The sequence below is a fragment of the Vibrio sp. IB15 genome (assembly GCF_016406055.1).
Classification (GTDB): Bacteria; Pseudomonadota; Gammaproteobacteria; order Enterobacterales; family Vibrionaceae; genus Vibrio; species Vibrio chagasii.
Window position 1 is genome coordinate 57,672 of record NZ_JAEFCE010000008.1, and the last position, 54,174, is coordinate 111,845.

At 44.4% G+C, this 54,174-nt stretch carries 32 protein-coding genes and 2 pseudogenes (1 of these 34 cut by a window edge); 21 read left to right on the plus strand and 13 right to left on the minus strand.

The genetic code is table 11. The features are described 5' to 3' along the window. A protein-coding gene (yqfB, locus tag JC606_RS04675) for a N(4)-acetylcytidine aminohydrolase (RefSeq protein ID WP_198778111.1) crosses the window boundary here: on the plus strand, window positions 1-145 show its 3' portion. It extends 170 nt beyond the left edge of the window; only the last 145 of its 315 coding nucleotides appear in the window; its start codon lies beyond the left edge, outside the window; its stop codon occupies window positions 143-145. A 108-nt stretch (window positions 146-253) separates the two neighbouring features. Here the strand turns inward: yqfB and JC606_RS04680 are convergent, their stop codons facing one another. From JC606_RS04680 to JC606_RS04700, 5 genes are all read right to left on the minus strand, one after another. Further along, the gene (locus JC606_RS04680) at window positions 254-1,492 is read right to left on the minus strand and encodes a leucine-rich repeat-containing protein kinase family protein (RefSeq protein WP_198778112.1); all 1,239 of its coding nucleotides are present in this window, start codon (window positions 1,490-1,492) and stop codon (window positions 254-256) included. A gap of 115 nt (window positions 1,493-1,607) precedes the next feature. Next, window positions 1,608-3,182: an ATP-binding cassette domain-containing protein gene (locus JC606_RS04685; RefSeq protein WP_198778113.1), complete on the minus strand. Its 1,575-nt coding sequence runs from the start codon at window positions 3,180-3,182 to the stop codon at window positions 1,608-1,610. A 492-nt stretch (window positions 3,183-3,674) separates the two neighbouring features. Beyond that, the gene (locus JC606_RS04690) at window positions 3,675-4,262 is read right to left on the minus strand and encodes a TetR/AcrR family transcriptional regulator (protein ID WP_198778114.1); all 588 of its coding nucleotides are present in this window, start codon (window positions 4,260-4,262) and stop codon (window positions 3,675-3,677) included. After that, entirely contained in the window at window positions 4,259-5,695 is a 1,437-nt protein-coding gene (locus JC606_RS04695; protein WP_198778115.1) for a coniferyl aldehyde dehydrogenase, read from the minus strand. Before JC606_RS04695 ends, JC606_RS04690 begins: the two co-directional genes overlap by 4 nt. Window positions 5,696-5,884: 189 nt before the next feature. Then, on the minus strand, window positions 5,885-6,589 hold the full coding sequence (locus JC606_RS04700; protein ID WP_198778116.1) for a class I SAM-dependent methyltransferase: 705 nt from the start codon (window positions 6,587-6,589) through the stop codon (window positions 5,885-5,887). Between the two features lie 423 nt (window positions 6,590-7,012). Here JC606_RS04700 and speA point away from each other — a divergent pair, with 423 nt between their 5' ends. The 3 genes from speA to JC606_RS04715 all read left to right on the plus strand — a co-directional run bounded on the left by speA (window position 7,013) and on the right by JC606_RS04715 (window position 28,059). Continuing rightward, complete coding sequence (speA, locus tag JC606_RS04705) at window positions 7,013-8,920, plus strand: arginine decarboxylase (RefSeq protein ID WP_105057850.1); 1,908 nt, start codon at window positions 7,013-7,015, stop codon at window positions 8,918-8,920. Continuing rightward, window positions 8,920-9,849, plus strand: coding sequence for an agmatinase (gene speB / locus JC606_RS04710; RefSeq protein ID WP_198778117.1), 930 nt, complete (start codon window positions 8,920-8,922; stop codon window positions 9,847-9,849). Before speA ends, speB begins: the two co-directional genes overlap by 1 nt. Window positions 9,850-10,506: 657 nt before the next feature. Continuing rightward, on the plus strand, window positions 10,507-28,059 hold the full coding sequence (locus tag JC606_RS04715; RefSeq protein WP_198778118.1) for a retention module-containing protein: 17,553 nt from the start codon (window positions 10,507-10,509) through the stop codon (window positions 28,057-28,059). A 111-nt stretch (window positions 28,060-28,170) separates the two neighbouring features. Here the strand turns inward: JC606_RS04715 and JC606_RS04720 are convergent, their stop codons facing one another. The 4 genes from JC606_RS04720 to JC606_RS04735 all read right to left on the minus strand — a co-directional run bounded on the left by JC606_RS04720 (window position 28,171) and on the right by JC606_RS04735 (window position 31,329). Further along, a complete protein-coding gene (locus JC606_RS04720) occupies window positions 28,171-28,935 on the minus strand; it encodes a transporter substrate-binding domain-containing protein (RefSeq protein WP_198778130.1) in 765 nt (254 codons plus the stop codon). A 101-nt stretch (window positions 28,936-29,036) separates the two neighbouring features. Further along, window positions 29,037-29,663 carry a bifunctional 4-hydroxy-2-oxoglutarate aldolase/2-dehydro-3-deoxy-phosphogluconate aldolase gene (locus tag JC606_RS04725; protein ID WP_102425167.1) on the minus strand — a complete coding sequence of 209 codons (627 nt, stop codon included), beginning with the start codon at window positions 29,661-29,663 and terminating at the stop codon, window positions 29,037-29,039. Between the two features lie 310 nt (window positions 29,664-29,973). Beyond that, window positions 29,974-30,585, minus strand: a complete 612-nt coding sequence (locus tag JC606_RS04730) for a toxin-antitoxin system YwqK family antitoxin (protein ID WP_063522221.1) — start codon at window positions 30,583-30,585, stop codon at window positions 29,974-29,976. 249 nt (window positions 30,586-30,834) lie between these two features. Then, on the minus strand, window positions 30,835-31,329 hold the full coding sequence (locus tag JC606_RS04735; RefSeq protein WP_137408026.1) for a peptide-methionine (S)-S-oxide reductase: 495 nt from the start codon (window positions 31,327-31,329) through the stop codon (window positions 30,835-30,837). Between the two features lie 253 nt (window positions 31,330-31,582). On the opposite strand from JC606_RS04735, the gene JC606_RS04740 reads away from it, so the two are divergent. The 3 genes from JC606_RS04740 to tnaA all read left to right on the plus strand — a co-directional run bounded on the left by JC606_RS04740 (window position 31,583) and on the right by tnaA (window position 36,501). Next, window positions 31,583-32,680, plus strand: a complete 1,098-nt coding sequence (locus JC606_RS04740; protein ID WP_137408025.1) for a YcjF family protein — start codon at window positions 31,583-31,585, stop codon at window positions 32,678-32,680. Further along, entirely contained in the window at window positions 32,667-34,319 is a 1,653-nt protein-coding gene (locus JC606_RS04745; protein ID WP_198778119.1) for a GTPase family protein, read from the plus strand. The genes JC606_RS04740 and JC606_RS04745 overlap by 14 nt, the downstream gene beginning before the upstream one ends. 709 nt (window positions 34,320-35,028) lie before the next feature. Then, window positions 35,029-36,501, plus strand: a complete 1,473-nt coding sequence (gene tnaA / locus JC606_RS04750; protein ID WP_137408023.1) for a tryptophanase — start codon at window positions 35,029-35,031, stop codon at window positions 36,499-36,501. Between the two features lie 150 nt (window positions 36,502-36,651). Here tnaA and JC606_RS04755 read toward each other — a convergent pair. After that, window positions 36,652-37,508 (minus strand): annotated as a pseudogene (locus tag JC606_RS04755) (LysR family transcriptional regulator). A gap of 256 nt (window positions 37,509-37,764) precedes the next feature. Between JC606_RS04755 and JC606_RS04760 the strand changes: the two are divergent. Together JC606_RS04760 and JC606_RS04765 are read left to right on the plus strand one after the other, a co-directional pair. Then, window positions 37,765-37,990 (plus strand): annotated as a pseudogene (locus JC606_RS04760) (hypothetical protein). A 200-nt stretch (window positions 37,991-38,190) separates the two neighbouring features. Further along, window positions 38,191-38,487, plus strand: coding sequence for a Dabb family protein (locus tag JC606_RS04765; RefSeq protein WP_198778120.1), 297 nt, complete (start codon window positions 38,191-38,193; stop codon window positions 38,485-38,487). An 80-nt stretch (window positions 38,488-38,567) separates the two neighbouring features. On the opposite strand, the gene JC606_RS04770 is transcribed toward JC606_RS04765, so the two are convergent. Beyond that, a complete protein-coding gene (locus JC606_RS04770) occupies window positions 38,568-39,794 on the minus strand; it encodes a DUF3103 domain-containing protein (protein ID WP_198778121.1) in 1,227 nt (408 codons plus the stop codon). Between the two features lie 616 nt (window positions 39,795-40,410). Here JC606_RS04770 and JC606_RS04775 point away from each other — a divergent pair. After that, window positions 40,411-41,880, plus strand: coding sequence for a transglycosylase SLT domain-containing protein (locus tag JC606_RS04775; RefSeq protein ID WP_198778122.1), 1,470 nt, complete (start codon window positions 40,411-40,413; stop codon window positions 41,878-41,880). A gap of 110 nt (window positions 41,881-41,990) precedes the next feature. On the opposite strand, the gene JC606_RS04780 is transcribed toward JC606_RS04775, so the two are convergent. Further along, entirely contained in the window at window positions 41,991-42,533 is a 543-nt protein-coding gene (locus JC606_RS04780) for a DUF3332 family protein (protein WP_198778123.1), read from the minus strand. Between the two features lie 311 nt (window positions 42,534-42,844). Here JC606_RS04780 and JC606_RS04785 point away from each other — a divergent pair, with 311 nt between their 5' ends. The 9 genes from JC606_RS04785 (at window position 42,845) to JC606_RS04825 (ending at window position 49,705) form a co-directional block, all read left to right on the plus strand. Then, the gene (locus tag JC606_RS04785) at window positions 42,845-43,750 is read left to right on the plus strand and encodes a LysR family transcriptional regulator (protein WP_198778124.1); all 906 of its coding nucleotides are present in this window, start codon (window positions 42,845-42,847) and stop codon (window positions 43,748-43,750) included. 144 nt (window positions 43,751-43,894) lie between these two features. Further along, window positions 43,895-44,140: a hypothetical protein gene (locus JC606_RS04790; RefSeq protein WP_137408019.1), complete on the plus strand. Its 246-nt coding sequence runs from the start codon at window positions 43,895-43,897 to the stop codon at window positions 44,138-44,140. Between the two features lie 168 nt (window positions 44,141-44,308). Further along, window positions 44,309-44,806 (plus strand): 2-amino-4-hydroxy-6-hydroxymethyldihydropteridine diphosphokinase, encoded by a 498-nt coding sequence (gene folK / locus JC606_RS04795; protein WP_137408018.1) that lies wholly within the window; start codon window positions 44,309-44,311, stop codon window positions 44,804-44,806. Window positions 44,807-44,915: 109 nt separating this feature from the next. Continuing rightward, entirely contained in the window at window positions 44,916-45,293 is a 378-nt protein-coding gene (gene folX, locus JC606_RS04800; RefSeq protein ID WP_063522227.1) for a dihydroneopterin triphosphate 2'-epimerase, read from the plus strand. A gap of 11 nt (window positions 45,294-45,304) precedes the next feature. Further along, on the plus strand, window positions 45,305-45,943 hold the full coding sequence (folE, locus tag JC606_RS04805; protein WP_105024793.1) for a GTP cyclohydrolase I FolE: 639 nt from the start codon (window positions 45,305-45,307) through the stop codon (window positions 45,941-45,943). Continuing rightward, window positions 45,940-46,656, plus strand: a complete 717-nt coding sequence (folM, locus tag JC606_RS04810; protein ID WP_105024794.1) for a dihydromonapterin reductase — start codon at window positions 45,940-45,942, stop codon at window positions 46,654-46,656. Before folE ends, folM begins: the two co-directional genes overlap by 4 nt. A 464-nt stretch (window positions 46,657-47,120) precedes the next feature. Continuing rightward, window positions 47,121-47,471, plus strand: a complete 351-nt coding sequence (locus JC606_RS04815) for a phasin family protein (RefSeq protein ID WP_004738385.1) — start codon at window positions 47,121-47,123, stop codon at window positions 47,469-47,471. Between the two features lie 78 nt (window positions 47,472-47,549). Continuing rightward, complete coding sequence (gene phaC, locus JC606_RS04820) at window positions 47,550-49,307, plus strand: class I poly(R)-hydroxyalkanoic acid synthase (RefSeq protein ID WP_198778125.1); 1,758 nt, start codon at window positions 47,550-47,552, stop codon at window positions 49,305-49,307. Continuing rightward, window positions 49,307-49,705, plus strand: coding sequence for a MaoC family dehydratase (locus tag JC606_RS04825; protein WP_137408016.1), 399 nt, complete (start codon window positions 49,307-49,309; stop codon window positions 49,703-49,705). Before phaC ends, JC606_RS04825 begins: the two co-directional genes overlap by 1 nt. A gap of 536 nt (window positions 49,706-50,241) precedes the next feature. Here the strand turns inward: JC606_RS04825 and JC606_RS04830 are convergent. After that, window positions 50,242-52,065, minus strand: a complete 1,824-nt coding sequence (locus tag JC606_RS04830) for a M4 family metallopeptidase (RefSeq protein WP_198778126.1) — start codon at window positions 52,063-52,065, stop codon at window positions 50,242-50,244. Window positions 52,066-52,684: 619 nt separating this feature from the next. On the opposite strand from JC606_RS04830, the gene JC606_RS04835 reads away from it, so the two are divergent. Continuing rightward, complete coding sequence (locus JC606_RS04835; protein ID WP_332873232.1) at window positions 52,685-53,578, plus strand: hypothetical protein; 894 nt, start codon at window positions 52,685-52,687, stop codon at window positions 53,576-53,578. Then, entirely contained in the window at window positions 53,578-54,048 is a 471-nt protein-coding gene (locus JC606_RS04840; RefSeq protein WP_198778127.1) for a hypothetical protein, read from the plus strand. The genes JC606_RS04835 and JC606_RS04840 overlap by 1 nt, the downstream gene beginning before the upstream one ends. Window positions 54,049-54,174: the final 126 nt, after the last annotated feature.

A 54,174-nucleotide genomic window follows, 5' to 3' on the forward strand; every position in this document is an offset into this window, starting at 1 on the left:
TAGCGTAGAACCGATTCTGTTTGATGAGCTGGGTGAGTTCCATGCACAACAAGAGAACATGACACTGCAAGTGTTGAAAGATGTGATTCAAGATATCTACCCAGGTATTTCTCAGCTTTACGTTGTTTCTTACGAGCTTGATTAAGTGAGCGAGCCTCTAAAAAAACAAAAAGCCAACATCATTGTTGGCTTTGTTGTTTGTGCGAAGCTAACCGAGCGTTAGCATTCTATCAACTCGGTTTATCTGCTGCGTTTATGCTTCAAAGTTTGTTAGACGTGAGTAAAGTTCACTTCCAACATCTTGCTTGGCACAAACCGTTAGTAGGTCATCAATAAAGTACTTGAGAGCTCGAGCTTCGATGCGTCGAATGCGTTGTTGCTGCTCTTCAGTTAGGTAACCGTAGATGGTCGCTGCTCCAAAATCACCAAAGATCATTTGGCCTTGTTCATTGACTAGGGTGTTATGCGCGTACAAATCACCGTGACAAACCTTGTTGTCATGCAGGTGATTAAATACATCGATCATCTGAGTAACGATGTTGTCGATTTGCGAGATAGGAAGTTTGAAACCTTCAGGGAAAGTATCGCGCGTGCAAGTCTCTAGTGTCGGTGGTAGCCCTAGGTTGTAGAAGCTGCTTGGAATGAGTTCCATCACCAATGCTAGGTAATCTTGTTCCTCTACTTGGGCGATAGACTTTACCAAGTTGTTATGGTGACCAGCTTGCAGGCACGCTTCCAGTTCATCATGTGGGTAGCCGTCACTGGTGACTTCGCCTTTAAACACTTTAACCGCCACTTCCTGTGGGAAATCGAAGTCGCTGTTTAGCCAGCTTGCATGAGAGATCACGCCAGATGCGCCTTGACCAAGTACTTGATTCAGCGAGTAGCTTTGAGAGCTAACCGCAGGCACGCTATCTAAGCTGCTAGGGTGTTTGCAAAACGGGTTACCTGCAAACGCTAGCCAAGCCAGTTTTGGTAGCTTGATAAGGAACTCTGGGAATTCCGTTAGTTGGTTTGCAGACAAGCGGACCAGTTCGAGGTTGGCTAACTTTTTCATACTCTCAGGTAAAGCGCGAATTTGGTTGCCTGCGAGTGCCAGCTTTTGCAGTCGTGGTCTTTCACCTAGTGAGTTCGGTAGAACTTCGATGTCGTTGTCGGTCAGGATCAACCAGCGCAATTGAGGTGGCAGAGACGCTTCGCTTACGGTTTTGATTTGGTTGGTCTTGAAACCGATCATTTCAAGCTTAGGAAGTGACCCAAGAACATCAGGAAGGTGCATGAACAGGTTATTCGATGCAAAGATAATACGCAGGTGAGTAAGCTGTGATAACTCTTCAGGTAAGTCTGATAGCTGATTCCCGGAAAGATCCAGAATCTCTAGTGAATCGGCGAGATCCAAGATTTCTAATGGAAACTCAGTGAGACCTTCTGATAGTTTTAAGCGCTTAATACCTTTAAGTTGCCCTGATTTTAATTGTTCTAGAGTATGCAAACCTTAGCCTTATGATTAGATGTTCGAGGCGCGTAGTGTACTTGTCTCAATCGAGAAAGGCGAGTATCCGCAACAATACTCGCCTATCTAAGCTCTGTGGTCGTTGGTATCAAGGTTAAAGCTGAATACGATTTTGGCTAACGTTGACCTCCTCAACAAAATCCAAGTCATGACTAACTAAGATAAAAGCGCCTCGGTATTCACGCAAAGCTGACGCTAGTATCTGCTTTGAGTCGATATCTAAATGATTATCTGGCTCATCAAGTAGCAGTAATGGGGAGTCTTGCTTATGGCTGACAATCAACATCGCCAGTTTCATTTTCTCTCCGCCACTTAGGTGAGCGATTTTGCGGTACACAGAATCACGCCTAAAGCCGATGCCTGCCAACAATATGCGAGCATCACTCTCTGTGAGCCCGTCACTATGTGTCATGAGGCTATCGAACATGGTGTTATGGGTATCTAATAAACCAAAGTGTTGATCAAGGTATACCGTAGATCCTAAGCGTTTTATGGTACCGGTGTGGTGCGAGTGCTCGCTGTGAATCGCTTTCAACAGTGTCGATTTACCACAGCCGTTTGCGCCGCTTAGATAACAGCGTTCACCTTGTGATAGAGAAAAATTGATAGCAGTACCAGACCCATATTCAAGTCGGCAATCTTCAACCGTTAACAGCGCGTTCTTTTTCTTGCTATTACTCTGTTGTAGATACAAGGCCTGCGGTTTCAGTTGCTCTTTTTGTTCTTTAAGAGATTGAAGCTTATCTTGATTTTGCTCCTTTAAGTTATTTTGGCTAGTAGCTGATGCTGCTTGTGTTCGTCCGGCTTTGTCTTTCATCGCATCCATTAAGATCTTGGGCTGGCTGCCTGATTTTCGCAGTCGGTTTCCTTGCGCCTCTCGCTGTTGCGCTTTTTCTCTATTGGCTTGAGCTTGGCGTTCAAGTCGTCTCTTTTCTGATTGATGATGAGCGATCTGTTTATCTAGTGCATCGGACTGATTCGACATTTGTTTGAAGTAGTCATCGTAGTTTCCTTTATAGAAACGTAACCCCAAACTGTTGAGATTGTAGATACCTTCCATGTGTCTCAACAGGCTTCGGTCATGGCTAACCATCAGTATTTTGCCTTCAAATTGTTGGCACTGTTCTATCAACCAGCTGCGCCCATCACTGTCTAAATGATTCGACGGCTCATCGAGAATCAGTATGTTGTGGTCTGAAGTAAACAGTTGATGAAGCTGTAAAAGGGCAAGCTGCCCACCGCTTAATGTATGGCATGGCGTGGCCAACTCGCTGATGATTTTTAGATTGGCCAACAGCCTCTGAGTGTTTTCTTGCAAATCCCAATCGTCACCAACGGTGTCAAAATGTTGAAGATCGCAGCTGCCTTTTTCGATAGCTCGCAAGGCATTGAGTTTATTTGTGATACCTAAGAAATCAGCAATGCTGATCGTGCTATCCAAAAGTTCTGAAGGCAACTGTGAGTAGAAACCAATCGAGCCTTGTCTAGACACACTCCCAGATGTCGGCTGCGCTTGCCCAGTGAGCAATGAAAGTAACAACGATTTTCCGACTCCGTTTCTTCCAACTAAGCCAGTCAGTCGCGAGTTCAAATTGAAGGTGATGTCTTTAAATAGCCACTCACCAGTATCGAGCTGGAATGAGAGATTATTGGCTAAAATAGTAGGCATAAAAATACCTCCCTTTACGTATAAACGAGTAAAAGGGGCGAGGCGTTTTTCTGTACAAGATCCTGCTGGATGCTAACGACAGATCGCCATAGGCGTTACTGAGATAGATGACCAATGAAAGAGAGAAAGCGGTATTGAGATGGTTTCTATCTTTTAGGTGCGCTCTGGAAGATACAGGCCGTTAATCGGCGGATCTTTTAGAGCTTAATTTATCGCGAAAATAGATGACGAAGTAACGCCCACTAACCCCGAGTGTCCAAATGATTTTAAAAAATAAATCGGATGTCAGGATGTTAGTACTTCATTATGGCGTTATTCTCTTTTGAAATGATGGTGCAATGGTACTGAATATGGGCTTAAAAAGTCAACAGGGTGAAGTGATTGAAACGTACCCAAATAATAAAAGCGCCGATGAGACGCTTTTATTGATTCGATGAAACCTGGCGTTACTTAATGGCAGGGTATGTAGCTTATAGCTTACTGGTAATCTAGCTAACAGGACGACTGAGCTTGACCACCAATGGCACGCCAGCACATATCAAAACTGTCGTTGATGTACTTTTCCGATTGTTCTTGCTGCGGCTCTTGTTGGTCAACAAGCCAGTTCGCACAGATCAAAAAGTGGCTATGGATGAAGTGTCTAACGAGATTAATGTCTAACACCATCAATTCTTCGGCTTGCTGTCCTTTCAAAATGATGTCATCGAGTGACGCAAACATCTGCGAGACAATGACTTCGCGAGTTTGGGTCGTTGGGTCAAAATGCACATTGGTGAAGAACTTCATGGCGATTGGGTTTTCCAATGCCCACTCAATTCCGGTCATCCACATGAATTTAAAGGCTTGATAGCGATTTTGTTCAGCGATTTCTGTATGTTGAGTCAGAGTATAAAATAGCTCTACTTTCAATTCACGAAACAGCTCATCAATCAGTAGAGATTTGTTCTCAAAGTGATGAAACAGTGTCGCTTTTGCTACACCAGCGGTCTTCGCTATTTGCCCTGTAGATGTGCCCTCTAACCCTTGTTGGGAGAAGAGTAGGAGCGCAGCATCTAGGATTTTTTGCCTTTTTGTAATCATCGATTCAGTACTTTGAACATCATTTTCTTGATTGGGTTGTTGTATGGAGGGTGCATCAACTTAGTGAAGTTGATTTTGCCTCGAGTCAACACGGTTTTTGCATGGCTAAAGGTCTTGAAGCCTTCAATGCCGTGGTAGTGTCCCATGCCTGAAGGGCCAATACCACCAAACGGTGCGTCTTCCACTGCCACATGCACCAAAGAGTCATTGATACAAACACCGCCTGAGTGTGTATCCGATAGGAATCTGTTTTGGGTTCTCTTATCGTGACTCATTAGGTACAGGGCAAGTGGACGTTCTCTGGTGGTGATGTAGCTTATCGCTTCTTCAATTGAATCATAAGACACGATAGGTAGAACAGGGCCAAACAACTCTTCTTGCATTGCCACCATGTCATCATTCACTTCGGTGAGAAGGTGCGGTGTCATTCTGTGGTTCACGTCGTCTTGTGCCTGCTCGGTAACGGTATGTATCACAGCACCTTTTGACTTCGCATCTTCAACTACACCTTTTAATCGGTTGTACTGGCGCATGTTAACCACTGAGGTTAAGTCTTTACTCTCAATTCCCGCTTTATAGAGCTTCTTGAAGTAGCGCTTGTAAGCGGTGATAAATACATCGACCTTGTTTCGTGGCAGCAAGATGTAATCGGGTGCTACACAGATTTGTCCCGCGTTTAAGCTCTTGGCAAACAGGATACGTTCAACCGCGTCTGTGACATCGAAATCTGGTGCGATGATGGTTGGAGACTTACCGCCAAGTTCAAGTGTCACTGGCGTTAGGTTAGCGGCCGCGGCTTTCATTACGTGTTTACCAACAGAGGTTGAGCCTGTGAATAGGATATGGTCAAACGGCAGCTGGCTAAACTTAGCAGACACGTCGGCTTCACCTTCGATGACTGCGACTTGCTCTTCACTGAAACCTTCGGCCAACATTGCTTTCAAAACACGGTTTGTTGCAGGGGTAAACTCAGACATCTTGAGCATCGCAGTGTTACCTGCAGCCAATGCTGTGATGAGAGGGCCCAAAGAGAGCATTACTGGGAAGTTCCAAGGCACGATGATGCCAACCACACCTACTGGCTGATAATGCACAGTAATTTTGGCTGGTGTTAGCATCAAGCCGGCTTTACGACGTGAAGGCTTCAACCACTTCTTAAGATTTTTATCACTGTAATTGATCTGGTGTAGGGAGGGGGTGATGTCAGCAATTAAGCTGTCGTGCTTTGCTCGATGGCCATAATCTTCTGATACCGCTTCAATTAACTGCTCTTGGTAGCGCATTAATAGTTTTTTCAAGACTGAGAGATCATTTCGTCTCTGTTCAAGTGTTGGATTAACGTTGTTCCGGTAGTGATCTTGTTGTCGATTGAATATTTGATCCATGACGTTGGTGCTCGACGTGTTTGGTTCAAGGTCTAGATTATGGCTCATAGTATCCCCTACATTAGAAGGCTGACCGATTGGTTGGTCAGTTAAAATTACAAGAAGTTAAGATCGAATACAAGATATGGACAAGAAAAGTTTATTTTTTGTTCAGTTGAGCGGGTGCTGAGTTGAGATGGTTAGGGAGATAAAAGGTGCCTTTGGGGCAATCAAAGGCACTCGCGATTTAATTGCGGGTTAGGCTGAGACTTTCTCGCAACGCATAAAGATGAAGTTAACGTTTTTCGATAAGCGCTCGTACGTTTCTTCAGAGATGGCTTTGGCCTTCTCGTCGATTGTGCCTTCGGTGATTTGTGAAATCAGCAAGCCAGATTGACTGACAGCTTGGCAAAGCTCGGTTAATGAACGGCGGTAGAAGCTTACCTGAACGGGGGTTCCAACCGTGTTCCACTCTTCTCGAATGAATTCGCGCTCAAAGTAGTTACCTGAAAGGGTGCACTCAAAATCCGCAAAAGGGTGGTGAGTGGAAAACACGATGTAGCCGCCCGGTTTCAAAACGCGATACACGTCATCAAAGACAGGCTTTAGATCTTCAATGTAATGCAGTACCAATGGGCACACGATGACATCAGCGCTGTTATCAGCTTCCTTAGGTAAACCAAGAGCAGCATCTTGCGCGTATGCGGTCACATTGGGGATTTGTTCTCCGTTCACTAGGTCAACCATATCTTGAGACAGGTCGGTACACGTGACTTTGTTGGCACCTTGGTCGATAAACCACTGTGCGTATATACCTGAGCCGCAGCCAAGGTCGACAATATCGAGCCCTTTAACATCGTCTAGTAAGGCTATGGTTGATGGGCGTTCTAATAGGGCATTATAAATATTATCGCGAGCAGCAGAGTCGTATTGCTTTGCGTAGGTAGTGTACATTTCGGACATGATTTAACACTCATCAATAAGTATGGAAGAACAGGATACTGACTATCTTGGTGATAGCGAGAGTTGTGATAGTGAAGTGCCGATATTTGTCACAACCCTGACTTAATATCACCAAATTAGCTAAGAATTTTAGGCGTCATTGCTATTTTATTCACCTAAATTTTTGTTAGAAAGTGCTTTATTTTTAATGCACTTCAGTCTGTTTTTCGCCCTAAAACCTTGTAATTCCTTAGTTGTCACTTTAAGTCGATCTGTCGATAAAAAAACGTAATCGTAACCACAAATATCAATGGTTGGACTCGCTCTTAATAATATCGGTTAATGCAGCCAACAAATCGTATTCGAACGTTTTTGTTGGGTTATACCTCGCTATTCCAAAGAGGTATCTTCTGTCGATGGCCCTATAGTGTGAGGTCTCTAGAATTGGAAAATTCGGTTAATTTGGAACGCATCCGTGCTGAGTATAACGTAAAGCACTGGAGCCAAGGTTTTTATGGCATTGATGACAACGGTGAAGTGTATGTATCACCGAGCGAAACGGATCATCAAGTCCCACTAAGTAAGATCGTAAAACAGTTAGAGCAAAGAAATATTGGTTTACCTGCTCTTGTGCGTTTTCCTCAAATCGTGCATCAGCGTGTGCACAATATCTGTAACGCATTTAACCAAGCGATCGAAGAATATCAGTACGACAACCGTTACCTACTTGTTTATCCGATTAAAGTTAACCAGCAAAAAGAAGTGGTTGATGAGATCTTAGCGAGCCAAGCTCAATTAGAGCAAAAGCAGCTAGGCCTAGAGGCGGGCAGCAAGCCTGAGCTATTAGCGGTATTGGCGCTGGCTCAAAAAGCGAGCTCTGTGATCGTGTGCAACGGTTACAAAGACAGAGAATACATCCGCCTTGCACTGATTGGCGAGAAACTAGGGCACAAGGTTTTTATCGTTCTAGAGAAACTGTCTGAGCTTGATCTTGTTCTTTCTGAAGCGAAAGCTCTGGGTGTGAAACCTCGTTTGGGTTTACGTATCCGTCTTGCTTCTCAAGGGGCAGGTAAATGGCAAGCAAGTGGTGGTGAGAAGTCGAAGTTTGGCTTGTCTGCATCACAAGTGCTTACCGTTATCGAGCGCTTGAAAGCAGAAGACCAGCTGGATGTTCTAGAGCTCGTGCACTTCCACCTTGGTTCGCAAATGGCGAACATTCGTGATGTGCGCAATGGTGTGAGTGAAGCTGCTAGATTCTACTGTGAACTGCGTGATATTGGTGCTCAACTGAAGTTCTTAGATGTTGGTGGTGGTTTAGCTGTCGATTACGACGGCACACGTAGCCAATCTTCAAACTCAATGAACTATGGCCTGCTTGAGTACGCTCGTAACATCGTGATGACAGTAGGGGACATTTGTAAGCTCTACAATCAGCCACAACCTGTGATCATTTCGGAGTCTGGTCGCTCACTGACAGCGCACCATGCTGTGTTGATCACCAACGTGATTGGTACTGAAAGCTACTCGCCGGAAGACATGGCAGCGCCAGAGGCAGACGCACCACTGTTGCTTAACAACATGTGGAAGAACTTCTTAGAGCTCGATGCTGGTAACGATGACCGTGCGTTGATTGAGATCTACAACGACACGCAGAGTGATATTGCAGAAGCGCACAACCAATTTGCGACCGGTATGCTGAACCTTCAGCACCGTGCTTGGGCTGAGCAGATGTCTTTGCGCATCAACTACGAGCTAAGCACTCGTATGAGCACTAAGAACCGTTACCACCGTCCAATTTTGGATGAGTTGAGCGAGCGTTTAGCGGACAAGTTCTTCGTGAACTTCTCACTATTCCAGTCATTGCCAGACGCTTGGGGTATTGATCAGGTGTTCCCTGTATTGCCATTGAGCGGTTTAGATAATGCGGATGAGCGTCGTGCTGTGGTGCTGGACATCACTTGTGACTCTGACGGTACGATTGACCAGTATGTTGATGGTCAAGGCATTGAAACAACATTGCCAGTGCCAGCGTGGAACCCAGATGAACCATACCTGATGGGCTTCTTCCTAGTAGGGGCGTACCAAGAGATCTTGGGCGATATGCATAACCTATTTGGTGATACGCACAGTGTTGTGGTGAATGTTGATGAGAGCGGAGAAGCGAACATTGACTACATCAACGAAGGCGACACAGTAGAAGACATGATGCGTTATGTTCACATTGATATGGACCTAATTCGTCAGAACTACAAAGAATTGGTAACGGCGAAAGTACCAGCGCAAGAGCAGCAAAGCGTACTTGAAGAGCTAGAGCAAGGCTTGATGGGTTACACCTATCTTGAGGATTTTTAATGAACGATCTATTTACGAAACCAGATTATTCACTGTACTCCAATGCGATGACGTTTATGCGTCGCCCATTGGTGCAAAACCCAATCGACAATGATGCTGATGTGGTTGTGTTAGGTGCGCCGCTAGACATGGCGACATCTGGTCGCCCGGGTGCTCGCATGGGCCCTGATGCGATTCGTCGTGCATCGGTAAACTTGGCGTGGGAAGGTAAAAAATTTCCGTGGGACTTCAATGTATTTGAACATATCTCGGTGATTGATGCTGGCGACCTTGTGTTTGATTGCGGTGATGCAGAAGACCTAACTCAACGTTTAGAAGCGGCGGCTGATGCGATTTTAAGCAGTGGAAAAACATTGCTTGGTTTAGGTGGTGATCACTTCATTACATTGCCCTTGCTAAGAGCATACGGCAAGAAGTACGGTGAGATGGCGTTGATCCACTTCGATGCACATACAGACACCTACAATCAAGGCAGCCGTTACGACCATGGCACCATGTTTTACCATGCCCCAAACGAAGGTCTTATCTCGCCAGAACATTCGGTGCAGATCGGCATTCGTACCGAGTATAAACAAGAAGGTCATGGCTTCAACGTAATTAACGCGATGCAAGCTAACGACATGAGCGTGGACGAGATCATTGCTCAAGTGAAAGGTATTGTTGGTGACAAGCCAGTGTATCTGACGTTTGATATCGACTGTCTGGATCCTGCATTTGCGCCGGGTACGGGCACGCCAGTGTGTGGTGGTTTGAACTCAGATAAAGTTCTGAAAATCATCCGCGGTTTGCAGGGCATCAACATGGTTGGTATGGACGTTGTAGAGGTTTCTCCAGCGTATGACCAAAGCGAAATTACAGCGTTAGCTGGTGCGACGATTGCGCTTGAGCTGCTTTATGTTTGGACGGCGAATCGTCTAGCTAGATCATAAAATGTCGTTGTTATAAACATAGCGTTGCTATCTGATTTAAAAGCCTACCAGGTTTTACTTGGTGGGCTTTTTTGTTTTTACAGCAGCTTGATTGACTAAGCTATCGCAAAGGTGACAACGCTTGCGGTATAGGTTGGGTAATCTTCTGCTAAATATCTATTATGCAACTTATTTTATTGTGTTTTTGTGGTTTCCTAGAGGCGATAGCCTGCGTGTTGTCTCAAAGATGGGAATAGTTGCAGTTTAGTTGTTGATACATAGCTCACTTCAATTAATGCCTTATTTTCGCTAATGATTTGTTAACTTTATTGCGGTATAAATTTATGAAATTGAGAGGTGTGTATATCTGTGAGTTTATTTACATATAAATCAGCACCCTACTAACTTTTAACTCATGTTCTGGAAACTCTTGGAAAATAGACAAATTTGCATGAAGAGGTCTACTCACGCAGATATGGCATTTTTTATGCGGAAGACTAGGCTTAAAGGTAAGTAAATTATAAAAAAACAGGTGAATTTTATTCTCTTTTTGTACCTCTTCGATGAACCGTTTGAATGTGTTCCGAAGAGTGAGATATAAGTTAATGAAAATCTGAGATTGCTTTTACAAACAATGTTCACCGCTCTTAAGCAGCGACTTGTGACATCGGGGGATATATGGATATCGAAGTTTCGCGTCAGACTGTGGTAGTTGAAGCTACCAGTGGAGATGTGGTTGTAGTTAAGCCTGAAGGCAGTGCCAGAAAAGTTTCGGTTGGCGATATCATCCGTGAAAATGAGATTGTTATTACCGCGCATGATGCTGAACTCCTAATAGGTTTGCCTAGCGGCCCTGTTGAGGTTGAGGGCAATTGTGTTGGGTGTGTCGATCAAGATTTGGCTTGGGCAGATGCACCGATCGCCGGAGAGGTGAATATCGATTTGGCGCAAGCTGCTGATGATTCATTCACTGATGACGATCTTGCGGCTATTCAAGAAGCCATTTTAGGTGGTGCCGATCCAACTCAAATACTTGAGGCCCCTGGCTCTGGTAGCGCTGGTGGTTCGGTTAATTGGGGTTTCGTAAAGATAGTGGCATTGCGAACGGAGACTCGGCCTGAAACAGTTTTTGAGACGTTTGGTCTTGAAAAGGACTTTAGGGTAGAAGAGAGAGAAACCCCCAACTCTCTAACGCGCTCACTCGGTGGTCAATCCATCGCTGAAACACTGACTGAAGGTTCCATTTCCGGCAATACTTACCCTCAATCGGTGACAGTTACAGATACCGTTGTTGCGGGTAGTTTAGCGCTTGACCCAGATTCGTTTGCTCCAGAAACACTCTCTCTCGCTTCGCTCCTTAGTGAACTCAACAGCGACATTACCTCTAGTGGCCAGCCGGTTAGCTTTACGTATGACTCAGCCTCCAATTCGATTATCGGTGTTCAAGGCACAGATGAGGTACTGCGCATCGATATTGATGCCGTAAGTGTCGGAAATGACGTTGAATTATCGCTGACCACAACTGTTTCCCAACCGATAGATCATGTCCCGTCAATTGGTGGCGGTCAGGTTTCCTTTACGGGCGACCAAATCAACATCGCCTTCGACATACAAGGTCAAGACACCGCAGGTAATGAGCTTGTCACACCGATCAATGCGCAAGTGACCGTCTTTGACGGGGTAGATCCGTCTGCTGAAAGTGTGAATATCAGTAACGTTGAAACAAGCAGTGCTGCAATTGAAGGCACGTTTTCAAATATTGGTAGTGATAACCTTCAATCAGCAGTCTTCGATGCAAGTGCATTAGAACAGTTTGATGGCGTACTCAGTGATAATCAGAACACGCTGGCCAGACTTTCTGATGATGGCACGACGATCACTCTGGCAATCCAAGGTCGTGGCGAGGTGGTCCTCACTATCTCACTTGATACCGATGGCACTTATAAATTTGAGCAGTTTAATCCGATCGAACAGATCGGCACTGACTCACTCTCTTTTTCGCTGCCGATCACGGTTACGGACTTTGACCAAGATGTTGTAACTAATACCATTAACATTGAGATTACTGATGGCGATAGCCCGGTTGTGACCAATGTTGACAGTATTGATGTTGATGAAGCTGGTATTGTTGGTGGATCTCAAGAGGGAACCGCGCCCGTAGCGGGTAGCGGAAGCATCACTGCCGATATTTTTGAAAGCGACATCATCGATCATTACGAGCTTGAACCTACGGAGTTTAATACTGGTGGTTCTTTAACGTCTAATGGCGAAGCCGTATTGCTTGAGCTTATTGATGAAACTAACGGTGTAAGAACTTACGAAGGCTATGTTGAAGTCAATGGCTCTAGAATTACGGTCTTTGATGTGAAAATTGATAGCCCATCCTTGGGTAGCTATGAATTTAACCTCTATGAAGAACTGTTACATCAAGGCGCTGAAGATGCACAGTTAACCTTTGCTCTGCCTATTTATGCCGTTGACGCGGATGGAGACCGTTCAGCACTATCTGGCGGTTCGAACACACCAGAAGCCGCTGAAATTCTCATCAATGTTAAAGATGATGTCGTTGATATTGTTGATAAAGTTGAGTCGGTCATTGAGCCGACTTTGGCGGGCGATACCGTTGTCTCATATAACCTGTTTAATTTCGAAGGTGCGGATGGTTCGACTATTCAATCATTCAACTACGACGGCGTTGATTATTCATTAGATCAAAGCTTACTACCTGATGCGACTCAAACCTTCAGTTTTACAGAGGGTGTGGTCACTATCTCGTTAAACGGTGATTTCAGTTTTGAAGTTGCTCGTGATATCGATCATTCAAGTAGCGAAACTATCATCAAACAGTTTTCATTTTTAGCCGAAGACGGTGATGGCGACACTGATACATCAACGCTTGAGTTAAGTATTACCGATGGTCAAAACCCGGCAATCAATCTGATTCCACCTGTTACTTTATCTGAAACCAATCTTGCTGATGGCTCTTCACCAAGTGGAAGTGCAGTAAGCGCAACCGATACGATCACCTTTACTGCTGGTAGTGATGATGTGGCGAATTTCCGCATTGAGCCTACTGAGTTCAATGTCGGTGGGGCACTGACGTCCCAAGGGCTTGCAGTCGAGATAAAAGAAGATTCTTCTAATCCGGGTACTTATATCGGTTTTATTACTAACGGTTCGGGCTCTGAAATCCCTGTGTTCACCATTGGCTTCTCTGCTTCTACGTTAGGTGAATACACCTTTACTTTACTTGAAGCGCTAGACCATGTGGATGGCCTAGCGAACAATGATCTGAACTTTGATCTTCCAGTATATGCGGTAGACAACGATGGCGATGATTCTGTTGTGTCTCAACTGAATGTGATTATCGGTGATGATGTTCAAATCATGCAAGATGGCACATTAGATATCGTCGAGCCTAATCTTGCTGACGGTACGGTGACCACCAACACTATTGATGTGATGCCAAACCAAAGTGCTGATGGCGCGACGATTACTCAGTTCACCTATGACGGTCAACTTCGAACGCTTGACCAAAATGACACGGGTGAGCAGCAATTCAGCTTCACAGAGGGTGAGTTATTTATCACGCTGCAAGGTGAGGTGCGATTTGAACCAAACCGCAACCTAGACCACTCCTTGAGTGAAGACATCGTGAAGTTGATAGAGGTTACCTCAAGTGATTTCGATAAAGACCCAGTAACATCAACGGTTACTCTGACTATCACCGACGGTGATAACCCAACTATCGATGCGATACCGAGCGTATCACTGAAAGAAGCAGATCTCGCTGATGGCTCATCACCAAGTGGTAGTGCGTTTAGCCAAACAGAAACCATCACTTTTACCAACCAAAGTGATGATGTTGAAAAGTTCCGTTTGGAGCCGAGTGAGTTTAACATTGGCGGTACTCTTAAGTCTGATGGCTTGGTGATTGAGATTCGAGAAGAGCCTGCGGGTTCGGGTAACTACATAGGCTTCACCACAGACACTTCAAATGTCGAGACTACTGTCTTCACACTTGCATTCAGCAGCACGACTTTAGGTGAATACACCTTCACGCTTATAGAAGCGATTGATCACACACCAATTCAAGGTAATAACGACCTAACATTCAACTTGCCTGTGTACGCTGTCGATAGTGATGGCGATGATTCTCTCATGTCGCCACTTGCTGTGACGATTACCGATGATATCCAAGTCATGGTAGATGGCGCGTTTACGATTGAAGAGCCGACTGTCGCTGATTTAGCTGCGGGTGCGCCGACAACTACGACTGTGAATGTTCTTGATCAAGAAGGGGCTGACGGCACGACCATCACCCAAATCAATTATGACAACGGCACGGTGTTTACGCTTGACCAGAACAATACGGGAGAGCAGAAGTTTGTGGTTGCTGAAGGTTCGCTTTATGTCACGCTGCAAGGTGATGTGCGCTTTGAACCAAATCGTAACCTCGACCACACAAGTGGAGACATCGTTAAGTCGATAGTAGTGACTTCAACCGACTCAGATAGTGATGTTGTTACTTCTACAATCACGTTGACTATTACTGATGGTGATATTCCTACGATCGATAATGTACCGAGTGTTACTTTATCTGAAACTAATTTGAGTGATGGTTCTACGCCAAGCGGTTCTGCAGTAAGTCAAACAGAGACGATTACCTTCACTAATCAAAGTGATGATGTCGCGAGTTTCCGTATTGAACCGACAGAATTCAATGTAGGTGGAGCGCTCAAATCAAATGGGCTGGTGGTTGAGCTAAAAGCAGACCCAAGCACACCAGGTGGTTACATCGGTTTTGTGACTGATGGGTCGAACGTCGAAACCAACGTGTTCACGATCAGTTTCTCTAGTACTACCCTCGGCCAATACACTTTCACATTATTAGAAGCGTTAGACCATGTGGATGGTTTAGCGAACAACGATCTTAGCTTTGATCTTCCTGTTTATGCGGTAGACACCGACGGCGATGATTCATTGGTGTCACAGTTGAATGTGACCATCGGTGATGATGTTCAAATCATGCAAGATGGATCTCTAAATATTGTCGAGCCAACAGTTGCCGATTTGGCTGCGGGCACGCCCACGACAACTACCGTTAATGTATTTGATCAAGAAGGGGCAGACGGCGCGACCATCACGCAATTTACTTATGATGGCGGGGTTGTATTAACGCTTGACCAGAATAATACTGGCGAGCAGAAGTTCGTAGTTGCTGAAGGTTCACTGTATATCACTATCCAAGGTGATGTTCGCTTCGAGCCGAACCGTAATCTCGACCATACTGGTGGAGATATCGTGAAACAGATCGAGGTCACCTCAAGCGATTTCGATAAGGACACCGTGACCTCGACAGTCATCCTGACGATTACCGATGGTGATATCCCGACCATTAATACGGTGCCAAGCGTTACTCTTTCTGAAACCAACCTTGCTGATGGCTCAGCACCAAGTGGCGGTGCTGTAAGTCAAACTGAGACGATCACTTTTACTAATCAAAGTGATGATGTGACCCATTTCTGTATTGAACCTACCGAGTTCAATGTTGGTGGTGCACTGAAATCGAATGGTTTTGCGGTCGAGATAAAAGAAGATTCAGCGAATCCGGGTACTTATATCGGCTTTATTACTGATGGCTCAAATACTGAAATCCCAGTATTCACGGTTAGCTTCTCGACCACGACTCTCGGTGAATACACCTTTACTTTATTGGAAGCGTTAGACCATGCAGATGGCCTAGCGAACAATGATCTGAGCTTTGATCTTCCAGTTTATGCGGTAGACAGCGATGGCGATGATTCTTTAGTGTCTCAACTGAATGTAACCATCGGTGATGATATCCAAATCATGCAAGATGGCACGCTAGATATCGTTGAGCCAAATCTGGCTGATGGCACGGTAACAACTAATACCATTGATGTAATGCCAAACCAAAGTGCTGATGGTGCGACGGTTACTGAGTTTTCTTTTGGTGGCATCGTTAAAACGTTGGATCAGAGTATCGCAGGCGAACAGCAATTCAGTTTCACAGAAGGTGAGTTGTACATCACCCTTCAAGGTGAGATGCGCTTTGAGCCCAACCGTAACTTAGACCATTCCGCGAGCGAAGACATTGTTAAGTCGATAATCGTGACATCCAATGACTTTGATAACGATCCGGTCACTGCAACCGTTACTTTGACCATAACCGATGGCGATAACCCGACTATCGATGCGGTGCCGAGTGTTGCTCTTGAAGAAGCGGATCTGGCTGATGGCTCATCACCAAGTGGTAGTGCGGTTAGCCAAACAGAAACCATCACTTTTACTAACCAAAGTGATGATGTTGTAAAATTTCGCTTAGAGCCGAGTGAGTTTAATACTGGCGGTACTCTGAAGTCTGATGGCTTAGTGATTGAGATTCGAGAAGAGCCTGCTGGCTCGGGTAACTACATCGGCTTCACTACGGATATTTCAAATGTAGAAACCACAGTCTTCACACTTGCATTTAGCAGTACGACTTTAGGTGAATACACCTTTACGCTTTTAGAAGCGATTGACCATACACCGATTCAAGGGAATAACGACTTAACGTTCAACTTGCCTGTGTACGCGGTCGATAGTGATGGCGATGACTCTCTGATGTCGCCTCTGGCTGTAACGATTACCGATGATATTCAAGTCATGGTGGATGGTGCTCTCAGCATTGAAGAGCCAACAGTGGCTGACTTAGCCGCGGGTACGCCGACAACAACGACCGTCAATGTTCTTGATCAAGAAGGGGGTGATGGCACAACTATTACCCAAATCAATTACGATGGCACAGTGTTTACGCTTGACCAGATTGATGCGGGTGAGCAAAAGTTTGTGGTTGCTGAAGGCTCACTTTATATCACGCTGCAAGGCGATGTACGCTTTGAACCAAACCGCGATCTTAATCACTCGGGCGGGGACATCGTTAAGTCGATAGTCGTCAGTTCAAGTGACTCTGATAGTGATGTGGTGACTTCGACAGTCACGCTAACTATTACCGATGGCGATCTACCAATCATCAACGTCATCCCTGGCGTGAGTCTTTCTGAAGTCGATCTGGCTGATGGCTCTGCGCCAACGGGCAATCCAGTATCGATGACTCAAGTGATTACCTATACCGAAGGCAGTGATGATGTTAGTTATTTCAGAATTGACCCTGCTCAGTTCAATACTTCGGGGACTTTGAAGTCGAATGGCTTAGAGGTTGAGATTAAAGAGCAGCCAGCGAACTCTGGTAACTACATTGGCTTTGTGAAAGACGGTGCTAACGTAGAAACCAACGTTTTCACGATCAGCTTCTCAACCACCAATTTAGGGCAATACACGTTTACGTTGCTTGAAGCGTTGGATCATGCGGATGGCTTGCAGAACAACACCTTAAACTTCGATGTACCTGTGATAGCGGTGGATACCGATGGTGATGAGTCTGCGATGTCACCAATGACAGTGACTATTACCGATGATGTACAAGGTGTACAAGACGGGTCATTGAATATTGTTGAGCCTTCACTGGCTGATCTCGTGGCGGGCACACCAACTACGCCAACCATTGATGTTATGCCGACTCAAAGTGCTGATGGTGCAAAGGTCACCCAATTTATTTACGATGGTGGTACTGCTGTCACCTTGGATCCGAATGTAACGACAGAGCAGGTGTTTACCGTAACCGATGGTTTACTGTACATCACGATTGAAGGCGAAGTTCGTTTTGAGTCAAATCGAAATCTGGATCATTCAGCGGGTGATATTGTTAGAACGATTGTGGTAACGACCAGCGACTTTGATAACGATACTGATACCGCGGATGTCACATTGACGATCCAAGATGGGATTGATCCGGTCATCGATGTTGTTCCTAGCGTGAACTTATCGGAAGTGAACCTAGCAGATGGCTCAACGCCGAGTGGTTCTGCGGTGAGTTCAACACAAACCATTACCTACACTGTGGGCAGCGATGACTTAAGCCACTTCAGAATCGCGACCAACGAATTCAACCCAGGTGATGTGCTGAAATCAAACGGTCTTGTTGTTCAGCTAAAAGAAGATCCTGCTTCACCTGGCGACTACATCGGCTTTACTGATGACGGGGCTGGTAACGTAACTAATGTATTCACCATTGATTTTGATAGTGTTAACAAAGGTCAGTTCACCTTCACGCTGATTGAGGCACTCGACCACCTTGATGGTGCACTTAATAACAACCTTAACTTCAACTTACCTGTTTATGCGGTTGATACTGATGGTGATGACTCAGTTAAGCGTGATGTTGTTGTCACCATTCAAGATGACCTTCAACAGATGCAAGGTGGCACGTTAACCATCACAGAGCCAAATACTGGCACACCAACTACCTCGACGGTTGATGTTTTACCTACGCAAAGTGCTGATGGGGCGACCATTACACAGTTCACTTATGACGGTGGGTCTGCGATTACCTTAAATCAAAACATCAGCGGTGAGCAGGAATTTGTTTTCACTGAAGGTTCGCTGTTTGTCACTTTGGATGGCGATGTAAGGTTTGAACCAAATCGTAATCTTGACCACTCAGCGGGCGACATTGTTAAGCTGATTGAGTTTACTTCATCTGATTTTGATAAGGATATTTCCTCTTCAACGGTCACACTCACTATCGTTGATGGTGATGGACCAACGTTAAATGTCGTGCCGAGTGTTAGCTTGTCTGAAAGCTTACTGGCTGATGGTTCAACACCGAGTGGCAGCCCAGTCAGCGTGACTCAAACCATTACTTCACTCGCGAGCAGTGATGACATCGAGAAGATTGTCGTCGAAGTAGGGCTGTTTAATACCAGTGGTGTATTGAAGTCTGATGGTCTTGAATTGAGCTTGCGTGAAGAGCCTGCTGGTTCAGGTGATTACATAGCATTCACAACGGATGGCTCGGGCGCTGAGAAAGTTATCTTCACCTTAGAATTTGATAACACTAACCCGAGTGAATACACGTTTACTTTGTTAGAGCGTTTGGACCATGTTGACGGATTAGGAAACAACGACCTCAGCTTTGACTTGTCGGTATATGCGCAAGATACCGATGGCGATATTTCACCGTCTAAACCGCTTTCTGTTACCATCAGTGATGACGTTCAGTTGATGCAATCTGGTGCTCTTAGCATCACTGAGCCAAGCACGGGCACGCCTACCACAACGACATTTGATGTGATGCCTGCACAAAGTGCTGATGGCGCCACCATAACCAAATTTACTTATGGTAGTCAGCCTGAAGAATCTCTAGTGCAAACCAATACTGGTGAGCAAGAGTTCGTATTTACAGAAGGTTCGTTGTTTATCACGCTTGAAGGCGATGTGCGCTTTGAGCCTAATCGAAATCTGAATCATTCTGGTGGCGACATCGTTAAGACGATTACCTTCACATCAGAAGATAAAGACGGTGATATTGTTACTTCGACAGTGACACTGACGATTTCAGATGGTGCTCCACCGGTAATTGATACGGTTCCAACGGTGGCATTGGAAGAAGCGAACCTCGTGGATGGCTCATCTCCGAGCTTACCTGTGAGCCAAACTGAAACCATTACTTTCACAGCAGGCAGTGATGATGTGAGTCATTTCCGTATTGATACCACTCAGTTCAACACGTCTGGTGAATTGAAATCGGATGGCTTAGTGGTTCAGCTTAAAGAAGATCCAGCCAACAGCGGAACCTATAGTGGTTTCGTTGAAAGTGGGGGTGTTCAAACGGATATCTTTACCATCACTTTTAGTACTGTGGTGCTTGGCGAATACACGTTCACTTTATTGGAAGAGCTCGACCACCTGCCTGTACAAGGCAATAACGATCAAGTATTCACCCTGCCAGTGATCGCGGTCGACCAAGACAATACCGATTCTGTGATGAAACCTTTGACCGTTACTGTCACCGATGATGTACCTGTCATTAACGATACGACAGTGACCAGTACATTTGTGGTTGATGAAGATGATCTTGGATCCGTGGTTTCTCAAGCAACAGGTGCATTTGTTACCACAGAAGGTGCTGACCAAGTTGAGGTTTACGAACTGCGTAATATCTCTGCTCTTGAAGCGACATTGACCTCTGGAACTGAAGCGATTTCTATTACAGAAGTCACTGGGGCTGCGAACACAACGACCTATCAAGGTACTACGACAAGCGGGACTCCTATCTTCACGCTCGCGCTCGCGAATGACGGCTCTTATACGTTTACGTTGCTAGGTCCACTAAACCACCCAACAAGCCCGAATTCCAATACCTTGACGATTCCATTTGATGTGGTGGCCGTTGATGGCGATGGTGACGATTCTAATCAGTATGTATTGCCAATCGAAGTACTCGATGACGTGCCCGTAATGAGTGCGCCAACGGGTGAGACGGTGGTTGATGAAGATGATCTTGCTGGGATTGGCTCGGATCAATCTGAAGACACCATTATCAATGGTCTATTTACAGTCGACCAAGGTGCTGATGGCGTTGTTAAGTATGAACTGGTCGATGAAAACTTAGTTATCGCAGGCTTAACCTCTGATGGCGAAAGCCTAGAGTGGCTGCCTGTTTCACAAAATGGCACAACCTTCACTTATGTTGCTCAGACGGTAACCAGCAATCAACCTGTGTTTGAAATCATTTTCGATACCTCAAACAACAGTTATCAATTTGAGCTGTTGAAACCGCTTAAGCACCCTGATGGCGCGAATGAAAACACCATCGAGCTTGATTTCTCTGTCGTGGCTGAAGATTTTGACCAAGACAAATCGAACGCGATCGATCTGACTATTACGGTAACCGATGATGTGCCATTGGTGACTACTCAATCGATCACGCGAATTGAGGGCCAAGGTTATGGCAACTCCAAAGTTAACATGTTTGCCAATGCGACGGATGTGGGTGCGGATGATGCAGCGCTGACTCGCATAGAGGGTATTACCAGCAATGGCGCAGACATCGTGTTCCGAACAGGAAATAATGGGCCATACAGTAGCAGCTTTGACTTAAACAGTGGTGTCCAGCAAGTACGAGTGTATGAACAAACCGATGATGGTAGTGGCGGTATCGATACTCGTGAGCTTGGTAGATTACGTATTAATTCAAATGGTGAAGTGGAGTTCAGAGCGACAAACTATCTCGATCATGATGGAGACACCATCGACTTCTCGATCAATGTGATTGCGACAGACGGTGATTTGGATACTTCATCAATGCCTTTGAACATCACGATCACCGATGAAGAGTCATCAGCAGTATCGCTTAAGGTAACTACGTTTGAGGAGGCGGGGAGAGACTCGACAATCCCTTACGCAACGGGTGATGCTCCAAGCCTCGAGAATATTCAAGATAACCAAAGCGGCTTGCCTGATGCTCCAGCACAAATTGCGCTGCAGGTTAACCTGAAGGACCAAGATAATAACGAGTCTATCGGCCAACTGACGATTCAAAGTGGTAATCACAGAGGGACGTTCTATTACTTTGATGGCGTGGAATATCACAAGTTAGTCGCTGAACCAAACGGTGATATCTTGTTTGGTCCGCCTCAAATGCAGCAGAGCTTTGCTCCAAGCACGAACCAGCCATTAGACATCATCGCGACAATCGATAACTTGTTCTTTGTTCCAGACCAAAACTACGGTTCAAATGACAATGGTGTGCGAATCAACTACGAGCTTGAAATTGATAACAACGGCACGCTTGACCATACAGTAAATTCAAATTTCAGAATTGAGATTGAAGCGGTAGCGGATATTGCTACTTGGGATGATGCGAATAGTACGTATCAATATCAAGTGAATGAAGATGAAGACAATGTGACACTTCAACTGAATGCAGAGTCGCAAGATAACAGTAATACTGAGACGATTACCTATGAGCTAGAAGCAGTTCAAGGTGATGGGAAGTTTGAGCTGTTGGATCAAAATGGCAATGTGTTAACGCCAGTCAATGGTGTCTACACGATTGCTGCCGCAGATATCAATAGCACCGTGGTTAATCCAATCGACAACTTCTCTGGACAAATTGAGTTCAAAGCAACCGCAATTACTGAGGAGACGCTCAACCCATACGATGATTCGGCTAACGGCGGGGCAAATGATAAGACAACGGCTCGCTCTGTAGAGCAAAACATTATCATTGATGTGACTGCCGATGCGGACCCTGGCTCGTTCAGCGTTAACCGAATTCGTATTAATGAAGACAATATTGATGATCCAGACTACCTCGGTCCTCTGGCGAACAAAGATGCCTTCACCTTGGATGAAGTGATCACCATGAATGGCTCGGTGGACACTGATGGCTCCGAAGAGTTGTTTGTTCGAATCAGCAATATAACCGAAGGTGCGGTGCTTTATTTCCTTGGAACCACTACTCTGGTTCCCACAATCACCATCAACGGTGTCGATTATCAGGAAGTGGCGTATTCCGACTTAGCCAATGTAGAGATCGTTCCGGCTAAACACAGCAATGTCGACTTTACGTTTGAGGTTACTGGTGTTGTCAAAGATACCGCGAACCTTTCTTCTGGGCCTCAGGTCGATGAAGAAATATTAGGAACTAAAACGGTAAACGTTGAGGTTAAAGGGGTAGCGGACAGCCCTTACGGTGGTACAAACGGTACTGCATGGACGGAAATTACTGATAGTTCGATATTCGGTGTCCAAACTACGATTCAAGAGAGTCAAAATGGTGACAGCTTCGCTGAGCTTGATTTCACCGTATTGTCAGGTGAGAGAAGACCAGATAGCGGCACTACACCGTTACCTGACGATGGCTCAGAGTCTGTAACGGTTATTCTTTCAGGCATTCCTGAGGGGGTCGTTCTTGAAGATGGTGATGGAGCAACGATTGATCTAAATTTTGTCGGTTATGCAACTAGTCCAAATGGAAGTCCGGATTTATCTAAACCTATTTACGAAGCCAATATAACGGAAGCTGGGGTAACTTCAGGTATCCGTATAAGGCCAGTTGACTCATCTACGGAGAACATTAGTATTTTGGGTAAAGTGGTCGTGACTGAGAATGATGGCCATACACTCTCTTTTGATAAGGAAATTCGTATACTTGTAGAGCCTAGGATTGATACCTCAGCAACCTACAATACGGTAACTCGTGGGGACGAAGATACGGCGATCAACATTGATTGGCACCCAGAGGGCACTGATTACATTGACGATGATGAGCACTTCACTTCAATCGTCATCAGTGGCATTCCAAGTGGTGTTGCCAGTGTGGTTGTAAACGGTGATGTGATTTGGAACTACGATGCCGTGGCCGGAACGCTAACCATCACACCTAAGGCTGGGCAGACTCCAGAAGCGTTCACTCAGATAGCACTGAACAATAATTTTATTCAGATAATACCGGAACAAGACTCGAGCACCGATTTTACGCTGAATACGGTTGTCATGATTGAAGAACGCGATCATGAATATGTTGACGTAACTGACCCAGGTCAGGGTATTGCAACAGCGACAATCACAGGTTCGATTGATGTTCGTGTGCGACCTGTGGTTGAGCCTGAAGATGCTAACAACAAGCTGGTTGTAGATGAGGTCGCAGGTCTTACAGACTTGGGTACAGTGGTCGCGGATGCTATAACGGGTGTTCTCAAATTCACAACCAACAGTGATAATACATCGGTTACGGGTGAGTTTGTTATTCGATACCAAGAAACTGATGCTTCGTCTGCTATCGAAGAGGTTGACCAGCTAGTGATTCAACTGACTAATGTGGACGACTCAGCGCTATCAGATGCTGTCCTCAATCAGCTGCTTGTAATGGGTGCCGCTTATGAAGGTAATGGTCGTTGGGTGGTAACCAATGAAGACCTGTTTAGTATTAGTGCACCAAACGGCCTTACGTTTCCGCCAGTTTCTGGAGTTCCAGGCGTTTTCAATGACATCAAGATGACCATCTATAGTACCGTGATTGACCGAGGTGATGGCACTGAAACTGAGTCATCAGTTGCGGTTCAAAGGGAAGGTGAAGTGAATTTGTCATTTCCAGAAGTGCTTGTTGGCGGGAGCGAGGTGGCTGCAGATATTACGATGACACCAGATAGCGTTGTCGATGCTGTAGAAGACACACAGTTAGACTTGGGAACGGCACTAAATAGTCTGATCACATTCTCCGGTGAAGACGCTTCAACAGACCAAGTAACTATCACTATTGATGACTCTGTGACCATTCCCCCAGGAATAACTTTCCCAATCAGTTTAGGGGGAGGCAGTGATGTTGACTTCGTAAACGGGAAGTATGTATTTGAAACAACGGTCGATCAGGGTGTTCCAACGGATTTCTCTGGCCTGCTACTTAATCTGCCTGCTGACTATTCTGGCGACTTTAGGTTACCAATCACAATAGTCACCAAAGATACACTGTCTGGTGATGAGAAAACCTTGGTGACCGATGTCGTGATTAAAGTCGCTCCTGACGTTGAAGGTAACCCGGACATTGATGTAACGGTTGTTGGTTCGCTCGATGACTCGTTTAATCCTGTTGATACTGATGGTCAACCGGGACAAGATCCGGTGGGTTACGAAGATACTTACATTCAGCTTGATTTCAGCACGACCATTACTGACCAAGTCAGTGGGGTTGAGGGTGGTGACGAAAAATTCACATCTATTACGCTGACTTTGGATGACACAAGCGTCGGTGCGTTTTACACAAGTGCGGGTGTATCGCTTGGCACGTCCGTGACCTTCAATGAAGCGGAAATTAATGCCGGTGCTTTGGACAATGTATTGTTCCGTCCTGCTCCGAATTACCCAACGGGTAACGACATCAACCAAGTACAAGTGAATGTCAGCGGAACAATAACCGATACTGCTACCTACAATGACGCCTCGTCTCCAGCCGGAACGGCAACCGATACTGATACGTTCAATACCAGTGTTAGCTTTGAAGTTGTCCCTGTGGTTGATGATGTGCTTGTAACAGGGCCCGGTAGTGATCCTGATGTCATTGAGATTACGGGCAATGAAGATCAAGCTATTTCTCTATCGGGAACAGGACCTGTCTCCATTGCGCTCACTGACCTAGACGGCTCAGAGCAGTTCGTTTCGATTAAGTTCACTGGTGTGCCAGATGGCTTCTTAATGAGTGCAGATCCGGGTTCCGCATATACAGTGAAGAATAATGGTGGTGGTGAGTGGAGTGTTCAGCTTCCTCAAGCATCAGGGTTGTCATTTGATTTGAGTGAGATTTCGATCTTACCGCCTAAAAACTTTAGTGGTACGGCGGAATTTGGCGTTGCTGTCTTTACTCAAGAATCCTTGTTAGGCGTGCCAACTGCAGCATCGAATCTGCCAAGTTTTAAGCTGCATGTGGTGCCAGTGGGTGATGATGTTGATACCAACCCAACGGACTCTGTTACTGGCAATGAAGGCCAAAACATTGATATCGAAATCAACGCGACTATTTTAGATAAAGAGCTGTCTGCAACAGGCAGCGGCACGTATACTGAAAATGCGCCAGAGACACTTCGTGTAGAGGTGGCTGGTGTACCTCAAGATGCCTCTATCTACTATCCAGACGGCACGACTTTGGCTAGTTACGATCCGGTGACACAGATTTGGACGCTGGATGTGCCTGCTCAGTCGCTTGATAAGATCGTATTTAATTCTGGTCAACACAATAGCGAAACAGGTAATGCGTTGGGTATTACAGGTCCACTGCAAATCACGGTTCGTTCTGTGGATACAGATGCAGACAACACTGAATACCTGGGTACTCCAACCAGCTTCGATGTTGATTTAGTGATTGATCCTATCAACGATCAACCAACGTTCGTCAACGTTACCAACATTGAAACGCAAGAAGACTCAGCTGGTGTGGCGATTAATAACTTCAGCATCTACGACGTAGACGCAAGTTTTGACAACCCAGATGCACCGTATACGCTGACGTTGGAGATTGACCAAACACTGCCAGGAGCACAGGGCGTCTTTGAGTTTACAAGCTCTCCAGATGTAACATTTGTCTTGCAACCTGACGGTTCGCTGGTCATCACGGGTAAAGAAGCTGACATTAATACGGCATTGACCAATGGTGCGGTGACCTTCAAGCCGGATCCAGACCAGAACTACCTCAACCAGAGTGGGGTGGTGACAATCAATGCAACACTCGATGACGGCGGTAACAATGGTCTTATTGACCCAGCGGATTCGAACACTGCACAGACTAACCAGACGACTTTCACGATTAAGGTGATGGAAGTAAACGACGCGCCTATCGCGACAGACGTTGATTTAGGCTCGATTGCTGAAGATGGCCAGATAGTCATTGTTGAAGGTGATTTGATTGCAGCAAGCTCTGACCCTGAAAACCACAACCTCACGGTAACAGGTGTCACCCTGACTCAGGGACAAGGTCAGTTAACGCGTTTTGAAAATGCTGGTGGCGCTGATAACGCAGCGATTACCGGTCCATTCTGGCTATTTATCGCAGACAATGATTTCAACGGCGATGTTAAATTCAATTACTCCATTATCGATGATGGTACAACCAATGGCGTGGATGACTTCCTAACTGACAGTGCTGAAATTAGCCTTGAAGTCACCGAAGTGAATGATCAGCCTGTCGCGGCGGATATTGACCTAGGCACCATGCTTGAAGAAGGTCTATTGATCATCAAAGAAGAGGACTTGATAGCGGCGACCACGGACCCAGACAATGATGCCATTGCTGTGACCAGTTTGGTGCTCGATCAAGGCCAGGGCACACTGCAACGCTTCGAAAACGTGGGTGGTGCTGATGATGCTACGATTACGGGCCCATATTGGGTGTTTACCGCAGCCGATGAATATAACGGTGATGTTAAGTTTACTTATACCGTAGAGGATGACGGGACAACGAATGGCGTTAATGACTTCCTAACCGATACCGCTGAAATCACTGCCGTGGTACAAGGTTTGAACGATACTCCTGTTGTTAATGGTGACAGTGTCACTACGTTGATTGATGAAGACGCAGGACAACTGCTTAGTGGTATTAATGTTAGTGACCCTGATTATGTCGATAGTTTTGCTAATGACTTGATGACAGTAACGCTGACCGTTGATTATGGAACGCTTTCAGTATCACTACCTGCTGGTACTAGTGTGACCGTTAATGGTGACAATAGTGGTTCGGTGACGTTAGTAGGGACGCTGAGCGATCTGAATGCCTTGATTGACACACCGACCAGTCCGAATGGAGTTTACCTTGATGCGAGCTTGGCTCCAACCAACAGCATCGGCTTAGAGGTCACTGCCAAAGACAGTGGTAATCCTTCTGGTATCGCCATTGAAACTGCACCTGTTGTTTACAACATTGCGGTGACGCCTGTCGCGAACGCGCCAAGCCTAACGATTGATCCGGCGTCTAACTACGTAAGAAACATCACTGCGAGCCAGTCGGTGAGTAATAGTGGTGTTCCTTTGGTTGGCATTATCGCAGCTCTAACAGACGTTACTGAAGAGCTAACACTGCACATCAGTGATGTGCCTGAGGGCGCTCAAATCACCAGTGACGTTGGCTCCGTAACGGATCTCGGTGGTGGGGTATGGATGGCGACCGCTGATGCAATTGAAAGTTTGCAAGTGGTTGGGCTTTCTCAAACTCCAGGTAGCTACACACTTAAAGTTGAGGCGGTTTCTGAAGAGTTAGATAACAACGATACAGCCACATCGGCGGCAATCGACCTAAATGTGAACATTGTGTCGAATGCGGTCGATATTAATTTGGCTGGTGAGACCGATGATGTTCAGTTGCTGGCTGGGGCTAATGCAACAGATCTAACGGCGGGCTCAGGTAATGACCGACTTGAAGGCGGAGCAGGTGATGACACCCTTATCGGCGGTGATGGCAACGATACGCTCATTGGTGGCGGCGGTTCGGATATCTTGACCGGTGGTGATGGTATGGACTCGTTTGTTTGGCTGAACATTGAGGATGGTGTCGAAGATACGATCACTGACTTCAACTTAGCCGAGGGTGACCAGATTGATCTACGTGAGGTATTACCTGAACTGAAAGACGCGAATGTGAATATGGCGACATTGCTTCAGCATGTTGATGCTAAGTTAGAAGGGAATGATGTTGAGTTAACCATCAACCCTGATGGCTTAGGTACAACAGAGCAAGTGATTGTAGTTGAAGACCTCGCGCCTCAGTTGACGTTAAGCGGCACCATGCCTTCAGATATCCTGGATGCACTTGTGCAGCAGAATGTGATTACTCATGGGTAGTTTTCCGCTCTGATAGGCCCGATGGTAAGAGCGGATTAAAATAACGAAATAGGCCAGCAATGCTGGCCTATTTTTTTATCTAGAAGAACAGAAGAACAGAAGACTAGAAGACTATTTAAGAGAGTTGTGAATCAGGAACTCTTCTTCAACGCCTTTCAGTTTCATCTCATCCATAATGAAGTTCACAGTGTTCAGCAAACGTTGCTCACCTTTAGGAATCAGATAACCGAACTGGCTGTTGGTAAACGGTGTTTCACAGCGAGCCGCTTCAAGGCGCTCGTCGGTCACTTGGTAGAATAGGCCTTCCGGGGTTTCGGTTACCATCACATCAACTTTGCCTTCCGCAACGGCTTGCGGCACATCTAAGTTGTTCTCGTAGCGTGTGAAGCTTGCGTTCTGCAAGTTGGCATCTGCAAACATCTCGTTAGTGCCACCGATGTTTACGCCAACACGTACCGAAGATAGGTTTACTTTCTCAATGCTGTTGTACTGTTCTGCCTTGCCTTTAGCGACCAAGAAACACTTGCCAAAGGTCATGTAGCCTTGAGTTTGCTCTGCACTTAGTTGGCGCTGCATTTTGCGCGTGATACCACCCATCGCAATATCATATTTATCGTTATCAAGATCTGTAATGAGATCTTTCCATGTGGTACGAACGATCTGTAACTCTACGCCTAACTGCTCTGCAATGTGCTGTGCTACGTCGATGTCATAGCCAGAGTAGCTTTTCCCATCGAAGTAAGAAAATGGCTTGTAGTCGCCCGTAGTACCGACACGTAGCGTGCCTGATTTTTGAATGTCTTCGAGTTGGTCGGCTTGCGCCGCTCCCGATAGTGCAAGTGCCATATAAGCAAGCAATAGTGAGTTTTTTGTGATGAGTCATCCGTAAATGTGTTGTTTTGCCAGTTTAGAAACTGATTTAAAATTTAAATAAAAAGCCCCACAACTGAAGGGCTTAACATAAAGGCCAAAACTGACTAATCGTTAACGTGATCCACAGCATCTCGCACTAGTTTACCAAGCTCGTCCCACTTACCTTCGTCGATAAGGTTAGTTGGTACCATCCAAGTACCGCCACATGCTAATACAGAAGGAATAGAAAGGTACGCGTCTACATTTTTCAAGCTAACACCGCCAGTAGGCATGAACTTAACCGGATACACGGCCGTTAAGGCTTTGAGCATTGCTGTGCCACCTGAAGGCTCAGCCGGGAAAAATTTCAGCGTGCGGAGACCCATTTCCATTGCTTGTTCAACAAGGCTTGGATTGTTCACTCCCGGCACGATTGCAACCCCCTTGTCGATACAGTGTTGCACGGTACGAGGGTTGAAACCTGGGCTAACGATGAAATCAACACCCGCATTAATAGATGCGTCTACTTGCTCTGTAGTCAGTACAGTACCCGCGCCGATCAACATGTCCGGATACGTTTTACGCATGATAGAGATCGCTTCGATAGCACATTCTGTTCGTAGCGTGATCTCCGCACATGGCATTCCGTTTTCAACTAGTGCCTTGCCTAAAGGGATGGCATCTTCAGCGCGGTTGATGGCGATTACAGGGATTACTTTCAGGTTTGCTAACTGTGCATTCAAGGTTGTCATAAATTAGTTCCCACTATAGCGGTGGGTTTGCTTCAGGCTAAGCAAACCCCTGATTATTAAACAAAGTACTTAATTATAAGAGTAGGTCAGTGACGGCATCTAGGAGAGTGCGCTGTCTTGCATGGTAAGTCACGTTTTATAATTTGAGCGAAGTTCTGATATTTGGCGTTAGTAGATAAAACGTGAAAGTATTAAATAGGAAGGCAATACGAGCATTCAAAAGTTAGTAAACGAATGCTCGTTGGTTTCAGGTTAGGTTGTATACGCTAACGTGGTGAGCGTTGTTATATCCTCTCAACAATGACAGGAATTAGCTTTGTGTAGGCATCCAAACTTGTTTAGACGTGACCTGGTGATCTTTAAAGGTCACTTCTTCTACTTTATCCCCGTTGAGGTTCCAGCGGGTCAATTTGCCGTTGGCGATTTCGCCATCATCGAATTTTGCTTCTGTCGCTTTATTGCCATTCGTGTAGTAGTCGGTCACCAAGCCATCTTTTAGCCCTTCACTGTACTCTGCAGTTAGGCTCTTTTCGCCATTTGGATACCATCGAGTTGCGACGCCCGAAAGTTCGTTGTCTTTGTAGTTTAGCTCGGCTTTTTTCTGCCCATTCGGATACCAAGTTTCTGCTTTACCTTGTAATTGACCTTTGACGTAATTGACTTTGGAAGCGATCTGTCCATTTGGATACCAATTGGTTTCTAACCCAAGCTCCAGACCATCGGCAAACTGGGCTTGAGTAGCGATCTGACCGTTATCGAACTTTTCTTCAAATTGACCGGTAAAGGGCTTTGAGTGGTTTACTTGATAAGCCACGCCTTTACGCATCTGTAAATAGTCTACAGCATCTTCACGTGGAGTCGCTGCGTAACTCATTGAGGACATCGTACTAAGAGCAATCAATATTGGGATGTATTTCTTCATAATGACACCTTTTTATTGGACGGGAGGAAAGTGTAACCAATGTGTTAACAGCATTTCACTTCTCGTAACTACTGTCAGTAGCTATTACTGGGTTTCAAGTTTTCATTATTGAAGGCAACGGGAACGGAACTTTTTGAAGTGAATTTTGACGTAGGGGGCCGTCTAAAAATGATTCTGTTTACCTACGGAGTTACGAAGAGGTTCCGGACAGATGGTGAATGAAGACAGGCCGCAAGGTTGAGCTTTGCACTATGATTTGTATTTATGCAGAAGATCCCAAGGGATGTGGCATAAGTGATGATCTTCAGGGAAGTGACTCAAATGATGCTGGTGGGTATCGTCGCTGGCAACATAATGGGTCAATGGCAACACCTCTACGGCGATGCGCTCGGCGTCTTCACGTGATGCGATATAGCGCTCCGCTTCAGCTAAGTGTTTGGCTTCGGTGCTGTACACGCCAGTGCGATACTTTTCGCCTACATCAACACCTTGTTTATTGACGCTGTAAGGATCAATGATCTCAAAAAGGTGGCCCACTAGCGCGGTTACTGAGGTGAGGTTTGGATCAAATTCAATTTGTACACACTCTGCGTAGCCATCGTATTCACTTGGTTTGCTTTGGTTATCCTTTATTTGAGAACGTCCATTAGCACGACCTGCTTCTGTGCGTATCACGCCGGGCACATACTTAATGAACTCTTGTACGCCCCACAAGCAACCACCCGCTAAATAAATTTGTTCCATACTTCTTTTCGAGCTCTCTGAGTTTTTTTTCGATGGTTTTGATTTATCGCACAAACTGTAGCAGTAGGTTGGAGTCTATATCAATACGTAATAGACGCGCATGTACTAAAATAAGCTCATAAAAACAAACGCCTAAGCATTGCAAATCGTCGTAGATGAACAAATGTAAGTTGAATGCGATATCGAGATTATATAGGTCATCGCAACTTGTCACCAACCCGAACCTCAACATCAAGTGAGAGTTAACCTAATCATGTTTGAACAAGTCAAAGACTTCATTAACCCGAGCAAGAATCCTGACCTGACTCAGGCACACGAATATCAACGTAAACATTTGCCAACCTTGTGGCTGCTCGGCAAAACGGGTGCAGGTAAATCATCGTTTATTCAAGCGGTCACGGGTGATTCCTCAGTCGAAGTCGGAAACGGATTTGCACCATGTACCATGACAGCCATGTCGTATGCGTTCCCTCAAGACAAACCTGTGATGCGCTTTCTTGATACTCGTGGTTTGGGTGAAGCGGATTATGAACCCGACGAGGACCTAAAAGAAATCGGTCAAGCGGGTAATGCGTTAGTGGTGGTGATGAAAGCCGACGAACCTGAACAATCCACCGTGCTTACTGCTCTAAAACAGATTAAGAAACAGAAGAAGATTAAACACTTGTTGCTTGTTCATACCGCTGTGTTGTTTTCCAGTGAAACAGATCGAGCAAGGCAAGTTCAATTTAACACTCAACAAGTAGAGAAGGTGTGGGGTAAAGGCTTTGAATCAGTCGCGGTTGATTTTGAGAGCGACAATGATGATGTCTATAACCTCGAATTATTGTTAGAACGGTTGACCAACATGCTCCCTGTTATAGGGATGATGGTGCAAGACAAAGAACACGCTACGCAAGAAGAAGCTAACTTTGACAAGGTCGAAAATGAAGTGCTTTGGTATGCGGGAAGTGCAGCGGCTAGCGATTTAGTTCCAGGCGTGGGCTTGGTGTCTGTGCCTGCGATTCAAGCGAAAATGCTTCATAGTTTGGCCAATCAATATGGGGTTGAGTGGAATAAGAGAGTTTTTAGTGAACTTATTGGTACTTTAGGCAGTAGCTTTGCGGTGCAATATGGAGTGAAGCTTGGCACTCGGCAATTGGTTAAGTTGATACCTGTGTATGGGCAAACGGTTGGCGCCGTTGCTGCTGCAGCAATGAGTTTTGGTACCAGTTATGGTCTTGGCCGAGCGGCATGTTACTACTTTTATCACAAGAACAGAGGCGAAGAAGTTTCTGAACAAGAGATGCAAAAAATCTATAAAGAATCCCTGAAAAAAGGTAAGGCAGCGTCGGGTTATGAAGAAAATTAAGAACTTATTTAGATTGCTCGCTGTGTTGTCGAGCGGGCGGTGGGGCATCGCTCTGATTTCGGCGATCTTTCCGAGCATCATCATGATGGGCTTTGGTCTGTTCTTGGCAATCAAGTATGGCTATCTACTGGAACTGTCGATAGCTATTGCTGTGAGTACCTTGCTGTTCACTATTCCGTTATACATCTCTAGCCGTTCGTCACGCAATTCAACCAATAGTGATGCGGAAAAAAATACAACAGATGAAGCTAGAACTGAGTCATCGAATCACAACATCGACGATGCGTTGGTCAAAGCCTCGAATGAATGGTCTCAAGCTGAACTGTCGATTTGGAATGAATCGAAATATTACGTTCGTCAACAATTAGTTGATCATATTGAGTGGGGCAATCTAGACCAAACCGGTTTGCAGGTGCTGGAATTCGTCGCCCAAAAATTTGGTAAGAAGTCGCTCGATTTTTCAATTCCAGAAGGACTTAAGCTGTTTGAAGAGGTAAGCCGTCGTTACAAAGTGGTGGTAAAAGAGCACATACCGGGCATCGAATACCTAAAGGTTTCTTACATCAAGGCGGGCTACGAAGCCTATGATAAATATGGTGAGTTGGGGCAGAAGATCTTCAAAGCGGCGATTTGGGGGAATCACCTTAAAAACCTGTATTTGAATCCATTGAAGGTTATTTCTGACTTAGGTCGTGAGCAAGCGACAGCTTCTATGACAAAGGGCGTTGTGGATGACATGCAATATGCAGCGAAACAAGCCTTGCTCGATGAAGTGGCAGCCGTTGCGATCGATTTATACAGTGGGCGTTTCAGTATTGAAGATGAAGCGTTAAAAGCGTCTGATGTTTCAGAGGTCGACGAGAAGCGTTTCGCTCGTGAATTAGAACCAGTGAGGATTGTACTGGTCGGGCAAACGAGCTCTGGTAAATCATCGATTATCAATGCTCTCAAAGAGGAAATGGTTGCCGAGGTGGATGTTCTACCATCAACGGACAGCTCTACGGTTTACAACGCATTTGTAGATGACAACGATGTGAGAGTGGTTGATCTTCAAGGGTTGGATGGCGATGCCAAAACCGAAGCTGTGATGCTTAAAGAGATGACTCAAGCTGATGTGGTGTTATGGGTACTTAAAGCGAATCAGTCTGCTCGTGAACTGGACAAGCAGCTTAAAGATAAGTTTGATGCGTTTTATGATGATCCCAAGAACATTTCGCGCAAGCAGCCAATTGTGATCACCGTGGTTAACCAAGTCGATCGGTTAAAGCCTGCGGAAGAGTGGCAGCCACCTTACGATTTGGAGAATCCAACCTCGGCAAAAGCTAAGATCATTGCTCAGGCCCTTGAATACAATCAAACACTTCTGAAGCCTGATATTGCTTTACCACTAGCGATTGCACCTGAAAAGGTACAGTTTGGTTTAGAGGCTTTGAAACAGACGCTAATAGAGCACATTGCAGATGCCAATAACGTGCAGAGAAATCGTCAGCGTCTCGAAGCTATCAACAGAGGAACTTCGGTAAAAGGCCAGCTTAATAAAGCCATGAAAGCAGGCAAGAAGGTTGCTCCGAGTGCTTTGAAAGCCGCGACCCCTAAGCTGGCTGAGATGGCGATAAAACAAGTCACCAAGAAAAAATAACCAACAATACCAAAGCGATATTCGTAAGCCTAAATATCTCTTTGGTAAACCATTTCTTTTATATTTATGAACTTTTGTCCCTTGAACTTATTATTACTTTCAAAATAATGAACTAGTATAATAGTGCATTAAGTCGAATTCATGATAGTGTGATATCAGACAATAAAACATAAAATTATGATTCTAAATATTGATCACATTTATGATTTATTCGTCTTTATTTATAAAATAATTGCACTATATTTAAATTTCGGATCACCTTGATTTCAACGTAGGGATATATTGTGAACATGTATCTGAAATGGCAATCAACAACATGGCTAACCCTGTTAGCTTGGTATACTTTAGATCATCAGCTCTCTTTCCACCTTTCTTCAGAGTAGTACCCTCTGGGCGTCACGCGCCAGCGGAGCCTTTGAGCTTTGCCAATCCGATTAGTTTTGTCTTTGACTAATGCGCTAAGCAATGCGGTCACTAATACATTAGTTGTTAGTTTCATGCAGTTGTTATTTAGCTCTTTGTCATTATTAATTGGATCCTAATCAATACATTATTGATTTAATAATTTATTTCTAGCTATTAATTTTTATAGTAATTATCACGAGTGTGATAGTTCGTGAAAATAAAATTAATAGTGATGACTCGTGACATCTAAAAATAATGAATTTGGCTTCTTCTCCCTAAGCTGAATTTGTTGAAAGGTATTATTATGGAAAATTTCAAACATCTACCAGAACCGTTTCGTATTCGTGTTGTAGAGCCAGTAAAAAGAACCACCTACGCTTACCGTGAGCAAGCCATTGTCGAAGCGGGAATGAACCCATTTTTACTCGACAGTGATGATGTGTTCATCGATTTGCTGACAGACAGCGGTACCGGCTCAATCACACAACGTATGCAAGCAGCGATGTTGATGGGTGATGAAGCCTACAGTGGCAGTCGCAGTTACTACGCACTGTCGAACGCGGTGAAAGATATCTTCGGTTATGAGCTGACTATTCCTACTCACCAAGGTCGCGGCGCTGAGCAGATTTACATCCCTGTTCTGATTAAGAAGCGTGAAATTGAAAAGGGGCTCGATCGCAGCAAAATGGTCGCTTTGTCGAACTACTTCTTCGATACCACACAAGGCCACACTCAAGTGAACTGCTGCGTGGCGAAAAACGTCTATACCAAAGAAGCGTTTGATACCTCTGTGAATGCTGATTTTAAAGGTAACTTCGATATCGAGAAGCTTGAACAAGCGATCTTGGAAGCGGGGGCTGCAAACGTCCCTTACATTGTGAGTACCATTACCTGTAATTCGGCTGGTGGACAGCCTGTGTCTATCGCTAACCTGAAAGCTGTGTACGAAATCGCGCACAAGTACGATATCCCCGTCATCATGGACTCGGCTCGCTACGCTGAAAATGCTTACTTTATTCAGCAGCGTGAACCGGGTTATCAAGATTGGACCATCGAACAAATCACTCGCGAATCTTATAAGTACGCAGATGGTTTGGCGATGTCAGCTAAGAAAGATGCAATGGTGCAAATGGGCGGTTTGTTGTGCTTTAAAGACGACTCATTCATGGATGTGTACACAGAGTGTCGGACTTTGTGTGTGGTTCAAGAGGGCTTCCCAACCTATGGTGGCTTAGAGGGCGGTGCTATGGAGCGCCTTGCGGTTGGGTTATACGACGGCATGCGCCAAGATTGGTTGGAGTACCGCATCGGTCAGGTGCAATACCTGGTTGATGGTTTAGAAGCGATTGGCGTTGTGTGCCAACAAGCGGGCGGCCATGCTGCGTTTGTTGATGCTGGTAAACTGCTTCCACACATTCCGGCGGGTCAGTTCCCAGCCCATGCTTTAGCGTGTGAGCTATACAAAGTAGCGGGAATTCGAGCCGTTGAGATTGGTTCATTGCTGCAAGGGCGAGACCCAGCAACAGGTGAGCAGCATCCATGTCCTGCTGAGCTATTGCGCCTAACCATTCCACGCGCGACTTACACTCAAACGCATATGGACTTCATTATTGAAGCGTTCGAAAAAGTAAAAGAGAACGCGAGCAAAGTGAAAGGGCTCGATTTTGTTTATGAACCACCAGTACTAAGGCATTTCACTGCGCGTTTGAAAGAGGTGGAAACCTATGAGAATCAAGCTGAAAAAAAGAGTCAACCAACGCTCGAAGAAGCATTTTAAAATAAAAATATAAGCGAATAGTCATCAGAACCATAATTAAAGGCTCCTTTGGAGCCTTTTGTTTTTTGGGGAGAAGTAGGCAAATGGTACCTTTGGTTAAGTTTGAGACGAAATAGGTAGAGGCTAGGCTTGTTTGTTTTTTAGGGTCGCTTATAGTTTTTGGAATAGCCACTGATTTAATGGTGCCTCTTTTTGTGAACGACGACAGCTCATCACATAGCTCACATCGAAAGTGAGTTTTTCAGGTAGTTCCATACTACGGCAGCCTTCTGGGAATCTGCCACTGAGCGTAATTCCAAAATAGTCTGAATTGAGCATGATATCGTGAATCATCGCAGGGTGATCGATATCTGCTCTAGGGTTTATTTCAAAGCCAATGTTTCTGAGACGCTCCAGAATTGGGTACTTATTGTCATTCCATCCAGGTGTTTTAAATAGAACCGTCGGATAGTTGGCGAGCGATTCAAAGTCTTTCGCTGGGTGGTCCTCTCTTACAAAAAACACCAATTTTCTTTTTCGAACTACATTTGAGAAATCGACTGCGACAAGGTTTCATCAAAGTAATGAACCGCTATCGCCTCTTCGCCGTCAATCAGTTGATTCCTAGCGTTACTTCCCCACCTTACGAATGAATAGTTCGCGTGTGGCGCTGCTTTACTTAGAGCAAAGTAGAGTTTCGAACCAAAACGTTCCCAAAATAGGGTGTTCGCGTAGATCTTGATGTCACCATTGTAAGAATCCGGAGAGAATTCTTGGTGTTTGATGGCCTCGATGCTACTCAATATCTGTTCAAAGTTGCTGATGTTATTTTCAACAAAGGTCGTGGGTTCGAAGCCGTGTTTGGTTTGAATAAACAGTGGGTCGTTAAGTTGGATTTTCAACTTTGAAAGGTTCTTACTGATTGCTCCAGAAGTTTTTCCCAGCGACTCTGCCACCAGTCCAACATTACGAAGCTCGTACATCCGCTTGATGACGAGGATATTTTGAATATCGAGGTTGATGTCCACAGGCTCTCCAAATCATTCCTTTTATAGGCAGCAATTTCTGTGCGCTAAGTCGCCAGAAATCATGTGACTCTAATGTCATAGTGGCAATGCACAACTTCTAAGACAGGACAACGTCAGAAGATCACTAATCCCTTGATTTTCCATTTGGTAAATCTTGCTTTTCCTCGTGTCATTATCACTGTGTCGCTAAAGTTACCTCAACAAAGCAACACAGATATTAGACGAACAGATAATTAGAAATACAACGAGGTGATGTATGAATAAGTTATTTGCACTTGGCTTGATGGCGCTTCCAATGAACACTGCTTTTGCTGCTAACGGTACACATACCGGCACTATCGATATGACAAGAAGTGAAGGCAGAACGTGTAGAGTCAGACTTAGTTCTTGAAGGAAGAAACGAAGCTTCTAATGGCGGAATCCAATTCCAAAAGAACGTAGATCAAAACCAAGCGATCAAGCTTACAGGTCGTCGTGACTAACGTGTAAAGTGTGCTTACCACTTTAAATGTTCTACCATTGTCATGAAAAATGCTGTGCCTTAGGGTGCAGCATTTTTCGTTATGGTATCATCTAGTGGCAGACTAGTAGCTAACAAGCCTTGGCATGGTGTGTGACGTGTGGCATTTTGGTCACTGTTAAAGATTGAGTTGCGTTAGTTAAGCGTGGAAAGGAAGAGCAGATGATACGTCATATTTTACTGATAAAATTCAAAGAACATGCGGAGCTTTCAGAGATAGAAAAGCTCAAGGCGCTGTTTGAGGCAATGCCAAATAAGGTCGAAGGTGTAACTTCAGTAGAGTGGGGGCTAAATGATAGTCCAGAAAACAAGAACCAAGGTTATAGTCATTCGGTCTTAATGACGTTTGAAGATGAAGCTGGGCGACAAAACTATCTACCACATCCAGAACACGATGCCCTGAAAGAGGTATTTCGTCCGTTGTTGGATGACATTATCGTGTTTGATTATTCTCTTTAGCCCTAATAATTTCTCAGTTACAAGATGTAAAGCGTATAGGCATAGGCCCATACGCTTTGGTCAGAGCGAAAAATTACATGTTACTCTGTCGGCAATATGGTGACAGGAGTGAAAGAGGCTACGGCATTACCACCTGCACCAGGACGGTCAACATAAGGGGTGTTTTGCATTAAGGTGTAGTAGACGTCCACAAAATCATCGTCATTAACCAACACATTGTTTGGGATCAGCTCAATGATTTTACTGGTGATCTGAGGAATGATCGTATAACCCTGTACTTCTGGATCTGGAATCATTTTCAAAATCTCTTCAGCGGCTTGCACCAGCAGCTTCGCTAGGTCTTTATAGTTGGTACCGTCATCATGTTCCATCAAGATCATGTCTGCAGCTCCCCAGCGGTAACGAGGCCAGAAGATGATGCTTTGGCTCGGATAGTAAGTCTGTTTGTCGTAGTCTAAGTAAGGCATCTCAATTAAGTCGATTTGTGGAGCTATACGACTTGAATCTACTCCAGTGACGATAGCGTAGATTTCCGCTTTGCCTGAGATCCACGGTTCTCTATCGATGGCTAAGCGAATCTTGGTTAACTGAGTGGTATTCAACTCTTCAGGCTCCGATTCAGCTAAAGAGCGCGCATCACTGTTAAATAGCGTCTGCTTTTGAGGTTCTTTGTGCTTGCTGCTAGCACTGTTGCTGCCTGAGTTAAGTTGTGTGTCTGTACCTTGTTTTTGCATTTCAGCTTGCATGGTCATCAACCCAGCCTTGAGTTCTTCGGCACCATTGCTGTCGATCACAAATACCGGAACATCGGGCATTTGGTACACGTCTAATTCATGAACTTGCCCATACACATCGTAAGCTTCGATGTATTGCCAATTTGAATCATCGCCCGATGGTTCGTAAGCAAACAGTGGGCTTTCTCCATTTTTCCAGGCTTCAACCATGGCTTCATCAGCCATCCTAATTTCTAAGACAGAATCACTGAAGTCGTCGATCCCTTTCATCTTACGATAGCTAAGATCGGCTTTGTGCATCTTGCTTGAAAAGGCAGAGTAGGGTTGAGCCGAGTTCAGTGTGTCTAATGGCGTCGATAAACTTTTTTCGCTGATTTGCTTTTTTAGAGAAGACTCAATGTCAATGTAGCGAGCACTTATTTGTAACGCTAGTGATTGCTTTTGTGCAGCGACATTCTTTGCAACAGCAATAGAGTCAGTAAGAGAGTGTGGTGTATCGATATTGTTTGCATAAGACTGAAAGCCAACTACTGTCGTCGCAAGTACCATACTGATTGTAAAAGATGGTCTCATAAATAATCCTTATTTTAATTTTTATCATTAATAGAGCAATTGCCCTACAGGATTAACCTATCAATAAGGTAAATATATTTAAAACTTAGTTAGTGATTTCTGTATCGGTATTTAGCACAAGATCTCAGTTTTATTGATTGATGTAAAATTTATATAAAGCCAACTTGATATTTTAATTTTTATAAACCAATCAATAGTTAAATGACAATACTATTATCTATTTGTATATTTTTTTGTAATGAAGGTATGTTTTCAGTACTGATTTTGAATTGGCCCCTAAACGACCGAATTAAGAACAGATGTGGGTAGGTAGGAATAATATTAAGAGGTACACGTCAAGAAGAGTTATAGGATTTCACTATATCTACTATAGTTTCGGCCGCATTTCGGAAGAGATAGTTTTCGGTATAATTCGACTCCCTTAATTACTAGCGCGATGAGATGATCTGATCTGCGCACTACGTTATTTTTAAGATCAATCCACTCCTCACTGAACAACGTTATGGCGACTTCCTCTCGTTAAATTGCTTCGCGTTAAACACTTCCTATATTGCACAAGTATTACTGAGGTTTTTGGCTTTATCGCATTAGAAATGGCGCTACAGGAATACTGCATATGACGAACATTAAAGGCGCTACACGCTTATCGAAAGCATTGCTCTTTATCTCTATTCTTTCTAAGTCCGCTTTCGGTCTAGAAGTGCCAGATAACGCACTTGAATCCTATGTTGGTGATTTCTCGGCTTTGAAAGTGAAAGGTGTAGTACGTGTTTTAGTCTCTGGTGACATCGGTTTCTATCACATTGAAAACGGTAAGCCGAAAGGGATTTTGGCCGAGCAAATCTATTACTTTGATCAGGCACTTAAACTGAGTGATCCACTGCTGCGCGTTAAGGTGATTCCGGTAGAGCGAAGCGAATTACTTGAAGCGTTAAATCAAGGGCGGGGCGATATTGCTATCGCGAACCTTACAGTAACCGAAGAGCGTCAAAGGCTGGTGGATTTCAGCATGCCCATTCGCCGCGATATCGATGAGGTGTTAGTGACAAGCCTATCTAAGCCTTCAATCAGCAATGTCACACAACTACAGGGTAAAGAAGTGTGGCTTAAGCAGGATTCTAGCTACATCAGTAGCGTTCAAAAATTGAATCAACAGTTTGAGAAAAAGGGGATGGAACCCATCTATATTCACTTACTCAACGCGAACCTCCAAGACCTCGAACTACTCGAGCTGATTAAGAGTGAAAAAATCACGGCGACCATTGTCGACAACCATAAGTTGGAGCTGTGGGAGAGTTTAGGAAAGGATATTAAGATCCACACCGACATTACTTTCAGAGAAAATGCTGATATTGCGTGGGCCATCCGCAAGAATAGTCCTCAGCTTAAAGCTCAAATTGACCGATATTTACAGGAGTCGAAACAGGGCACGCTGCTCGGGAATGTGATTGATAATCGCTATCTAGAGAGTGTTTCATGGATGAAGCGAGCATCTGATCCAAAACAGAACCAACAACGCGACAAATTAGAAGCCTTGTTCGTCTTGTACGGTGAGAAGTACGAGATTGATTGGATGATCCTCTTGGCGATGGCTTTTCAGGAGTCTGGGTTAGATAACTCAAAGATCTCGCACCGTGGTGCTGTTGGCATTATGCAGGTGATGCCCAAAACGGCGCGGGATTGGTATGTGGATATTGATAATGTGCACGATTTGGAAAGCAACATCCATGCTGGAAGCAAGTATTTACGCTTTATTCATGATAGGTACTTTGATAAGCCTGAAATAGCTGACATCGATAAGATTTACTTTAGCTTAGCTGCCTATAATGCTGGACCAGCTAAAATACGAAGAATGCGAAAATTAGCGGCGGAACAAGGGTATAACCCAAACAAATGGTTTAATCATGTTGAGGTTGTCGCAAGAGAGAACATAAGCCAAGAACCAGTAAAGTATGTCGCTAATATAAGTCGCTATTTTACGATTTATCAGCGCCTCGATGAATTTCAAGATACGCGAGAAGAACAGCTAGGTAATATGACAAGGCAACTGAATATCAAGCGACTTTCTGGCTACTTTGCTTATTAACAAGTGCTTGATTAATATGATGAGTAAGAAAAAGGGGTAGCGCTCGGCTACCCCTTTTCGTGTTATAAGCACTGACAATTGCTAGTTATTTTTACTTACTCAATATGAGCTTATGATTGCTCGGCAGAAGCTATGTACATCTGCATCTCTTCTAAACTGGTTTTTGCGATAACTTGGTTATCAAGAGAGTAGTGGACTTCATCACCAAAACGTTGGCCAGTTAGCGTTGCACGTGTGCCATCGTTGTAAGTGAGCTCGATAGCAACTTCGTCTTGATTGATCACTTTCATCTCGCTGTGGTCAATGACGTGCTTAGCTAGTGGGTCGATAGGCGCGTCTGTGAGGCTGTCATCCAGTTGATCATTAATATCGATATATGTATCGACCTTAGTGTCAAAGATGTGCGGCTTTTTGTTGATAGGGTTTTTACCCGTCCAAAACTCCAGCGAGTTAAACACAATGTAGTCTGCAGCAACCGTGATACCGTAAGCGGGTGCCAGTAGCATGTTTAATCCACCGCGAGCGTAGCGGTTATCTACAGCTTTCACGTTGAACTCCATCAGCTTACCCGTTACCGCATTGCTACCAACACAACCAAATAAGGTGACTAGGCTTGCTGAAATAATTATTGGTTTTACAAATCGGTTCATCATTCTCTATTTCTAAATTTGTATATCAAGGAACCAATAATTATGTCAAAGTCATGTTTATTCTAATATAAAGCGACACCTATACTAGGTATCAGAAAAACCTATATCTTTATAGAAACCAAAGATGTATTGCGACTATATGAAAATTGATGGGTTATATTGCCTGCCAGATAAGCAATACTCGCAAGGGTGTTTTAACAAAGCTCTGTCATAACCCTAACTGAAGTATGGAATTAGGTTGTGATAATAGCGAGTCAGCTAAACGAAATTACGTTCTACGTTTATTCATTTAAATGACTGCCTGAAGAGCCCGAATGAAACGATTTAACCTAAACCTCATCTATTACTTTATTGCGATATATGAAGAAGGAAACTTAACGTACGCAGCAGAAAGGCTCAATATATCCCAACCTAGTCTCAGCGCTCATTTAAAGCAGCTTCGAGATGAATATCGTGATCTACTGTTCGTAAGAAAATCTTACACGCTTGAGTCTACGCCAGTCGCTAATGACTTGTATCCTATCTTTAAGCAAGCACACAAGCTTGTCTCTCACTCATTACCTGAAACGCATGATTTTGAACCGAAAGAGTGCAGTTACACGTTTAGAATTGCGGCGATGAGTATCTCAAGCAGTGTGATCTTGCCTCAAATACTAGACAGGATTCAGGAAGAAGCCCCAGAGTGCGTTATCGAAGTCGTGAATATCAAAGAAGATATGGCAACCGACATTCGAGAAAAGAAGATCGATCTTGTGGTCGATTTAACCAACGCGCATCCAACCTTGTTGAGCCAGGAAATTTGGGGCGACGAGCTGTGTATGGTCTGCAGCCAAAACCACTCACAGATAAACGAGCAAGTGACTCTTGAACAGTATCTTTCAGCAAAGCATGTCATGCTCACACACGATAACTACCGAGTGAACCAGTTAACTGAATTTCACAGCCCGATCTTTGCAGATCGTAAAGTGGCAAGAAAGCTTAATTCAATCGCAGACTTCTCAGACACTATCTACAACAGTGATTGGATAACCACTTTCCCTAAAGGTGTCGCGAACGCCTATTTTGATAAAGATAAAATTAAGCTACTAGAGCTTCCTTTTGAATACATCAAGCCTTCACTCAGTGTTTATTGGCACAGTAATCGTAATGATGACATCGTCAATCAATGGTTAAGAGAGTTGTTTTCCAGCGAAGTTTTAACCTTGAGCTCCGAAATATAAGACAACGCCTAGTTGTATGAGTAAGCGTTTTGGTCATTCGATTCGTTCTTCATGTATAAAGTACCTTATGGTACAAATGACAACATGAAAAATGCTGGTGGCTTTTGCCAGATAGACTTCCAATTTAAATGAAAAGACTGACTTATGAATTTTGATATCCAAGCACTGAAACACCACCAATTGGTCGAAGATGGACAACTAGAAGGGTGTTACATTCATCAGCCAGCTCAAGGTAGCCAACAAGACGACCAAGCAGTATTGGCAGAGCGGCAAGCGCTAGAAAACATGGGTTACAAGGTTGTGCAAGTTAAGGCGAAAGGTGGAACAACAACGTTCGCCGAGGCTATGCAAAAGCTAGCCAAGAAGACTGGACATCAGTCAAACAGCTAAGTGAGTAATACTTGTCGTCGCTTTCAAAGGGGCGACGATGTTATCGCGGTTAAGCATGTAGGGAAATCTTCGACAAAACCTTTTCAGTATCGACCCGACATTAAAGGACATATAGCTGATCTTCATAGCGAGTAGGACGTATAGGCTGCTTAAAAAGGAAGAAATACTATGGCCATCGTCTATGTCAGCATCGGAAGCAACATTAATCGCGAACACCACATCACAGAATCTCTCAAAGCGTTGAACCATCGCTTCGCTCCACTGCAAATTTCTCAGTTTTACGATTGTGAGCCAGTCGGCTTTGAAGGAGACAACTTCCTCAATCTTGTCGTGGGGTTTGAATGCGACCTTCCTATCGCAGAATTATCTAAAACTCTTCATCGAATCGAATCCGATAACGGCCGCCAACGCGAGACTAAAGAGTATGCTGCGCGAACCATGGATATCGATATCCTTCTGTACGGTGATCAAGTAGGCATTATCGACGGGGTGGAGTTACCTAGAGGTGAAATTACCGAGTACGCTTTTGTGCTTCGCCCGTTAGTCGACCTTGCCGCGACTGCCAATCACCCAATTCTTAATACCTCGTTCCAAGAGCTTTGGAATAGTTTTGACCAGTCGAGTCAGAAAACCGACCCAATCCCTTTCGAGCTCAGTCTCACGTAATGCCTTCAGAGCTGACAAAAACCGCAGACTCTTATTATCAGAGCTTTATTTGATCTTTTCTTAAAACAAGCACGTACCTGATATCAATTTCGACGGAATGGAAACTGTTATGAACCACAACGCCATTATTACCATCACAAACCTCAGACTACGAACCTTCATCGGCTTCAACGAAGAAGAGAAAACCAAGCAGCAAGACATTGTTATAAACGCAGAGATTCATTATCCAGCGAACAACCTTTGCCTCTCTGATGACGTCGACAATGCTCTCAACTATAAAAACATCTGCAAGAAGATCATTCATCATGTCGAGTCTGGAAGATTTCTGCTTCTAGAAAAGTTAACCAGCGATGTACTTGGAATCTGCATTGATCATTCATGGGTTCGGTACGCTCAAGTGAGAATTGATAAACCCCACGCGCTGCGTTTTGCCGACTCCGTTTCGCTCACGCTGAGCTATGAAGCAGACCAAGATAATAACTTCTAAGGAGCGTTCCAATGTTGAGTACAGAAGCAGAACAAGTAAGAACAGCTCTACTGGCGAGAGGGCTTGAAACTCCGATGACCGCGAGTGAAATGAACAGCGACCAAAAATACAATCGTATCAAGGGACTGTTAACGGAAGTTGTCAGCACGTTGGGGTTGGATCTGACAGATGACAGCCTTGCAGAAACGCCTCACCGCATCGCAAAGATGTACGTGCATGAGATCTTTTCGGGACTGGATTACAACAACTTTCCAAAAATCAGCGTGATAGAGAACAAGATGTCGGTTGATGAGATGGTTAAGGTGTCGGACATCGACTTAACCTCCACATGTGAGCATCACTTCATTACTATCGACGGTTTGGCACAAGTGGCCTACATTCCGGAATCTAAGATACTTGGCCTGTCAAAAATAAACAGAATTGTCCGATTCTTCGCGCAGCGCCCCCAAGTCCAAGAGCGCTTAACCCAGCAGGTTTTGATTGCCATACAGACTCTCGTTGAAACAGAAAATGTCGCGGTGACCATCAAAGCAACGCATTACTGCGTGAAGTCTCGAGGCGTAATGGATGCCAACTCTGAAACGACCACAACAGCGCTCGGTGGCATTTTCAAAACTAATCCTCAAACTAGAGCTGAGTTTTTACGATGAGTGAGACGATTCTGATAACTGGAGTAGGGAAGCGATTAGGGTTCGCACTCGCTCAGCAACTTCTGGCTGATGGGTACCAAGTGATTGGTACCTTTCGCAGAGAATATCCTCAGTTGCAACAGCTGCGTGATAAGGGGGCTGATCTACAGTACGTCGATTTTTACCAGCAAAGCAGCGTAGAGGACTTTCTGCACTATGTAGGGCAAGAGTACAGAGCACTTCGAGCCATCGTTCATAATGCCTCTGATTGGAAGCCGGAGAATAAGAAAGATCCGAGCGAGAACGCTGCAGAAATTATGAACCAGATGATGGCAGTTCACGTCGGCGTACCATACCTTATCAATCTGTCGCTCAAAGACCTGCTGATGTCTGGCGATCAAACCTCAGATATCATCCACATCAGTGACTATGTTGCCGAAAAAGGCAGTAAAAAACATATCGCTTACGCGGCAAGCAAAGCTGCGCTTAATAACTTAACGCTTTCGTTCTCGGCGATGATGGCTCCCAACGTGAAAGTAAACACTGTCTCACCAGCTATGATCAAATTCAATGATTATGATGACGAGGCGTACAAGGCTAAAGCTCTGCAAAAAGCTTTGATTCCGGCAGAAGCGGGTTTTGAGGAAGTGGTTGATGGCATCAAGTATGTACTGTCCAGTCGTTACATGACAGGAAGAACATTGCACCTTGATGGCGGCAGGCATCTAAAGTGAATTTGTGTCGATAACATTGCGCTCTTTCTTGGGTAAAAAGCCCATTTTATTCTGAATATGAACTCTCCCGCTCTGGTTACAAACTTATAGCTTGAGTGTTCATGTTTAGCAGCCTATTTGGGTTGTTCTATCCTGAACAACCTCATTCAACCTTACGCAACAAAGTGACTAATCTCACATTTCTGTCAATTCATCTCCTAAATCGAGCGGGTTGTATTAAACGCAGTTCATATTGAGTTCGCTTTGAACCCACTTACCTATTTAGGGTGATGAGCATCTGAACCGAAAATTCAAACAAATGTTTAAATTAATGAATTTATAGAGCGATTTATCGGGCATTTAACGGGATGACTTTTACTTTGATCTTGATCAATATGTTAACTGTTGCGCAACAAATTTAAATCAAATTTGCATAGGAAGCGCACATTTACTTCTTCGATCTGCTCAGTACAAGGAATGAAATTATGTCTACTCAGGAAACATTTAAGGCTTTCACATCGCAGCTAGAGTCTGTAACTAACCCGTTCTACAACTTCAATCAACTAGTGACTAAGAATATAGAGACACTGACCAAGATTCAGCTTGATAGCCTTCAGGCTTATAGCGCGCTAGGTAATGAGTCTTTGCAGAGCTTAGCTTCGTTAAAGCAGCCACAAGATATTCCAGCTTATGGTTCAAAACAGATGGAAGTGGCGAGTAAGATCTCACAACAACTCATGGAAGATAGCCAAAAGCTGACTCAACTTGGTCAAGATTTTAAATCTGCCGCTGACGAGCTTACAGCTTCTGCGGTAAAGACTGCGAAAAGTGCTTAGTTTATTGCTTGTCGGTTGATGGCGGAGCGTAACGTCTAGCCGCCATCTCTCAGCATCACTTCTAACAAGGATGTCAGAATGGAAAATAAATCGCCCTTTGAAGGTATGATGAACCTCATGTCCCAATACGGACAAGCCTGGATGGACAATCTAGGGCAGCCAACACAATCGACATTGATGAAAACCCAATCGGAAGATTTTACGAAGTGGGTGGGCTCAATGACTCAGAACCCAACCAATATGGTTGAGCAACAGATGAATTGGTGGGCGCAGCAAGTTAATCTACTTAACGATTGTATCCTCGGCACTCAAGAACAAACTAAAGAGACGGATCGTCGTTTTCGTGACCCTTCATGGAATGACACGCCACTGTATCGTTACATCAAAGAGAGCTACAAACTTGCTTGTGACAATATTCAACAATCAGTTGAGAACGCAGATGGTCTGGACGACGAGACCAAAGCTCGCCTTTCATTTTTCACTCGGCAGTATTTGAATGCCATGTCGCCAAGTAACTTCGTGTCGACTAACCCAGAGATACTCAAGCTGACCATGGAGAGTAAGGGTGAAAACCTGATCCAGGGGATGAAGCAATTCCGTCAGGATTTAGAGCAAAGTGCCGACATGCTCAATATTCGAATGACGGATAAAAACCAGTTCAAACTGGGGGAGAATATTGCCTCAACGCCCGGAAAAATCGTCTTTCAAAACGAGATGTTCGAGCTGATTCAATACAAGCCGACCACAGAACAAGTCTATAAACGCCCGACACTGATCGTACCGCCGTTCGTCAACAAATATTACATTATGGATGTCAATCCAGAGACCTCTTATGTGAAGTGGTTGGTCAGCCAAGGCCACACAGTATTCATGATCTCTTGGGTGAACCCTAATGCTCAAATGCGAGACGTCGATTTTGGCAACTACGTGACTCAAGGCGTGCTACCTGCACTTGATGCCATTGAAAGTGTCACAGGCGAGCGAGAAGTTACCGGTATCGGTTACTGCATCGGTGGCACCACCTTAGTCGCAGCCATGGCTTACCTTTCTGGCAAACGTCGTAAGCAGAGAATCAAATCGGTCACTCTGCTGACTACGATCCTCGACTTCCAAAAGCCAGGTGAGTTAGGGGTCTTCATCAATGATCCGATCATTAGCAGCATTGAAGCGCAAAACAACCAACGTGGTTATATGGATGGCCGCCAAATGGCCGTGTCATTCAGCTTACTTCGTGAAAACAGCCTGTATTGGAATTACTACATTTCCAATTATTTGAAAGGGGAGAGCCCAATGGCATTCGACCTCCTTTATTGGAACTGTGACAACACCAACGTGACCGCTGCGACCCATAACCAGCTGCTACGTCAGTGCTATCTTGAGAATCGACTCGCCAAAGGTGAGTTAGTGATCGATGGTGTGGCGATTGATTTAGGTAAAGTAAAGTCGCCGGCTTATTTCCTCTCTGCTATCGATGATCATATCGCGCTATGGGACGGCAATTTTGAAGGCACAAAACTGCTAGGTGGAGACAATAAATTTGTACTTACCGAGAGTGGTCATATTGCAGGGCCGATGAACCATGCCGATTCCAATAAATATGGTTTTTGGACCAATGATGATAACGACCAAGCACCATCTCAGTGGCTTGCCAGCGCCGACAAGCACCATGGCTCGTGGTGGTCACATTGGCAAAACTGGGTTGATGAGCGCAACTTCTCCGAAATGATTGAAGCTCGTGAGCTAGAAGGTGAACTGGATGCGCCAGGTGAATACGTGAAGCAGCGCATTCAAGATGTCATTGTGCAAGAAAATGACATGGAAAAGGAGTCTGCATAATGAATCCAGAAATCGGACAAATTGCCACAATAGAAAAGAAATTAGATAAGCAAACCGTAGAAGCGTTTGCTAGCGTCTCGGAAGACTACAACCCAATCCATTTAGATGAAGATTTCGCTAAAACCACACAATTTGAGCGTCCAATCGTGCATGGTATGTTGGCATCGAGCCTTATCTCTGGCTTGTTGGCTTCTAAAGTGCCGGGCGCAGGCAGCATTTACTTGGGGCAATCCTTGAAGTTTCTTCGTCCTATATTTGTTGGCGAAACTGTCACAGCCAAGGTGGAAGTGATCAGAGTGCGTGAAGACAAACCTATCGCTGTGATATCTACTCAAGTATTGAACGCGAATGGTGAAATCGCCGTCGATGGTGAAGCGACAGTGATGTACTCTGTTTAACCACAAAGCCATAAACGACGGCCAACATTTTCTACAAACCAATGGCAATAACGCGGGCAGCGGATGTGCTATTAGGTTTCTTCAATAAATAATTCAATCCTAATGTGCGTTTTAGTGCTTTGCGCTAAAACGCTATTGTCTAAAATATAAAGTTCTGATTTTCAAAATACCTCTACCGATACTAGACTCCACGAACTCAGCTTGCTTAAACTGTGCGGATGATATGATCAATGGTGCTAATCCTTAAGGGCGAGTCGGCACAATTAAAAGTAGCCGTTATTTGTCATGTAGTTTCCATAAAGGGTTTATCGAAGGTGCTCGCTTCCCTGTATACAAAATACAGAAGGTATTCTGAAGAACTTAAACGGCTCTTCTGTCAATAGTGTTGTTAGCTATGAAAGAAATACGTTAACAATGTAATCTAAAAGAGTATGACCCAAAAATAAAACCTCTGTTCACGCTTAGCATAAGCAGAGGTTGTTATATTAGTAGCCTATAAGCAATTAACTATGTATCAGCAATCGAAGTGCATAGGCTTAATCTAGGCGCAAAGTCACTCCAGAGTAATTTGTGTACCCACGAAGTAACACGTGATAGGTAACGCCCGGCTGCGCGTTAACACTGCATTGCTCGTTATTACCGGTACGATAAGGGCGGCAATCATAACTTGAGGTACTTGGTTTACTGCCTGCTTTGACATACAGATCTGCATCGCCAGTTCCGCCAGATATTGCCACCGTTACGCTTGATGCAGAATCTACGGAGAATGTGTAGAAACTTTCAGAGTATTTGTTACCACTTAGGTTCGCGATAGGCGTCCCTTTGGTGAGCACATTGTCACCCGGAATGGTAGGGCTGCAGCTTGCGTTGACGCCAACACTATTAAACGCATCTTCCACGTCGGCAACCGTATAACCCATATCTGCAGCCGCTTTGGCTACGCCACATGCACCGGCATCAAAGGTACTGTTGGCTGTCCAATACAGTTGGTTGGCGACGGTAAAGATTTCAAAGCCTTTGCGTACGTCCCAGCCTGATTTGTTAGCTAAAAGGTAAAATGCTCGGTTATAAACACCGCTCGACAAGTGAACATTCAAACCATCGTAGTAATCAGAGGCGTGATCGATTGAACGACCATCTTTTGATGGTTGATCAAAGTAACGCAAGCCACCTTCCGATTTGAAGATATCGCTACCGACAATCCAGTCCACATTTCCACGCAGATAGTATTCAGCCGCTTCGCCTGCGATGTCGGAGAAGGCCTCGTTTATACCGCCTGACATGTTTCTGTAGACCAACCCGGAGTTTTGTTCGGTGAAACCGTGGCTCACCTCATGCGCACTGACGTTGATATCGACTAATGGGTAGAAGGTATTTTTGCCGTCACCAAAAGTCATGGATGAACCATTCCAGAAGGCATTCTCATAATCGGTACTGTAGTGAACACGCATAGTGAGTTGGAACGATAAAGGTGATGTGTTCATCCACTCTTTGTACATATCAAAGACGACGTTGCCGAAATAATGCGCATCGTTAAGGGGAGAGTAGGCGCCATTCACGTATTTACGATCTGTGTAGTTGGTGTCATCGCTACAGTTGTAACTGTAAGCTGAACTACCAGAAGTTCTGTTATTCAAGTCGACCGTTTTCACTGCGTCGTTCTCTAACGTACATGTGGTCCCGGCTTTATCAATCGAGAATCCTGGAAAGTCAGTACCATATTCATATCGATTGGTTTTGGTATTACCACCAGGTCCAGTTCCCAAGGCTTTGGCGTGATTTAATCCGTTCCATTTTTGAAGGACTTCCCCCGTCATGGCATCAATAAAGAAGAAAGGACGTTCTGGGTAATTGGACGCGACAAAAAAATCGACCAAATACACCATCTGTGCGGTTTGGTTCTCATCGAGCCTGACAACTAACTTCGCATTTTTGTTTTCAATCGACTTTTTGCCGACGGTAAACGAGCGGTGGGAGGACAATGCAGCTTCGATGGCTTGCTCTTGATTCAATTTAGGCGCGATGTGTGATAGATCATCGCTGATCCCTTGCGCCATTGAACCAAATACTTGTGAGGGTTGGTTTTTGGATAGGGTGGCGACAACGGAGGTATTAAAGACGGGTAGACCAAAGTGGGTTTGTTGGTAGCGTACTTTGGTTTTTCCATTGGGCAGTACCACCCGTTTAACTTCAGAAAAACCTAGCTCTAGCGGTGCAATGCTCTTTGATTGAGCAATGAGGCTTTGTTGGAGTAGGCTATCGTTCTCGATGGTGACCATTTCAGCAGCGTGTGCATTAAAGCCAAAAGATGTACCTAGAATAGCTGCTATTTTCCAGCTTAGTTGACGTTGTTGGTTCATTTCTTGTTCCTGATTTTATATAAACTCCTTCTTCCCAACGGCTTTATAGGAAGTCTATATGCAACACGCTAATGCCATGTGTTGCGAATCAAGATTGGAAGAGCATTTCGGCTTATGACAAGTTTTTATTAGAGATTAAATTTTAGAGTATGTAATTCAAAGTTTACAAAAATTCTTATTGATCAAATTATTTTTATAAAATCCTATTTTATTATTTATCGTAAACGTATGAAGGGGCGGGAGTTATTAAAAACCGCTTTGTTTAAATTTATAGAATGAAAATTTCTAAGTTGAATTCGATATTTTTCTTATTTTATCTTAATTACAAATGAGTAAATAAGAGCGTTTTTGGAAGTGGGAGTATTGTCTTTATTATCAATAGTAAACTTGTTTTAACAATACCACTAAGCACAGAACTCACCTTTTTTAACACTTAGTCTCGTTAGATAGGAAAACATCTACATTTTCATGTTCAATCACAAACTAAGAACGATAAGTCATTGTTATGAATGGAGTGAGTCGCTTAAGATAGGCTACATAGGGAACTAGACGAACAGCTTTCCACTTAAATAAAGAATTTTTGTTTAGTATCTGTTATTAATTTTTTAAGGAGTCATGAGTGTCTAGCTCAGGTACGTATTATTTAGGTCGAGTATTAAAGCTTGGTACTCTTGATCAAGAAAAGTTAATGAACGCAATAAAAGAACCAGTCTCAATCTCTCATCGAGGCTCATCTTGGACATTTATCGATGTGCAAGAAGTTAAGTTAGATGGTGTAAATTACATATTTGGTCGACTTAGCAAATATAAACCGCTGGGTGAAGTTACTGTTGTGGATACTCATAAGCGAACCGAAGAAACACAAATTGAGCCAAATCTCAAAGTGGCATCTAGCCCTTTTGTTTACATTCCATCCCATTCAGGTATAGCTTTTTTAAACGTATATAATCATATTGAACAGAAAGCGTTTGTGAACCGTTTTTGTTCAATTATAAAAGAGACATATCAAAGGTTTTTTGTAGACTGTGATATCGAGTTAGTATCAGATTTACGTTCATTTGCTGCAAAAGTCTCTTCTCTTGACGGTATATACCATGTTAACGCTAAGATCTCTCCACCAAACCCTATGTTTGGTTGTTTGTGGGCTGAGCTAAAAGATTACCTAATTAAGCGAAATACAGATCGTATGACTGTCGTTGAAGATGCTCCAGAAAATCAGCCATTAAACACAGATCTTCCTTACCATATCGAAAAAGCCGCAAACCAAACAGTAGAAGAACAATATGTTTCAGAAGAGCCTCTGCCAATTGGTGACGCTGCAATATTAATGGCTGCTGATGGGTATGGGCACGGTACAGTAAGAGGAAAAAGAGATAATGAAGTAGTAACCATAAAAACTTCTGAAACGGTAAAAAACTTCTCTTTTGATAAAAATCCCGAGCCAGAAGAGCTATATCTGAAAGCTATAGGTATATTTGACGAAATCAAAGAAAAAAGGCACCTAGGTCACTGATGAAACGATTAGCAGACATTATCCGTTTCAGTATTATCTCACCGGAGTTTTTAGTTCTGCTCTTAAGCATTGCTATCACTTATAATTTCCCGGAGTTTTTTGTGATTGTCGGTCAAAAGCTTAAAGGCAACGATGAGCTATGGAAGTTTATCCCGACACTTCCTTTTGTATTTGCAGGTATTACATTTAAGATTTCGCAAAAACTTCATGCTCCGTTGGAAAATACATCAAATAAGCAGCTCTACGAGTGGAGTTCATTTAATAAAATAACCGATCGAATAATGGCATCATACTTAATAGCAATATTGTGTAGCGCGGCAAGCTTTTCTATTTGGTTCTTCATGTCAGAAATAAGTGAAGTCGTTTTAGGTGCTATCTTGTTGAACGCGATCGTGATTTCTGGTTTAACAGCATTTCAAATATTTTTGGCAGCACAGAAAATTAGGCAAATCGTTGAGCAATACACATAAAGCTACAACAGGGTATTTAAGTCTGATTCACAATGCTCGGCATTTTTCCCGTAGAGAGTAACAAGGAAAGCGGCTTTGTTGCGTAATTCAATGGAACTAAATCCAGAGCCTACGATCTGATCAGCT

What these genes read in the sequence shown, in the direction of transcription:
- JC606_RS04740 (WP_137408025.1), top strand. Translation starts at nt 31,583, where the DNA reads ATGTTTGAACAAGTCAAAGACTTCATTAACCCGAGCAAGAATCCTGAC.
- JC606_RS04780 (WP_198778123.1), bottom strand. Translation starts at nt 42,533, where the DNA reads ATGATGAACCGATTTGTAAAACCAATAATTATTTCAGCAAGCCTAGTC.
- JC606_RS04700 (WP_198778116.1), bottom strand. Translation starts at nt 6,589, where the DNA reads ATGTCCGAAATGTACACTACCTACGCAAAGCAATACGACTCTGCTGCT.
- folM (WP_105024794.1), top strand. Translation starts at nt 45,940, where the DNA reads ATGAGTGAGACGATTCTGATAACTGGAGTAGGGAAGCGATTAGGGTTC.
- phaC (WP_198778125.1), top strand. Translation starts at nt 47,550, where the DNA reads ATGGAAAATAAATCGCCCTTTGAAGGTATGATGAACCTCATGTCCCAA.
- JC606_RS04770 (WP_198778121.1), bottom strand. Translation starts at nt 39,794, where the DNA reads ATGAGACCATCTTTTACAATCAGTATGGTACTTGCGACGACAGTAGTT.
- JC606_RS04775 (WP_198778122.1), top strand. Translation starts at nt 40,411, where the DNA reads ATGACGAACATTAAAGGCGCTACACGCTTATCGAAAGCATTGCTCTTT.
- folE (WP_105024793.1), top strand. Translation starts at nt 45,305, where the DNA reads ATGTTGAGTACAGAAGCAGAACAAGTAAGAACAGCTCTACTGGCGAGA.
- JC606_RS04840 (WP_198778127.1), top strand. Translation starts at nt 53,578, where the DNA reads ATGAAACGATTAGCAGACATTATCCGTTTCAGTATTATCTCACCGGAG.
- JC606_RS04815 (WP_004738385.1), top strand. Translation starts at nt 47,121, where the DNA reads ATGTCTACTCAGGAAACATTTAAGGCTTTCACATCGCAGCTAGAGTCT.
- JC606_RS04735 (WP_137408026.1), bottom strand. Translation starts at nt 31,329, where the DNA reads ATGGAACAAATTTATTTAGCGGGTGGTTGCTTGTGGGGCGTACAAGAG.
- JC606_RS04745 (WP_198778119.1), top strand. Translation starts at nt 32,667, where the DNA reads ATGAAGAAAATTAAGAACTTATTTAGATTGCTCGCTGTGTTGTCGAGC.
- JC606_RS04715 (WP_198778118.1), top strand. Translation starts at nt 10,507, where the DNA reads ATGGATATCGAAGTTTCGCGTCAGACTGTGGTAGTTGAAGCTACCAGT.
- JC606_RS04695 (WP_198778115.1), bottom strand. Translation starts at nt 5,695, where the DNA reads ATGAGCCATAATCTAGACCTTGAACCAAACACGTCGAGCACCAACGTC.
- JC606_RS04730 (WP_063522221.1), bottom strand. Translation starts at nt 30,585, where the DNA reads ATGAAGAAATACATCCCAATATTGATTGCTCTTAGTACGATGTCCTCA.
- JC606_RS04825 (WP_137408016.1), top strand. Translation starts at nt 49,307, where the DNA reads ATGAATCCAGAAATCGGACAAATTGCCACAATAGAAAAGAAATTAGAT.
- JC606_RS04685 (WP_198778113.1), bottom strand. Translation starts at nt 3,182, where the DNA reads ATGCCTACTATTTTAGCCAATAATCTCTCATTCCAGCTCGATACTGGT.
- JC606_RS04830 (WP_198778126.1), bottom strand. Translation starts at nt 52,065, where the DNA reads ATGAACCAACAACGTCAACTAAGCTGGAAAATAGCAGCTATTCTAGGT.
- speB (WP_198778117.1), top strand. Translation starts at nt 8,920, where the DNA reads ATGAACGATCTATTTACGAAACCAGATTATTCACTGTACTCCAATGCG.
- folX (WP_063522227.1), top strand. Translation starts at nt 44,916, where the DNA reads ATGAACCACAACGCCATTATTACCATCACAAACCTCAGACTACGAACC.
- JC606_RS04785 (WP_198778124.1), top strand. Translation starts at nt 42,845, where the DNA reads ATGAAACGATTTAACCTAAACCTCATCTATTACTTTATTGCGATATAT.
- JC606_RS04790 (WP_137408019.1), top strand. Translation starts at nt 43,895, where the DNA reads ATGAATTTTGATATCCAAGCACTGAAACACCACCAATTGGTCGAAGAT.
- JC606_RS04765 (WP_198778120.1), top strand. Translation starts at nt 38,191, where the DNA reads ATGATACGTCATATTTTACTGATAAAATTCAAAGAACATGCGGAGCTT.
- tnaA (WP_137408023.1), top strand. Translation starts at nt 35,029, where the DNA reads ATGGAAAATTTCAAACATCTACCAGAACCGTTTCGTATTCGTGTTGTA.
- JC606_RS04690 (WP_198778114.1), bottom strand. Translation starts at nt 4,262, where the DNA reads ATGATTACAAAAAGGCAAAAAATCCTAGATGCTGCGCTCCTACTCTTC.
- folK (WP_137408018.1), top strand. Translation starts at nt 44,309, where the DNA reads ATGGCCATCGTCTATGTCAGCATCGGAAGCAACATTAATCGCGAACAC.
- JC606_RS04725 (WP_102425167.1), bottom strand. Translation starts at nt 29,663, where the DNA reads ATGACAACCTTGAATGCACAGTTAGCAAACCTGAAAGTAATCCCTGTA.